Genomic DNA, 55,849 nt, shown 5'->3' with positions numbered 1-55,849 from the left:
CCAGGAAGGCTGCCAGCCACTTCATCCAGCCGCCACCCTGATTGTCATCGTCCTCGGTGGGGCGGGTGGACTGGATTGGCGCGCGGTGCGCGGCCGCAGCTGGTGCGGCGGCGCCGACCATTTCGGTAGGCTGCTCGTCTTCTTCCTCGTTGACGTGCATGCGCGCCGCCGCGGTGACCTGCCCATTGCGTAGGCGCTCCAAATCGCCGGCCATCTCCCAAGCGGACTGATAACGATCCGCCGGGTGCTTGGCCATAGCGGTAAGTACTACCGCATCGATATTGACGCGCTGGGTAGGAGTCAGTGAGGGCTCCGCGATGAGCTCCGACGGCGGCGTCGGCTCTTCCTGCACATGCTGATACGCAACCGCAAAGGGGGTTTCGCCCTCAAAAGGCGTATGGCCAGTAAGCGCCTCATAGAGAACGCAGCCCAGCGCATAGACATCCGAGCGGGCATCCGCGTTCTTACCGCGAGCCTGCTCCGGGGAAAGGTACTGGGCGGTGCCGATAACGGCGGAAGTTTGCGTCATCGCCGAGGTGGAATCATCCAAGGCACGGGCGATGCCGAAATCCATCACCTTCACCTGGCCGGTGTTGGTGAGCATAATATTTGCCGGCTTGATATCGCGGTGGATAATCCCGGCCTCGTGCGAGGCTTGCAGTGCATCCGCTACCGGTTTGAGGATATCCGCCGCTTCCTGGGCGGACAGGGCTCCGTCCTCGCGAATGATATCGCGCAGGGTGCGGCCGTTGACCCGCTCCATGACGATATATGGGATGGTCATACCATCCAGTTCGGTTTCGCCGGTGTCATAAACCGCCACGATATTGGGGTGATTCAGCTTGCCCGAGTTCTGGGCCTCGCGGTAAAAACGCTCGCGGAAGTTGACGTCGCGCGCCATTTCCGGGCGGAGCATCTTTACCGCTACTTGGCGGCCTAGGACGGTGTCTTCGGCAGCATAGACCTCAGACATGCCGCCGGCGCCGATGATCTCGCCTCTCCGATAGCGGTCATTGACCATCGCTTAGTCACCCTCCTGTGTAATTAGATCGGCTAAGTCTCCGGGGAGCTCATTAGCCTGCGAGTTTACTGGAGTATCCAGCTCAGGTGTAGTTTCAACGTGCGTATCCTGCGGATTCTGTTGCGTTGGTACGGCCGGGGGCTGTTCCTGGTGGGTAGGCGAGTGGCGCGTGGGTGTCTCGCGGTGAGTAGTGGTACGCGGGGCTTCTTCGTGATCGGATTCCTGCGGCTCGGTCTCTGTCACCGTCACTGGTGCAGGGGCCTCTTCCGTATCTTCGTCCGGGGTGTCCTGCGGGGTGGTGGTGGGATCGCGGTACTCCGTAACCACCGAGGTCTCCGGGGTGCTAGAGGGCTCGCTGTCGCCCTCGTTATCGCTCAAGTTGTGGTAGGCAGCGTAACCACCACCGGCCACGGCTGCGAGGAGCAGGGTGATACCCAGGCCCTTCAGGAAGGAGGATCCGCCCTTGGACTCCTTGTGCGGAGCGGTGCCCGCAGCCGGATGGATCGTGGTGGGCTGGGCAACGTTGCCCAACATCTCCGTGGATGCGGACGGAGAGGGCTCGGGTGCGCGTTGTGTTAGTGGTGCGGACTTAGGCTGCGGCGGGCGCTTGCCCAAGCGAACTGCGGAGATGGCCAGAGTGAACTCATTGCCATCGGCGTAGCGGGTCGCCGGGTCCTTGCGCAACGCAATGCGGATGAGCTCGCGAGCCGGGGCGCTGATATTCGTCGATAGTGGCTCCGGCTCCTGGTTGATGTGGGCCAGGGCGATGGACACGGAGGAATCTCCGGTAAACGGGCGCTTGCCGGCGAGCATTTCATAGCCGACGACGCCGAGCGAATAGACGTCGGAAGCCGGCGTGACGTCCTTGCCCTGTGCTTGCTCGGGCGATACATATTGCGCGGTACCCACCACCATGCCGGTGCGGGTCAGCGGCACGGCGGCGGCCGCCTTGGCAATGCCAAAGTCCGTGATCTTGACCTGGCCATTTTGCGTAATGAGGAGGTTGCCGGGCTTAATATCGCGGTGGACCAGCTCCATGCGGTGAATGATGGACAGGCCATGCGCCGCCTGCTCGAGGACATCGAGAGCGAGCTCTTCTTGCAGCGTATTTTCGCGCGCCAAAAGGTCTGCGAGGGATTCGCCGCGCACATACTCCAAGGCCATGAAGCAGAACTTGCGGCCGTTATCCTCTAGCTCGCGGTAGTCATAGGTGGCCACCACGTTCTCGGATTGAATGGATTTGGCCGATTTCGCCTCGTTGCGGAAGCGGGAGAGGAATTCGTGATTATCGGAAAACTCCGGGCGCAGGACTTTGATCGCCACCTCGCGATCGTTGCGGGTGTCATCGGCCAGCCACACGGTGGACATTCCGCCGTGGCCGATGATCCACTGGAGCTCGTAGTCGCTGCCAATAAGTTCTTGGAGATGTTCTTTATTCTCAGCGCTATTCATTACTGCTCCCCCTGGTATGCGCGCAGGATGGCGCGGCCAATCGGGCCGGAAACCTTGCCGCCCGTAGCGGACTCACCCAAGTTACCACCATTTTTCACCACGACGCCCACGGCGATATCGCGTTCCGGATCGAAGGCAACGTACCACACGTGCGGGGCCAGCCCCTCGCCGTGCTCGGCGGTGCCGGTCTTCGAGGCAAAGCCGTTACCGTCATAGCCCCAGGACGAACGCTCAGAGGCATACATCAAATCAGTAAGCGTAGCCGCGGTCTCCTCATTAACCGCCTGGTCTGCCTTCTTGGGTTTGGTGGTGCGGACATCTTTCATCTGGGCGTCGGTAATGCGATTGACCAGGTAAGGCTGCATGCGGGTACCCTTATTGGCCACGGTGCCTGCCATGACTGCGGCCTGTAGCGCGGTCATGGTGACATCGCGCTGGCCGATGGCAGACTGCGCCGTGGCCGCACCGTCCGGCAAATCGCCCAAGGTGCCGCCGGAGGTGGACACGCCAAGGTCGTAGTTCTCACCCACGCCAAAGGCCTTGGCGTACTTGCGCAGCTCATCCGCGCCGATCTGCTCCGACATTTCCACAAACGCGGTATTGCAGGACAGCGCAAACGCGGTCTGGAGCGTTACCGAATCCTGGCCATTGCACTTTTGATTGGCGTAGTTGGTCAGCTCCGTAACCGTATCCGGCAAAGTAATGACGTTGGAACCGGTCAGCGTGGAAGAGGGATCAAAACCATTGTTTAGGCCTGCCGCAGTGGTGATGATCTTGAAGATGGAGCCAGGGGGCAGCGTTTCTGCACCGGCGTGGTTGACCAGCGGCTGGCCCTCCTGCTCTTGCAGGTTGGCCCAATTATCCTCGGCAGAATCGCCCATCAGATCATTGGGGTTATAGCCAGGGTTGGAGGCCATGGCCAGGACCTTGCCGGTGGAAGGTTGAATGGCAACCGCAGAGCCCTCGTAGCCAGGACCCACCAGCTGATCATAGGCAGCCTGCTGGAGCGCAGGATCGATGGTGACCTCCACATTTGCGCCCTGCTTCGGCTTATCGGCCAGAGTATCCAGCCAGTTTTGCTTCATTAAAGAATCATCAGAGCCATTGAGGATGTCATTTTGGGAGGACTCCAGTTCCGAGGCACCAAATTGGCTAGACAAGTAGCCGGTCAAGTTGCCAAAGGCCGGTGAATCAATGGGGTAGGAGCGCGAGTAGGTTTCATCCGGGTTCTGCGTCGACTGTGCCAACACGGTATTGCCCGCAAAGATCTGGCCGCGCGGAGTGGTCTGCATTTCCATGAAGCCGCGCATATTCCGTGGATTATGGGCGTACTTATCTTCAGAAAATGCCTGGATCACCGTCAAATTGACCAGCAAAATAGCGGTCAAAATGACGGCAAATAAGGACACTAGACGGATGGATCTATTCATCGGTGAGCCTCCTGGACCGACGGGAACATGGAGGTATCGCTCGGCGCATTGCTCGAGGTCTCCTGCATGGGGCGGCGAGCCGCGTTAGAGATCCGCAGCAAGATCGCCAACAATACATAGTTAGCCATGAGAGAGGAACCACCGGCAGACATGAATGGCGTGGTCAAACCGGTCATCGGCAGCAGGGCAGAAATACCGCCGGTGACCACAAAGACCTGAACTGCCAAGGTAAGAGAAAGACCGGAAGCCACCAGCTTGCCGTAGGTATCGCGGGTGCGCAGCGCAGTGCCAAAGCCGCGGGTGGCCAGCATACCGAAAAGCACCAGTACGGCGGCTAGGCCAATGAGGCCGAACTCCTCACCGATTGCGGCAAGGATGAAATCCGAGTGGGCCACCGGAACTAGTTCTGGATGCCCCTCGCCCAAGCCGCTGCCAGAGATGCCGCCAGAAGACATGCCGAATAGCGACTGGGAAAGCTGGAAGCCCGTGCCATCATAATTGCCCAGCGGGTCTAGGAAGTTAGAAAAGCGTTGCTGGATCTTCGCGGAGATCTGATAAATACCAAAACCGCCCACACCGACGAGGACAACGCCGATAAGCAGCCAGCTCACCCGGCCGGTGGCCATAAACAGCATGCCAAGGACGGTGCTAAATAACAGCAGCGCTGGGCCGAAGTCATTGGAGATACCCATGATGACGATCGCGATGGCCCAAATGATCAGGATGGGTGCGAGGTCGCGCAGACGCGGCAGGGAGATACCCAGTACTCGGTATCCCGCTACGGTAAACAGGGAGCGCTTTTGCGTCAGCAGCATGGCGAAGAACAAGATCAACAAGATCTTGGAAAACTCACCAGGCTGGATGGAGAAAGGGCCCAGGTTTAGCCAAATGCGTGCCTCCACCCCTGGAGGCTGCGGCCATACCAGCGGCAGGGCCAGCAGCACAAGGCCTGCGGCGCCCAAGATATAGGAGTAGCGCGTCAGTGACCTGTGGTCCTTTAATATGGCTAAGACCAGCACGAAGAGTACGAGTCCGACGATGGTCCACATGACTTGACGCACCGCGAGCCCGCTTTCATTGACCAGATCCAGGCGGGCCAACATGATAAGCCCGATGCCGTTGAGAATCGCCACAATGGGCAGCATGATCTGATCGGCATAAGGCGCTAAGAAACACATCACCAAATGGGCGACGGTGAAGACGCCAATGAATCCGCCAATAAGGTAAACCAGATCCATGGTCAGCGCGTTGTCTTGGGATAGCTCCAGGCTGACCAAAGTGATAGCAAAGACGATGGCGGCTAGGATGAGCAGGCCGAGTTCGGTTCCTCGGCTAAAAAACTTTTTCACAACCTACACCTCCCGGCAGGTGACGCCAGGCTTGTTCTTCTTGGCATCTTTTTTATCTTTTTGGCTCGGCGCAGTGATACATGGCTTGAGCGCCTTATCGCCCAAATCATTGACTTGCTGCTGTACCTCACCTAGATCACCAGTGGAGAGATGGTCGACGGCGCTGCGTTCAGATTCCGGTAGGTCCGTAACCTTTAGTGGTGCAAAGTCGCCCTTGCACGGCTCGCCGGAAAAGAGGAGCGAATTGCTGTCATTAATGCACACGTTTTGGTGCGTGGAGTGTAGTTCCTTGCCAAAGACGGAGTAGTCAGCACCCTGTTGGATGGTGATTTCCTGTGCCTCGTTGGTAGCCACGTAGTAATTATTGGACAAGAAGTTCTTCGCCCACAGTCCGGCACCGATGACCAACGCTAGGACGATGAGCAAGGCAAGGAGTACTTTCCAGCCGATCTTTCGGCCGGAAGTTTCCTCCTCCGCTTCGTCATCATTAGGCTCTGGGTGCTCGTCCTTGCCATCCGCCATGACGGCCGGCGGAATTACTTGAGGCTTGCGGGAGAGCTGTGCCGCCCGCGAGGCGGAAGAATCCGGATGGGTTGGTTCTTCCGTAGGACCCGCGAGGGCGCCCACGCGGAATGGTTCGTGCTCCTGGGGGCTTTCCTCGGTTACTTCACCGATAACCACGGTGACATTATCCGGACCTCCGGAGCGGATAGCTAGTTCCACTAGGGTGGATCCGGCCTGCTCGATGCTGCCTTGCCCCAGCGCGGTTTCAATAGTGGAGGCTGTTACCGGATCAGAAAGCCCATCGGAGCACAACAGGATACGGTCGCCGGGCTTGGCGTCGAGGGTAAATAGCGTTGCCTCGACCGGGCGGCCCGTATAGGCCTTTAGAATGAGGGACTTTTGCGGGTGTGACGAGACGTCGCCTGGGTCCAGTTCGCCCTTATCCACCAAGGATTGCACATAGGTATCGTCCTTGGTGATCTGCTTGAGCTTGCCGTCGCGCAGCAGGTAGCCGCGGGAATCGCCTACGTGGCAGACACCGAAATCAGTGCCATTAAAGAGCATGGTGGACAGCGTGGTGCCCATGCCTTCGGTTTCTGGGTGGGCCTTGACGTGATCACTAATGGCCTCATTGGCCTGCTCGGCGGCCGCTTCCAGCAGGGCCTTGGTGTCTTCCTGGCCCGGATCTTGGTCCAAGATTTCTAGGTGGTTGACCATCAGCTCGGAGGCAACCTCGCCCGCCGCGTGGCCACCCATGCCATCGGCCAAGATCAAAAGGTGAGGACCGGCGTAGCCTGAGTCCTCGTTGTTGTCGCGAATGAGGCCGCGATCGGACTTAGCAAAGAAGTTCAGCTTCAGTGTCATGCGTTCAACCTCACGGTGGTGCGGCCCAGCTTAATTTCGGAGTCCGCGCCGACTACCTCGGGTTGGTCGATGCGCACGCCATTGACAAAGGTGCCATTGCGAGATTCCAAATCCTCCACAACCCATTCGCTGCCGCGGCGGAATAGCCGGGCATGGTGGCCAGAAGAATAATCGTCGCCCGTGACAAAGTCGCAGTCAGAGGCGCGGCCCAACGTGCAGTCCTCCAACGTGCCCAATTCCATATGGGAGCCCTGCAGGGGCCCCTCCACGATGGACAGCTGCTTAATCGCTTCCCGACGCCGCGGTGCGCCAACCTTCTTCGACTGCTGGCGGATAGCACCAGCAGACTTATTAGTATCGCGGCGCATGGCGTTCAAGGCCACCAGGATAAAAATCCAGAGCAGAGCCAACAAGCCGATGCGAAGCGCCAGCATGATGACTGCATCCATGGCGACCTCCCTTCCTTAACTGAACTTAGTAGCTGTGCGAATCAAGGCCCGTAATGCGGACCTCGATGTGGGAATGGCCCATGGTGATCACGTCGCCATCGGCAAGCAGCCAATTATCAATCGGCGTTTCATTCACCGTGGTGCCATTGGTGGACTGCAAATCCACCAGCACTGCGTCTTGGCCGTTCCAGGTGATCTCCGCGTGCTGGCGGGAAACACCCGTATCCGGCAGGCGCAGGTCCGCGTCATTGCTGCGGCCGATAATATTGGAGCCTTCCTGGACGTGGTACACGCGCGAGGAGCCATCCTGCAGCATCAGGTTGACTGCGGGGCCCTGCGGCTGCGGGGCGGGTTGACTATCTGGAGCAATGAAAGCGGTAGTTACCGCATCATCAGCAGTATTCTCGTGCTGCTCTGTCATCTGGTCCTCCTGACCATCAAAGTCGTGGAAAATAGCCTCAAAACCGGTCTCTTCCGTGGGCTCGTGATCAATAAACGAGGACACGCGAAGCTGACCCGTGCGCAAACCAGATTCTTCTGCCACTCGCACAATCACGGGGCCCGCGAGGGACCATCCGCTATTGCGAATAAAGCGCGTCAACTGGTCTGCACAATCGGCCGGCACATTGCGATCTTGCGACAAGTTCTCCAAATCCTTGGAGGAGACACCCACAGTCATTACGTTCGGACTATAAAGGTTGTCATCGTCGCCGCGCGCGAGATTGTCCTGAGCCTCTTGCTTCAAAAGCTCATCAATTTCCGCGGGAACGACCTTGCCGCCGAAGACAAGGGCCATGCCGTTATCAAGGCCGCGTTGCATGGCGGAGTCCAGCTTCGCCAGCTTTTCCAAAAACGCCACGAGCCATTCTCCTTTCCACCATGCAGCGATCAGTAGCGATCAGTATAGTTTGTTCACTCCCTCGAAACGTAGATGGCGACGCGAAAGTTCCCAGAAATTTCGCCACCCCCTCCTCGAAATAATCCACTTTTCCTGCAGATTTGTAGTTCAGTGCGATCTTCGTGGTATCTTTAACAAGTCGCTAAGACAACCACACCCTGCCCGGGTGGCGGAATTGGCAGACGCGCTGGCTTCAGGTGCCAGTGTTCGATAAGAACGTGCGGGTTCAAGTCCCGCCCCGGGCACCATGAGCAGTTGAACAAACTGTACCACCGGAAGTAACAAACTCGAAAGGGTATTTTACCTCCGGTTTCTTTTGTTTTCCGGTTTTAGAGGGCCGAGGATTGAACGTGCGGGGATGGAGGGTGCACATCCCGTTTGAGGGCAATGTTTGATGTGACGATGGGTTATGGGTTCGCGAGTTCGGAGGGATTTCGCTAGGAGCGGAATCCGTGGCTTTTTTTATGTGGGGGTGGGGATTATTGAGGGCATGGAACAATCAACGAAGAAAGTCGCATTAGTTACTGGTGGGTCGCGTGGTATTGGACGTGCGATAGTAGAAAACCTTGCACGAGGTGGGTACGACGTTGTGCTGACGTGGAATAGTAACCGCGCCGCTGCGGATGAGGCGGTCACTGATTTGTCGTCCCGGGGCTATCAGGTTCGTGCTGTACGTGCGGATCTAAGTGCCAGTGATTCTGTCGAAGAAACGGTTAAAGAGCTAGCGCAAGAAGGTCCTTTTAATGTCGTTGTCAACAACGCCAGTGCCGGAACTGAGATCGGGCCCATACTTGATACTGAGTTAGACGAATGGAATAAGGCCATCACTATTAATGCGACGGCCCCTTTCCTGCTAATTAAGCATCTTGCTCCTTCGATGCCTCAGGGAAGTTCCATTATTAATATTTCGTCGTTGAATACTTTGTTGCCGCAACCTGGGATCGCTGAGTATTGCGCGGGGAAGTCTGCTTTGGAAGCACTGACGCAAGTAGCTGCTAAAGAACTTGCAGCTAAAGATATTACGGTCAACGCAATTCGGCCAGGAGTAACAGATACCGACGGCCAGCGAGCGGTCAATCCGGATCCGGAGCTAAGGCAACAGCTCGCACAGATGACCCCTATGGGTAGGTTGGGCCGCCCGGAAGATATTGCAAAGGTAGCCGCTTTCCTTGCGGGGCCAGAGTCGCGCTGGGTTACTGGCCAAATGATTACGGCCTCAGGCGGACTGTAAATCGGTGCTTGGATGTGTTTAGGCGGCTAGGCACAGGCCCTGATTCGACGAGTGTGAGGCGCGGTCGAGTAGATCGTCGATGCTGAGGTTTAAGGATTGGTGGATGCTGCGAATGACTTCTGAGGATGCTTCTTTCCTGCCACGTTCTATATCTGATAGGTGGGATCGTGACAGGTTTGCTTCATCGGCTACGTCTTGGAGAGTCTTGGATTGTGCTATCCGCGTTTGGCGAAGTGCTTGTCCGATGCGTGTTCGAAGCAAGTCGGGTGTTGGGTCGGTTGATAAGGAAACGAGTGTCAGCGGCATACTCTTATCCTACGGTCGACGTGTAAATCGCGCGTAGCGAATTTGTGAATAGTTAGAAATCAAGTTTGATCAACGCCCGAAAACACCGTGAATAAGGTTAGTCGGTCGATGACTGGTAGTAACGTCGGTTAGTTCCCTGGCATGGTTTCCTATTTTTCTCTAGAAATGCCCGGAACCATACCCAAGACGCTTTAGTATATCCTCAGCTCTAACGTCGAATACTTTGGCGGTTTAAGGGATTTTTCCGTGTTATCTGCTGTTAACATGGTTTTATGCTCACTGAATCTGTTCGTTCGCTGTTAAAAGAAACTACCGCCTACGCGCAGCGTTGCACTGATAGCGAAGACCATACAGTGGCTGCCGGATTATTGACTCGTTCGGGGCAGTCGATTTTTGGATTGAATTCCTATCATTTTCTCGGTGGGCCGTGTGGCGAGATTTCCGCTTTGGCTAACCATGCCGCAGTGTGTCCGGATGATCCGGTTGAGGCTGTTGTGGCTGTTTTCGGGCCGAATGGTCAAGTGATTTCTCCGTGTGGGAAATGTCGACAGGTTTTATATGACGTTGATCCTTCGATTCAATGCGTAGTTCGTGGAAGCAACGGGCTCGAGGCGGTTACTGTTGCGGAGTTGCTTCCCTTTGCTTTTGACCCGCGTGAAATTGATGCAAGGCAGAAGATTTTTATGTGGGAGGGCTACGAAAAGGCGATACGCAGTGGGGCGAAGCAACAGACTATTAGGATCGATGATCCGTTTCAGACTGGGCCAGCGCTATTGGTCTTTGAAAAAGAAAACGGGGAGATAGTTAGCTTATCTGCCCAGGTTAAGTCAGTAGTGCCAATGCGGCGAATGGATTTGACTGAGGCGCATGCGCGCAATGACGGATTCAGCTCGCTTGTAGAGCTTCACGAAGCTTTAGACAAGCATTACCCTGGTCTTCGAGACGATGACCTCGCCGATGTGGTGACTTTTGAACTTGAAGCGGATGATCACTCGTCGTCGAATTCGCCTGCGAGGGCTAGTGAATGTAAGTAACAGCCACGATTTTTAGGATGGCGTTGACGCTTGCGGAGATTGTTGCGATATAGGAGCTCGCATGACCGAGAGCAGGGTGGGTAAGCGTCCTGGAATACACAATTTTTTAGTTCAGGTATTGCTCAGGGGGCCGTGCTTCCTCGAATGATTTTTACTGCCTGATATTCTCGCAGTTCGGAAATCGGCCCCCACGTGCGTTTGAAAATGAAGTGCCCTGGATTTTGTTCCTAGGCTTTTGGCTTGATTTCCACTATTTCTTGACTGGGGTGGTGTTCCCAAAATTCGGCTTCTACTTGAGTCGGGGTGTGGTAGCCCAAGCTCTGGTGGAGCCGTGATTCGGTCCACCAGTTGACCCACTCAAACGTCGCGATTTCTACGTCGACCACGTCGGCCCACGAGCGCCTATGGATCAGTTCGTTCTTGTAGGAGCCGTTGACATTCTCCGCCAAAGCATTGTCATAGGAATCACCAACAGTGCCGGTAGACGCAGTAATACCGTGCTCAGCCAAGCGCTCGTTGTAGACGATGCTCACATATTGCAAGCCGTAGTCTAAATGATAAATCAAGCCCGTTGTTTCCTTGGCACACACGATCGCCTGGTTCAACGCCTGCAGCAACAAGACTTCGATGCGCATCGAATCCGACAGCGCCCACCCGAGGATCCTCGGGGAGTACGCATCAGTGACAAAAGCTGTGTACACGAACCCTTTCCTGGTGCGCACATAAGCAATATCCGTCACCCACAGCCGATGAGGGCCAGGAGCCTTAAACTCACGATGTACCAAGCCTGGGCGAAGTTCCGGGCCCTTGGGTTTGCGCGTTGTGATTGGTGCCCTACTTTTGTTCTTTCCGGACAGGCCAGCGCTGCGCATCAGACAGGCTGTGTGCTCGCGGCCAATGCCAATGCACTGGCGGACCAGCACGCGCCACATCTCCCCGCACGCCGTAGACGCCGTAACTTTCAGCATCAACATCGCGACTATGCTCCACGAGAGCAGCGTCGCGAAGACTACAGTTCACGACAGTTGGCTCTTAGGTGCTTTGTGCCTCGGATACAAGCCTTGCAGATCCTTCATGCTGCGTACCGGCGCGCATTCTCGCTTGGCAATGTTTTGGGAAGGAAGAATGACCTCAACAAAAATGCCGGGAAGTGCGCTCACCCTCTATTAGAAATAGAGGGTTGGCACTGGGCGAGAAATAATTATGGTGGCGGAGGTAACTAAGTTCAGCTATCGTGACGAATGTACTATTGGTTGACCTTTCCAGTAAGGGTTACGAGATTGGTGGCAATAAATGCGTGTTTTTAGGTCTTTAGTTGTAGTAGCGACCGCTATGGCTGTCTGTTCTGCCCCGGCTGCCATGGCGGTTGAGGGGAGTTCTGGTTTGGAAACGGATGCTTACTCGGTTGTGGAGCTATCCGAAGGTGAGTCCATTTCGATCCCCGAGGGTTATGCGGCTGGAGTGGTGGAAGAAGATTCTTCTAGCCAGATGTTCCGTTCAGCTAACACTGCCCCATCGTGTGTTGAAGCGAAAATGGAAAAGGCTGCTGTCCAGGTGTATAACAATTGCGACGCGCCTATGAGAATCAAAGTTGTTATGACTTCTGTTACGTCTCCTATTTTGGGTTCCAAAGATACTTCTTGCGAACCGGTTGCCCCTCATAGTAGGAAAAATGTGAAGTGGGTTGTTCGTGGACTTGATAAGATAGACAGGGTAGAACTTTGCTAAGAAATATTTCTAAAGCCTCCAGGTGGATTATTTCTATTCCGGTTGCCTTTTCGCTGCTGTTCGTTAGCCCAGCTCCAGCTTTTTCGGCTGTGAAAAAAAATGAACTTGGCATGTACACAGTGAAGTGCCAAGTGGTGAAGAATGAACCGGGAAACCCAATAGTAGGGTTAGTTTACGGCAATCATAAGAAGGATCCTAACAAGGCTAAAGAAGATGCGGATTTATACACGAACAAATTCGGAAAAAATGTTCATAAGAGACACTGTGACACTCAGACTAGATATAAGAATTCTGGAGCTTTCACTGTAGACGGTGATCCGATTTAATATGTTGGGCGAAACTTGTCTTTTTACAACTTATTTCCTCGCTCGAGAGTCGGATCTGGAAAGATTTCATAAACAGTATTTAAAAAGGATAGATAAGGCTCGAGAGATCACAGAGATACTCTATGTAACTGACGAAATTACACATGGAGGAGATGAAGTAATTCGCGAAGTCATGATGCAAGATTTCCGTAGGGATATGCGAGACTTCGGCACTTACCCATTTGATGAAGATGAATGGGGTTTGTATAGCCTTTCATGTGTAGCTAAAGACGTTGACGAGCCCGCCAGTGAAGGGTCTAACATGTCTAGGCTATGGTATGACCTAGCTTTGGGCGAAGAGACAGTCCCTAGGGAATTTACCAGTCAAGTAGAAGCCGTTAATGTGTCGAGCGATGGCAGAGGGTTCCCTCTGGGATCTATTTGTGCTTGATTGAATATCCTGTATTTTCTGTACCCCAATTGCTTTATACAGAGATGATGGGATAAGTAGCAAAAAGGGGATGCGGACAAAACCCCTTCTGCTGCTTAGGCCGAGATGATTACTAACACCAAGAATGCAGGAGCAGATCACTGGCACGACGGTGATAGCTCTCACTGAAGAGAAGTAAGCGTTTCGCAGTGGGGGAAGGTGTGGTCGCTCGCGTTAAGCGGGAGCCACGCCTTGCATATTTTACATTGAGGGCGGCGTAAAAAATTGTGGCGATTTAAGGGTTTGCCATCAAAGTAGCAGCCCTTATTGATTAAATGGGTTGCAACTTCGGTTGCAGCCCCAATTCAAGGCAAACCGCGCACGATAGGGTTCACCCTAGGTGAACGGTTTGGGGATTACATGCGTCGTAATTTAACCTACTGTTCGCTAGGGTGGGTTCATAACCAATGAAACAGAACCGTCACTACCTCTAGACCTCCCAGAACGACCAGAGGTTGTTGTGGGGCAAAAAATTGGTTACGCCCGCGTCAGCTCCAAAGACCAGAATCTCGACCGGCAGACCGCAGCATTAAAGAAGGAAAAAGTCTCCCGCATCTTCACCGACACGGTGAGTGGTTCGTCCACCCAGCGCCCGGGCTTAGATGGGGCGCTTAATTATGTGCGCGCCGGCGGTCAACTCATTGTGGTGAGCATGGACAGGCTTGCCCGCTCTCTTATCGACCTCCACCGCCTGGTCGATAAACTCACCGAACGCGGAGTATCCGTCAAGTTCTCAAACGCTTAGAGAAACGGTCGTTGAGCTGCACAAAGAAAACACGGAGGACAAGCCGCCCTCGCTTTCGGATGGGGATTCGGAATATAATGAGGGTAAAGCACTTGATAGAGGTGACTCCGACGATGGCCATTCGAACGAATAAGGCAAAGGGCAAGGTCACGGTTAAAGGTGATAAGCCTGCTGCTCGCGTAAAGCTTCGTCGCCGCGACCACATCACGCCTGAATACGCATGGCGCGTTCGCCAGGAAGCCCTCGAATACGCCCTAAAGGTTTTGCCGTAGGTTAGACCCTCTGGATAAGTGGGTCCATATCGGTAAATATGCGCACCTGACTTAGGGTATAAAGAAAGCGCCCGCGTGGGGCGCTTAGCGATGCTTGGGGCCGTCTCGGGGGCGGGGTTGGGTAACTATTAGGCGGCGATTTCCTTGCTGTCGGTGGGTGTGTCGTCGACGAGGTAGGCAGCGATGATCTCCTTGGTCTGGGTCAGGCTGGTCAGCGACATGTAGCGTTTTGCTGGATCCACTCATCGTGTTGTTCCGCAAGGACGGCCCCGACCAGCCGGATGACGGCCTCACGGTGTGGGAAGATCCCGACGACGTCGGTGCGACGTCGGATTTCTCGGTTGAGCCGTTCGGTGGGGTTATTGGACCAGATCTTGGTCCATACCGGTTTCGGTGCAGTAGTAAAAGCTAGCAGCTCATCGAGTGATTCCTCCAGGTAGTCGGCCACATGAGGAAACTTCTGCCCACAGAACTCTACATGCGGTATTGCAAACCTTCCTTAAGGTGACGCGGGTGAAGTTGATCGGTGGTGGAAGATCAGACAAATGCGCAGGTAATTGAATGATTTGTTTTGTACCGGTTGGAGCCGGTAATCTATAAAAGCCCATTACGGGCAACGCTTGGACGACTAAGTACACAGCCCACACAGGGCTACTGAAATTAAGTGACTTTATTGTCACTACTGGCCAGGATTTCTTCTGGCTGGCGCAGGCTTTATGTCTGTGTTCTCGTGGCACATCCGTGTCGCGAGTCGGTAGCTGTGTGAAGGAGGGCTTGATGGAAATTCCGTCAGCGCATTTTGGCCGTAGGGCCCGTCGGGTAGTGCCCGACGACGCGATTGTGCGCGTCGAATTACGTTTGCCTGCGCCATTCGTGGCGAAGCTTTCTGCTGAGTCAGCGAATCGCGGGTGCTCCATGTCGCATGTGATGACGCAGTGGCTGTCCGAAGCAGGGCTTTTCCGTGGTGATGATAGTCAGGGTGCAGGGGGTGCATCTGTGACCTAAAACTGCTTATCGGACAAATCCGAAAACAAATTCAGGGCCCGATCCTGCACGATCGCGCCCTGTGGTCGCCGACGTTCTACCAAAACGTTGAGCGAAAGAATCCAATCAATTCACTTGGAGTTACATGAATGGAGATGCGTCTATTTTGTCATGCCTAAAAATATTTAGCAATTGTGCCACCCCATCCAACGTTTTAAGCATGTGGGCGGTGAGCACGCGTGGGTAGATTTACGGCTCTTGCAGCAGCAACATCGGTTCTAGAGAAGCCCACTTCCAGGGACTTTGTGCCCGGGGATGTGTCTTCTGTCTCGGTGATTGGTCAGGCGTCGCCGTCGCGGGTGCGCAGGCTAACTCGGCGTACGCTGCCGGAGGCAGATCGTTATCTGCGGCTCAGGGAGGTGGGCATCCACCGCCCAGCAGGGCCGCTGCGGAGTGAAGCTATCGCCCGAGCAGCGCTTGTCCAAGCACATACGCGTGTGCTTGATGAGATCGCTGATGCTAAGGCGACGCGTGTTGTAGCGCGGTACCTCTACGATGAAGCACTCGTGTTTGGCGAGGTTGACGAAGAACGAGCGCTGACACGTCGTGCTGTCGATCGGTGGCTTTTCCGTGACGATGTTTTTAGTCGCAGGTCGCAGCGCACGTACCGTACGATTCTCTATGCCGCAGGCCGGACGCTGTATCCTCATGAATTTCCTGAGCCACATCGCCAACGAGGACCACGGCGCAAAGCCGTTCCGGCTGCAGGTGTTTCGCTGGAGGCTGAGCTGTACGCCGTCGCTGCGAACTTGCGTCCGGTGCTGCGGGCACAGCTTCTGACCATTTTGGATCTCACCACCGGGGCAGGCCTGTCGTCCCAGGAGATCCGGCAGCTACGCGGCAGCGACATTTCTCCTCTAGAGCTGCCCGAGCACACGGCAGTCCAGATCGCGGTGCGGAAACGGGGTGTAGTCTCTCGCGTGGTGCCTGTCGTGTGCCCCGTTCGAGGTCACCGGCTTTTGACGCGGGCACGCGATGTCGGTAACGGATATGTTTTTCCTATTGTTGGCGATTCCATGCCTCGAAACGCCATCTGCCACGTCTCGGAAGAGCTCGTTGAGCTGGGATTTCCTGGATTTAATGCTGCTGCGCTGCGGAATCGTTGGGTGGTAAAACTGGCCTCTGACCCGGGGATGCCGGCTGCGATGCTGATGAAAATGGCAGGCATTGCTGACCTAAGGGTTCTCCATGATCTGGAGGCGGACCTGCCGCGGTATACACCGGAAGACGAAGCAAAAGCTTTGCTGCGGTCTGCGGGGGAGTACCTCTAATGACCGTAGTAATGCAAGAGCAGAGAGTGATGATTTCCCCCGATTACGTTGAGCACTGTGCTGCTGTTATTGAAAAATCGGGTGCGCACCAGATGATCGATTTCTATTTTCGCCAGGACCGTGGCGTGGGCGGACGGAAATCCACCGGCCCAACGTATTCGATGCTGGGCGTGCTCACCATCGGTCTAGCCTTGATCGGGATTCGGCGTGTGCCCTCGATGGCAGAAATCTGGCGCACCCTATGGACCCTAGACCCTGCTCAGCAGGCCCGGCTTGAGCTAGACCTTTCCTGTGGTGAAGGAACGTACCGCGCTTTTGCCATGTGGCTGACGCGACGACTTGAGCCTCTTGATTCACTGCCAGATGCGCCTGCGCGTCGTGTGAAAAATAGCGATCATCGCCGAATGATGGCCGCACGCTCAATCGAGCAAGAGGAAGCCTCCGAGGTTGCGTCCGAGAGGCTCCATCAGGTTGTAAACGCCCTGGTGACAGGCTCAATTCATGAGCAAGCCCCCAAGGGTTATCGCGGCGATATCATCGCTGACGAAACCATCATCGATCTGGCGGGCCAGTCGACGGGACTAGGCAGTCGCGACACTAAGAGACGTGGTGCTGCGTACTCGGGTACTTACTACATCAGGGATCGAGAGGACCATTCACTGCATTCCGAGCTGGGTAATCGTCGCAGTACCAAAGGCGGCGTTGCCGTCGGCATTACTGCGGTATGTCGCGTCGGACCACCACGGGCCGTGTACTCGGTCGCGCCTGTGATAACAGGAATTTCCATCGATAAGCCGAGCTCGGGCTCGGTGCAGGGATTGGCGCGAGCTATCCGATTTCATCAAGAAAACGGTTTTGACCAGCGCGTTCAACGTGGTCGTTTGCCGTTGTTGACCGTTGACATGGGCTATAACGCGAAAAGGTTTTTCAACGACGAATTGCTCGCTACAGGCTATGCGCCCGTGGTGCGCTATCCCAAAAATTGGCGAACAATTTTCGCATCTGACACCGCAGCTGGGGATGAACCTGCTAGTGGTCCTTTGCAAATCGCGGGCGAGTTTTATTGCCCTGCTGCACGCGACATTGCAGGCAACGGGAAGATCGTTCGCCGCACCATGGAACTGCTCGACGAAGATGACGGTTTCGAGCGCCAGGATGCTCGGCTCGAAGCCCTTTTCCCGTTGATCATGGGGACGAATTCGAGGCCTTATCGTGCGCGTCAAGGTCGTGGTCGTCCTCGTAAGGATGAAGCCGATACCGAGCGGCCCGTGAAAATTGATTTGGTCTGCCCTGCAGTACAGGGGCGAGTGCGATGCCCACTCAAACCGGCTTCGATGACACTGGCATCCGAAGACGCCCCGGAGATTTCACCGAGCTGGTCTGCCGATCACTATAAGTGCTGCGCGCGGTCAAGTATCACACATACGTTCACCCCTGAGCAGTGGAAACGCGCTCAGTGGGGACTTGTCCCCGGCTCCTGGGAGCACGCCACTTATTATGAGGCGGCCCGCGCTATTACTGAGCAGCGTTTTTCGATCATGAAATCACCGCATGTCACCGGGATGGACTCTTTTAAGCGCGGTGTTCGGCGTGAGCCGATGCTCTACATCACGCTCGCCTTATGGGTGGCCTCGACGAACCTTGCGATCCAAGAGTCATTCGAGCGGAAAACCGCAGGTCAAGACTCCATGACACGACGACTCCGCATGGTGCGTGAAGACACCGGCCGTGCCCTTGCCAAAGTCCCGCCCCGGACTTAATTGCCTGGGATTTGTTGTAAAACGCATGTTCTAATGCTCACCTGGCCTTTTCTAGGTGGGCATTTTTCATGTCCCCTCTTTGTGCTAGGCACTCTCGCCGACTGGTGAGGTGGCGATTCTAGGGGCGTATTTGTGCCACTAAGGGCGAGGGTGTGGGCGCAATTAATTCCCGGGAGATTTCATATCCACAGCTCGGGAGGCGCTTTTTGAAAAGCTGTGTTGAGCTGCCATCGTGAACATCACACCATGAGCAGTTGAACAAACTGCGACACCGGAGGTAACAAACTCGAAAGGGTTCGTGACCTCCGGTTTCTTTTGGTTTTCTGTGGGGTCATGCTGAGAATCGTACTTGTGGGGATGGAGTGGGAGAGTCCCAGATACGGAGGCTGACTGGGTATCGGAAACCCATCGGGTTGGATTTGGTAGTCGTTAGCTTTGTGGCATCAAAGTCGAATAGACTTTTTGGAGAATTTGCTGGAGCTGCAGATATTCTTCAGTCGTCAACATTTTGAAGTGGTCTTCTCGTAAGGAAGCCACTCGTTGCTCAAGGTCTGTCATTAGATCTGTTCCTGATTTTGAAATCTGTATTTGTTTGGACCGTTTGTCAAAAGGATTTGCTTTTTCGTTGATGAGTCCCCTCTCTTTGAGAGAGGCTATGGTTGCCACCATATTTCGTGGATCGATTCCAAGGCGAAATGAGATTTCTTTTTGGTCCAACTGCTCATTTGGTTCAAGCACGGCTAACGCCAAAAACTCTGCTTGAGTCATTCCACATTTTTTGAGTGCTTTTTTCCAATTACGTTCAAGTACTCGGGCCACTGCAGTAAGTAGAAAGCTGGGCTGCGCGGAAAAATTTCGCCACTCTGGTGCACCATCTGTGATATACATAAAATATGTCTATCACGCCCGATTTCAAAACCCTAATCGTTGGTACTAATTCGTTTGAATACTTTAGGGTCGGCCCTCGAGATGCAGTACCAGTAATCTTTCTTCATGGCTGGCCGGAGGATGCGACTGCGTGGACAAGTGTTATTGCTCTGCTGTCCTCTGAATATGATTGTATTGCTATTAACCTCCCGGGAATAGGCGGAAGCTCACCTTTGGAAAAACCAAATACGGAAAAATTTGCGCAACATTTTTTGAGGTTTGCGGATCAACTTGGGCTTGGAGAGTTTCACCTTGTCGGACATGACATTGGTGGGATGATTGCCTATGCAACCGCGCGAATGACATCAAAGGTCAGGACTGTTTCCATCTTAAATACTGTTGTTCCCGGAGTAGATCCTTGGGATAGGGTTATTGCTAATCCGTGGTTGTGGCACTTTGCATTCCATTCCATTCCTGGTCTTCCGGAGCTGCTTACGAAGGACCATATAGCAGAGTATTTTGATTATTTTTTTGATGGTATTTCGAGTGATCGAACGGCGATTTCCTCAGAGCACCGTGCGCACTATTCTCATGTTTATGCTCAATCAGACGCGCTGAGTCGCAGCTTCGATTGGTATCGACAATTGTGGACAAATGCTCAGTTGAACGCTCGGCCGCGTGAGGATTGTGAGGTTCCGCTTCTGTATATTCGGGGAGCCAGTGAATTTGGAGACATAATCGATTATGTCGAGGGGTTTAGCCGATCAGGTATGAAGCTAATTAATCATGCAATTATCTCTGATGCTGGCCATTTCAGTCCAGAAGAAAATCCGGCGGGAGTAGTAAACGCGCTTGAGAATCATTTTTCGGGCGTTCAACCTAGTTAACTTGCCGGTTGCCTAACTTAGGATTGATCGCGAACCCACTGACCGTCTATGTAAGAAATTTTCGAAGTGAATTCGGTTCGTTTCACAATGTGATTGTCAAACAGTTGAATAAGTTTGTCGACCATTTCCTCCAAAGAGTCCATTCGATCGGAGAGTCGCCATCGATAGCTGGGGTAGACGTTTCTTTTCCAGTCGGGTACTTCGTAGGCGATCTCACACTCGACATCGAACCCAGAGCTAATGCTTGGTGAAAGTGGAGAATTGAGGTTGATTTTGGCAATACGAAGTGGGGTGCCCGAACCGATGAAGGAGAATTCGCGATCGCTCAACTCAATTTTATCCCTAGACGTATGCATCGCTACTTCTTCAGGGATTTTGATCTCCAACTTTTCGATAGCAAGGAGCACTTCATAGAGCTGTCGGTGGCGGCTAGTGCGAGCCAATTCGTTGAGCCAGTAGAGAGCGTGTCCTAACTTGCCAGTCTCAGAATTAAACGGTTGGCAAGTTTGCAACGTATTAACGGACCAGGGATGAAGTCCTTTTAAGCATTTTGCAGTCTTGAATCTTTCCTCAGAGCTGAAGATTGGAAACTGCCGGTTACCCGCAGCGGTGGGTGGATTCTGCCCCGTGTCAAAAATTGCGATCTCGTAGAAAAGGTTGTCCAAAGATGCTCGGAGAGCGTTAGCCCATCCGTAAAACTCTGTTGTCATTTCCGACGGATATGGAGCTGTGGCTTGCAGAAACAGTGAAATGGATTTGTCGTCGCGCTTTAAGAAGCTGTGAACTTTGTGTTCAGATCGATACTCTTGGTGGATTTCATTCATTCTGGCGCGATTTCTCTTAGCAGAGTTGAGTAATGCGATCGATCCTTCAGAATTGAATGTCATATGTATCTCCAGTAAATCCCTTTGGTGGGCCTGTTAGCTGTGCCTTACAGAATTGAATTGATTTGCATGCAATTGGAAATGGATGGTGGTGGACAACTAAGCGATGATTCCGCTTAATCGAAAGGGGATGGTAAAGCCTGATCTCCTTTGGGTTAGGGCAGCTACACCCACGCCCCACACCACAAGTAGTGGGGCATGATTGTGAACCAGCACTAACGCTAGCAGCCGCACCTGACGAGACCTGGAAGCGTGATTCCACCCCTGCCATTAGAAAGTCGTTCACGAGGCAAAACGCGCACAGAGCTACCCGTAGCCGTACTTAGATTCATCAATCTCGTCGTGTGGAGAATGCTTTCTCTAAATCGGATTGCGCAGGTTACTCGTACGTTAAAGAACTGTGTGTAGCTAATAAATATGAAAAGCTTGATTTAAATGTATTGTTGCTAGATTTTCGCATGTCCATTTGTTACGTACCTAGGCAGGTGATTTTCGTGGCTGCACCGCTTTATAGAAAGGAAGAAAATGACAAGCTCGCTTGTCGCCGACGGAATAAAAATAGTCCGTGGGAATAGAGTCATCATCAACAATTTTTCGGCAAAGCTGAGATCCAGTGACATCGTGGCAATGGTAGGGCGAAATGGGGCCGGAAAATCAACCATCATGTCAGCGCTGACAGGCCACCTCATACCTACCGAAGGAAAGATTCACGTTCTGTCGGATAAAAAAGAGAAAGATGACGACCTATCTTCTTCGGTTGCCTTCGTATCACAGGGTCGTCCCCTTTATTCGAGTATTACGGTAGAGCAGCATACTCGACTAGCCCGTGACATTAACGACTCTTTCAACTATCAGTGGGCAAAAGAAAAAATTGAGTCACTCGGAATATCCGGGAAATCCAAAGTATCTCAATTATCTGGCGGACAGCATACTCAAGTTGCGCTGATTATTTCTCTCGCGCGGAATAAAAAATTTATGATTCTCGATGAGCCCATGGCTGATCTAGATCCAGTAGTTAAAATCTGGGTTCGAGAACTCTTGGAACAAGCGGCGAAAGAAGACGGCGTTGGGATATTAGTATCGTCGCATACCGTATCTGATTTATCTGCAATACTTACCCACCTTTGGGTAATTGAAGAAGGAGATCTTCTTGCGGCTGTAGAGAGAGAAGAAATTGATCCACAAAAAGATGGCGCCTTTGAAGAATTTGTGCTTGAACATCTGACTAGGAAAGGCCTCTAATGCTAAAAGTAGCTTTACACTACTTCAAAATTGACCGACCCGCTTGGCTATCATGTGCGGCAATTCTTGTGCTACTGGCGTTACTGGCGGCATACGAAGTCAATTTCAAGCCTTATCTTGGGATGACTGAAATGCTGGCCGGTATTGTGCCCATGTTTGCCGGAATTGTGTGGGCAGTGGCTTTATTCTCTAAAGAATTTGAGACGAAATCTGTTGTCTGGTCCTTAAGCCAAGATCTCTCTTCCTCCAAGTGGTTTTTCTGCCGTATTATTAGCCCTCTAATCTCAGCACTAATCTTTGGAGTTTGTGTATGGGGGATTGTGGAAGTCAGTCAGCTGCGCTCGGACGGGTTGAATCAAGTTAAAAACATGATGTCGTACTCGTACATCGCTGGCCATGCCCTCTACCCAGCTGTGGTGACGGTACTAATGGTGTCTATTGCTTCGATTGCTGGCGTAGTTTTTAAAAAATCAATTCCCGCTGTGGCCGTAACTTTCGCATTAGGTTTATTGGTAGGAACGACAGGAGCTTCTTGGCTTAATCCTCTCCTTCCCGTTGAAAAGGGGGAATTTTCAGGACCACACCCAGATCCAGCCCTTCTTCCAGTCCCCGGCGATATTCTTGAATCAGAGCCAATCGAAAACGGAAAATACTTGGTTGAGTTTTATCCAAATTCAGCGTTCTGGCAAACGCAGACGCTTTACACCTTAATGTGGCTCCTACTCTCACTAATCATCTTGGGCTCCACGCTTTTTCTATTTAAGCGGGCTTCCAAAAAGGCGGTTTAGTCCTCGTGCAGTTTTCTGCACGAAAGTAGTGATAGGAGCTACGACCCTGATTGCCACTCCAGCTTCCTTCCGGAAGTGGTTTCAGGGTCTTTTCCTTTATGGCTGAGTGTGCCCAATGAGTGCTTATCCATTGTCCGTCTCTCTTGCCTGACTGGACTCGCAATATAATGTCGCCTCCGACCCGTATCGCAGCTTTCCACGGTGGGAAACGCGCACCGAGTTACTCGTAGCCGCACTCAAGTCCGTCGATTTCTCCGCCCAACGCCCTAACTAGACGTGCGAAAGCGCAGGTAGAACTACACAACATTGGACATATGGCAGGACTGACGGGTGCGCAGAAGCAGACACACGACTACACAGCTTTACTCCCGCAGTATGGCAACTTCGCTTTGACGCCTTCGACTACTTGCCTTTATGTTTGGCCTTCTTTTTAGCGGCACGGATCTGAAATTTCCGTTGTGCTTCTTCGCGCCGCGCGATCCGCGAAGCTTTCTTCTTGTTTGCGTTAGCTAATTCGAAATTTAACTTTGTTGCTTCTTGGGCCTTCGAGGACACCCCTGAGGTCTTGCGTTGCTCCTTATTGACTTTCCGCTGCAGGCGTTTGGGATTTCCTCGTTGTGGCTCTTCAATAGCGCCAGGTATAGGTACGGAACGATGGGCACGTTTGACTAGGGAAGAACCATTGACGAGTAACCACTCATAGAGTTCGGCATTATTAGGTTCTGGACCGAAAACTACTCGGACGGCGCGGAGTTGGTTGTTGCTGGAAGTCTCGTAGACTCCGCACCAAAATTGACCATCGTGGAAAAGGGTGAATTGAGCAGGCAAAGTTGTCTCCAGGTACGCTAAAGCGGACCTGACGACGCTGGATTCTTTAGCTCTCATGAGATTAAGAGCTAAAGCGACGGATAGCACTGGTTAGTGTTATCGCTCAGACTTCCTACTGAGACTGTGCGTTTTGCGCATCAGGATCTTACGGGAATAACGCTAACACACCCTGAGTGCAGAGAACGCAGCCAACTGATGTGGCAGGAATGAATACCTAAGCAGGAGAAGAGGCATGGGTACTCAGTGTGGGAGAGTATTGCGAAACCTTCGCGCGCACATTAGCCTAAGACATGACAGCACAGTTCACTTTTGAATTGCGGCTGCACAATAAAAAGGGCCCCAACGAGTGCCAGCTCGTTGAGACCCTCGGGCCTTAAAGACCCACGTGAAGCACAACTGCAATGAGCTTCACTGTTACGGTCGCAAGTGTTATGACCTTGATTGCCACATCGAGCCAGCTAAGCTTCGTGGCGTCAAGGTCTTTTCTTTTGCGACCGAGTGTATCCAATGAGTGCTTACCCATTGTCTACCTCCCCTTGCGTCGTAGGGTTGTCCGCTCGCCTGAAAAAGGGCGCGCGGGACAGCCCACGTCACGCGCGGGCCTTACCGCGCACCGACGAGGAAGTCACGCCCACACCCCACCACAAGTAGCGGGGCGTGATTGTGAACCAGCACTAACGCTAGCAGCCACACCTGACGAGACCTAGAAGTATGATTCCACCCCTGCCTTTATAAAAGCCGCCCACGAGGCAAAATGCACACAGAGACACTCGTAGCCGCCCTTAAGTCTGTCGATTTCACCACCCAACACCCTAGCTAGACGTACAAAAGAGCAGGTAAGACTACATATTGCTAGGCGTATGCTTTAGCATATGGCGGAACATACGCTATAAGGTGCTGTTGCAAAGTTGGGGCAGTAGAAAGACCGGCGTGAAATAATCAGAGCCATGGGCATCTTCTCCGGTCGGCATTTCCCCCGTGAAATCATCCTGTGGGCGGTGCGGTGGTACTGCCGCTACGGGCTCAGCTACCGCGATCTGGAAGAAATGATGACCGAGCGGGGTGTGCCAGTCGATCACACCACGATCTACCGCTGGGTGCAGAAATACGCCCCTGAGCTGGATAAGCACACTCGCTGGTACCGGCAGGTACCCGACTGGCAGGCCCGGTCCTGGCGGGTGGATGAGACCTATATCCGGGTCGGCGGCACGTGGTGCTACCTCTACCGGGCTATTACCGCCGGTGGGCAGACCTTAGATTTCTACCTCTCACCAAAACGGAATGTGGCTGCGGCCAAGCGTTTCCTGGCCAAGACGCTGCGATCGAATACGACAGCCGGGTCCCCGCGGGTCATCAACACCGACAAGGCACCAGCTCTGGCCAAGGCAATATCCGAGCTGAAGGCGGAGGGAATCTGCCCTCAGACGGTGGAGCACCGGCAGGTGAAATACCTGAACAACGTTCTCGAGGGAGATCATGGCCGACTTAAAAGAATCCTGGGACCGAAGGGGGCGTTCAAAAACCGAATTTCCGCCTACCGGACGTTGAAAGGGATGGAAGCGATGCATTCATTACGGAAAGGTCAGGGCACGATGTTTGCTTATGGGCACCCCAATCCGGACGCGGTGATCGTCAACCGGGTCTTCGAGACGGCCCGAGAACGCCGGCACGCAGCGGCCATCAGGAAATGAGAAACTGGGTCGTCTCGACTCTCCGCCCAACTTTGCAACAGCACCGATATTACCTACCTGCGCACTACTGAAGGCTGGTTGTACTTGTGCACGGTCCGCGATGGCCATTCTCGCAGGGTGCTGGCATGGGCTATGGATAGCATTCAAGATACGTTCCTGGTCGAACGGGCCCTGCGGATGGCGCATACGTTGCGTGGTGACGTGCCTGACGGGCTAGTGTTTCACGCTGACCGCGGAACGCAATTTACCAGCGAGAAGCTTTGGGAGGTTTGCCACAACCCGGGCATTACTCAGTCCGTAGGGCATACCGGTGTGTGCTCCGATAACGCGATGGCCGAGTCATTCTGGTCAACGCTTAAAACCGAGTTCTACGACCGTAAGAGCTGGTCAACCCGTGATGCCGCACGTAAAGCCGTTGCTTACTGGGTTGAAGTCGTCTACAACCGCCGACGTCGGCACTCCTCACTCGGGATGGCCAACCCCGTCGACTTCGAGAACCACATTGGTTTAACCACCGGTAGAAAAGAAATAGCCGCCTAACCACTAGGTAGCTCTACTATGTGTCCACAATTTGCGGGCAACCCCAGTCAATCATAGAACACACTTGGCTGACACCGCTGATTAATCTCGACGAGCTTTACTATCAACTTCGTAGGGGTCGTCAGTTAAGACACCACGAAACATATCTTCGTTTAAAAATTTGAGGATATCGAACAAAGTATCCGCCGTTAAGACAAGCTCATTGGATTGATTCATGTAAACCGAGGGGTTGAGGTCGCATTCCTCCATACCCTCCCGAAGGTCAGAAGTATCTAGAGAATCGAGGTGCCCTCTACGTGCGATGCTTTCTATACGCTTGGCGACCCGAGAGTCACGTACCCCCTTCGCCAGAAGAATCTCATAAGATTCCTGCGTCATCGGGGTTGAATCCTTGATCCCATCGATCCAGCCTTTCGCCATCTTTTTAAGTTCTTCCTGGCCTCGGAAGATGGCAGCAAAGGCAGTCTGGTTGAACACGAATAAGTGCTCTTCTGTAATGATCAGGTCCACACAAGAGTCGAAAGCGAAGACTGCATGATGCGCAAGACTCAGCTCGTCATCCAAGAAACCTAGTCTTTTTTTACGTAGCCCACGTAAAGGATTGAGCTTGCGCAGGAAAGTTACAGAATCCGATCCGATACCAAATTGGAAAGCGTAAAAGTATGGATCTGTTTTTAAGAGGGTCTTCCCCTCCATCTCGGCTATATTTTGAGTATCAATCAAAGCCGCTAGAAGGGGTTGCACTTTTGACTTCGAGACCTGAGGCACCTCTCCGACTGCCTCACACGTGGTGACGAGATAAGTCTCCTTAGATACGGGACGGGCAGGCTCCCATTCTTCAGGATCTCTCTGCTTCCGATTTTCAAGTACTTCACTCGCAATTTCTGCAAACATATCTTGAGCATCCTGTGCGAGAGCCACTCGTCTCAGAGAGACCTTGTCGTCATTTGATCGATAACCAAGAATGAGGCGGACTGGCTTCGTCAAATCCACAAAATCGAGAAGTTCATCAGCGGTGCTTTTGTCCATAATTCCCTAGTTGATATGAGATTAACTTGTTCAGCCTGTGCGTTCCTCCACAGCAATGTAGAGCCCGTCAGCAATTCTCCTAGTATAAGTGGATTGCGAGGGCAATGGTGGTTCTTTGGAGATGATGTAGGCACCACCTTGTCCTACAATGTCAACTGAAAAGACACGATAGCCCACTATCAGCATAAATGGGTTAATTAATATTAAAGATGTGCGATAGAGAAGAGCAACCATGAGTGCAGCAAATCCTACATAGGCCGCGACTAAGGAAGCGCTCATCTGTTCTGATAAAAACAGGAAAGGGAAGATGAAAGTAATCAAGTATGTAGGGATTTGAGAACTTTCATCTTTAACATTAGAGACCACGAATTCCTGCTTCCCTGCCTTACGTCGTGAAAGTAGCACTAGTGGTGTGAGCAAGAAAGTTACTACGCCGACGACGAGTAACAGCACCGCCAGCATCCGCTGAGCATTAAAAAGCCGCAACCCTGCGATGATGAATGCTGGAGCAAGCGATGAGATGAAGAGGAAGAGCCGGGTTTTGGGCGACTCTTGGTAGCGAGCCACTGTCATACATTCATTCTAGATGCTCCTCTTAACACCCTGAGGCGATTTCGATTCCCTCACCGCAATCTAAGTATCTACTCTTCTGCTTCGCTCCCTAGCTATAACGACTGCAGGCAGCAAAATTATTGAGATCAACAGCACTAGGCGGGAGGACCTGACCCCGCAGACGCACCTCATCCCAAGCCAGAAAGTCGACGACGCCCATGATAGACCACGGTCGACGGGCAGGTACACGAAAAACGCCCGGGCAGTGGTGTTGTTCTGCATCGTGGGAGTCATCGGTGTCGCCATCGACTTCGGCACCATGCACTTCCTCGAAACCTCCGGGGCAAACGCCCTGATCGGCCGGGCAATCAGTTACATCCTGGGCAGCCTGTTCGCCTACTACGCCAATAGCTTTGTGACTTTCTCCGGCAACCGGTCCACCACCGAGAAGCTGAGGGCCCTCATCGTCTACACCGCGTGTTTGATCATGGCGGTACTGGTCAACAGCTCGCCCGTATCCCGCTGGCGGATTTCGAACACACGATTTTCCTCTCGTGGGTGATTTCGCAGGCAATAGCCACCACCCTCAACTTCATCCTGCAGAGCAAGTGGGTGTTCAACAGCGAAAACACCTCACGGTGAGCGCATTCCGCTCCGCCAAGCCCCTGCCGAGTAAGCGATAACCCGGCAATCAACCCTCATCCTGCCCGGCAGGGCAAGGTGGGAGAAGGACTGTCGGGTTAGACGTCCATCTCGATCGAGGTGGGAGTTCCGTCCCTCTTCGTCTTCACCGTCACGGGGTGCCCACCGAACATGTACCCGTCGTCGAACTCGACGCCAATGTTTCCCCTGTGGGGAATGTTCACCGCAGTCGGAGTCAGCTTGGCGTAGACGTCCTCCACCCCGAGTTTCGGGGCGGGTGTCGGCCTCCCTTCCGCCTCGGCCACATCGTGGCGCCACCGGTTCGCGGCCGGAAGGGTGTTGTTGCAAGGTTGGGGCAGTAGGAAGAGCGACGTGAAATAATCACAGCCATGGGTATCTTCTCTGGTCGTCATTTCCCCCGTGACATCATTCTGTGGGCAGTGCGGTGGTACTGCCGCTACGGGGTGAGCTACCGCGATCTGGAGGAAATGATGACTTCAGCGGGGCGTGCCGGTCGATCACACCACGATCTACCGCTGGGTCCAGAAATACGCCCCTGAGCTGGACAAGCACACTCGGTGGTACCGGCAGGTACCTGACTGGCAGGCCAGTTCCTGGCGGGTGGATGAGACCTATATCCGGGTCGGCGGCAGGTGGTGCTATCTCTATCGGGCGATCACCGCCGGTGGTCAGACCCTGGACTTTTACCTCTCTTCGAAGCGGAACGTGGCCGCAGCGAAGCGTTTCCTGGCCAAGACCCTGAGGTCGAACACGATAACCGGGTTCCCGCGGGTGATCAACACCGATAAAGCACCCTCCCTGGCCAGGGCAATCGCCGAGTTGAAGTCAGAGGGAATCTGCCCGCCAACAGTGGAACACCGGCAGGTGAAATACCTCAACAACATCCTGGAAGGCGACCATGGTCGGCTGAAGCGGATCCTCGGGCCGAAAGGCGCGTTTAAGAACCGGACATCTGTATATCGGACGTTGAAAGGGATGGAAGCGATGCACTCATTACGGAAAGGGCAAGGCGCGATGTTTGCCAACAGGCAACCGAACCCGGACGCGGTGATCGTCAACTGGGTCTTCCAGAATATCTAAGCAGGCTGGGCCATAATGCTGGCCAGGCGACGAAGAAAGGAGTGTTCGCGGTTCTCCACCCAACTTTACAACAACACCTTTTTATTTTTCCTAGTCGCTGTTCTTTTGCTTGGTGCGCAGCATATCCATGCTCATCACGGCGCCGATGATGGCGGCGTGATGTTGCTCATTGAGGCCCGGCGTGATGCGCAGGCGGTACGTGTTTTTGCCCATGAAGAAATTACCCATGCCAGTCCATTCGTTAGAGACGTCAGCAAGCAGGCGATCTTCTGAAGTGATGGAAAGGTTCCAATCCCAGAAGTCGCCGTGAATTTCGACGTCGGCAAAGCCCTCCATGGTCAAGTCCAACTTTGTCTTGAGCATGGAGAAACGCTTGGTGATAACGGCCATGGGCTTTTCGATTCCCGGCAAGTGCACCTCATAGGTATCCCGCAGAAAATTCGGCGGATCCGAAATCGTCATGACCGTCTGGAGGGGGTTCCCCTCGGCATCCGTGAGTGCGACCTCCAAGCTGCGAGAGGATTTAAACACCATATCTTTAAGGCTGGTGGATTGCAGGATGGTGCCCACAGGGGTGCCGTCGATATCGGTGATCATGAACTGATCATTGAGGAAGGACTTGGTCTGGGTAATTACGAGCTCATCCAGTGTGAATAAGTTTTGCGTCATGCCAGCCACTGTAGGGCAGCCGGTGGTTTTATTCCTCCTCCCTAGGGGTGGTTTTCTGCTGGCGCATGAGTTTTTGGGCCTCTTCATATGCTCGTGTGCGGTGAGCGGTCATAGTTTGTGCAAAGGTCTGCACCCAATTCGTATTTTTCGGAGCTAGTGGTCCGGAGGGCTCCGTGGTAGTCCAGGATCCATCCTCGAAAAGCCAGATGATGTCGCGCGTATGTGGGTCCATGACGTAGAAAGCGCGACCATCGGTCTTCACATTGTGGTGGTGTTGGCAGAGGCAGGCGAGGTTTGCCGGAGTGGTCGGACCGCCATCCGCATGATTGATGCGGTGATCCTTCTGGCAGGCGGTGGCCGGGCGATTGCAGCCGGGATAACGGCAGGTGCCGTCAAATCCTTCTAAGTACGCAGCCATGGCCGCCGGGGTGACGTAACCTTTGACCTCCTGGTTAGGGTCCATCTCCCGGATTTTGGTGTAGGGCAGCGCATTCGACCGCGCCGGGTCGAGCCAGCCCACGGATTCAATAAACGCTGGGGAATTGGGCACGTCGGTGGCTTTATAGGCGTTGAGGATGATTTCGGGAGCTTGGGTACGGCCGGTGAGGAGTGCAACGGCGGCGTCGGCAAGCGAGCAATCTAGCTCTAGCGCGGTCTGCCGGATGCACTTATCGACGCTCGCGATAACCGCCGGGTCCGCACTCAAGGTCACCGCCGAGGTGTTATCGCCCCAATTTTCCATGGTGTAGCGCGGCTGGGTGGGGCCCTGGGTGACGGCCAATGTGTCATCGGCGAGGTTGATGAGCTCGTTGAGTTTGCGCTTGATCTGTGCCTGCGTACGCATGGTCTGGTTCGGTCGGGTAGGGGTGAGGTAGGCAGTGAGCTGCTCATCGATGCGCGCCACCACCTCTGGCGTCGGATTGCCCAAGCGGTTGAGGGACTTATTGATGGCAATAATCCGGTCGAGGTCTAAATGATAGAGGCGGTGCTGTAAGGCCTGCAGCTCAGGCAGCTCCTCCAAGCGGTGCAGCGCCATGAGGATATGGCCGATCCGGCCTTCGTTAACGCCGGTAGTGCGGTAGAGGGATTGGGTAACTAATTCGAAATCAGAATCGAGATCCGGGACTTGGCTCACCCAGAACTCGTACTCCGCCTTTCGCATCTCAAAGGCTAAGCGTGTGGTGGGGTCGGTGGTGTTGGTCGTGGAAAAGTAGGGTTCTTCCATGGCGCATCGTACCTAAATAATCGTGTGAACTTGTGTACGATTCACACCTTATAACACCCCTCGGACACGAGCCTTTTTGAGACGTTTAGGCAGCTCAGAAGCTATATTCTGGATCTTTAGTGGGTAGGGTATTTTCGCTTCTTTGTGCCGCATATTTCCTATCTTGCTTGTGCATGAATCGCAGGCCCCAGATAATAAGCGTCCAGGTGATGAGGGCGATAACAAGGATGGTCGCCGGCCAGTCACCCGCAATCATGGTCGCGCCATTGAACAAGGTATGTAGGGCAATAGCGGCCAGCCAGAAACCGGCCACCTGCCAATACCCGTGGCGCCCGCCCGCATAGAGCTTGCCGACGCCCCACGCCGCAACCCCCGTATACAGCGCATGGCTAAAGGCGCCAGTGAAGAATCGTCCGATACCAGTAATGATGACGCCCCAGAGGTCGCCGTCCAAGTTATCGATGGCCGCGTTGAGGATGAACGGCACATTTTCCATGACATCAAAACCAAGGCCTACCGCCATGCCGACCGCGGCGGCTTGGTAGGGATGCTTCACGTTTCCAAAAGCCGCAATAATAATAACGACGCCGAGGAGCTTGATGGTTTCTTCTGGAAGCGGCGAGTAAAAGGCCGCGTCCAGGTAGGTAAGCCCCAGCTTGTCTGAGATCCCCACTATTTGGTCGTTGAGGCTTACCACCACCGGCTGGGCGAGCGCACCCCATAGGATGCCCTGCCGCATCGGCCGCGGCCTAAACCACCAGAATCCCAGTCCAAGCGTCAAGCCAGCGCAGATGAGCGCACCGATGAGCCCCACCTCGGTAAAACGGCGATCAACAAAGAAAAAGCCGGAAACTACCAGACCGAAAGCGATAGATAGCCAATATAGATTCTTCATGCCTTTTCTACCTCCTGGGCGAGTTCTTCAGCGCGCGGTCCGCGCAGGGAGAGGAACGAGGTGGGGCCATCGCCCTCGATGCTGATGGCTACGAGGTCGCCATCGCTAAGCGTGCGCTTATCCCCGTCGCGGTCGATGTCTCCTTCCGGCATGGCTGTACCTTCACCCATTGCCCGGAGGTACCGGCGGGTGGCTTGGTCCTTGTCCTGTACGCCGACTTTTTTAGCGCGGATCTGGGTGCCGTCACAGTCCCAGCGCGGCTCGGCAGTGGTGGAGCCGTCTTCCTCGGCGCAGGATAATCCGGGGATGCGGGCCGAGCCGGCCTGCACCTCAGAGGTGGGGTTGTCGTATATATCTGGTAGGAGCGCATTGGTGCCGTAGATGGCACCAAATATCGCGCCCGCCGCGAGAATAAGTGGTGTGCTTTTCATGTACTCAACGCTAGGTATGCCCTGCTCAGCGCGGTATCCTCCGCGGGGAGGATTAAGCCGGACATAGGGAGGAATTCTCCCCCATAAGTTCTGCCAAGCCCTGTGATAGGTTGGGTGCATGTTTGAGGAGCTAGAAGAAGAAGCGGAAACAAAAGACGAGCCTAGCCGCGTCTGGTGGCAATGGTGGGCGCCCATCGCCATGGTCGCGGTCTTCGTTGGCCTGCCGCCCGCTGTCTACCACCTTGTTCCCGGCCTTGCCCTGCTCATCCTCATGGCCGTGCTGACGGTGATCATTGCTCTTGTCGACGGCGCCACTTTCCGCGCCTCCTGGACCATCTTCAGTGTGGCAGGGTTGGCCTATTTTGCCGCCATGTCCCTGTATTTCAATGAGGGAACGTGGATTTACCTCCCAGTGTTTGTTTTCCTGGCATGGGCCGCGAGCAAGCTGGGTGCAGTGGTGGGCTCCAAGGCAGGGAAGAACTAATGGAGACCTGGCGCCTAGAGCACCCCGAGGTGGGCACCATCGAGGTGCAGCGCGGGTATGATGCCGAGTTCGCTGAGCTGGGTGAGTGGCCGAAGAAAGCGAAGGACTTCACCCCGGTTCCAGGCGATGCCACCCTGCCGGAACGCCTCCGGCTCTGGCGGAAGAATCCCAGCCCGCGCCTGCAGATTGTGGTTAACGGTCAGGTACGCAGCCGCCACGATCGGCCGCGTGCGGGCCGCTATTCGCTTAAAAAGAAGATCGAAAAAGACCTCACCCTGCTCGAGAACTCCGCCCCGCGAACCAAGCCTTACCTAGATATCCAAGCCTCCCCCTTTGGCGAGCTTTTAGACGTCTACTACCGCAATGGCGAGGAGGCAGTTGCCCTAGATCCGCCGGCCGGCTCACTGGGGGAGAAGCGCCGTAAGGCCATGGAGGATAGCTCCGTTAAGCGGGTGTTATATCCGCTCTTGGGCGGCTTGGGAAAGTCCGGCTGGGCCATTGGCGTAATCGTGCTTGGCCCGATCATCAAACGCATCTTGTCTCGGTTGTTGCCGGATTGGGAGCTGCCGGATATCGACCTGCCGGATATCGCGCTCCCGGTGCCGGAGTTGCCGCAGATAGAGCTGCCGGTGCCGAATATCGACTTCAACATCGACATCGATCCGCCCGACTGGCTCGTATTTTTGATGGATTACAGCAAGGTGTGGGTGCCGATCATCATTGCCATCGTGGTGGGCATTCAGGCAGTGCGCAATGCCAAGAAGTCTGAAGAAAAGAAGCAGCAGTGGCAGCAGGGCAGCGCGTATGCTGACGGCCATGAAGATTCACGGCGCGATTGATGCGGAAGGCCGGTGCAAGCATTGGCATTCGCCGCTGGACGTGGTGGCCAATAAGTGCGCCACCTGCGGGAAATATTTTGCTTGCGCGCTGTGCCACGCCGAGCTTACTGAGCATGAGTTTGGGCCCATGCTTGCCGACGCCCCCTCAGTCCTCTGCGGCGCCTGCCGCACCGAGATGAACTACCACGCTTATTCCGCCGCGCCTGCATGTCCCCACTGCGGGCATAAATTTAATCCCGGCTGCAGCGCGCATGCCGGGATCTATTTTCAGCTAGACTGCTAGAAAGAAGACACTAGAAAGAAGACAGCTGCTGCAGCTGCTGGATTTGCGGAATCTGTGGCAGCTGGAACTGGGATACAGCGTTCTGGGCAATCTTGGCCGCATCCGGGATGCGGAAGGTCTGGCCTAAGAAGGGGACGTCGACAGTTGGCTGGCCCGGGATGGTGCCCAGCTCGATGACCTTGGCATTCTTGGCTGGCGCAGGTGCCGGTGCCGGGGCCGGAGCCGGCTTTGGTGCGGGGGCATTGCCGCGCTGGCCGCCGGTGTTGACCGGCTTGCCCTGGCCAGTGGTGCCGTTTAGGCCGCAGCGGGCAATAGCTTCGTCCATGCGGCCGATGGCGTCGCGGACCTCGTTGCCGCGTGGGTGCACGGTGGCAACGGCGAGGGCCTGGGACTTCTTCTGGTTGTAGTCAGCGGAGTTGGTCCAGTACTGCTTGGCCTGGGAGCAGGAAATCTGGCCGGCAGGCATCTTGGCGAGGAGGTTATCAACGGCGTCGGCATGGGCAGCGGCAGGGGCGGCGAGGGTTACGGTCAGGGCGGTAGCTGCAGATAGCAGCGCGGACTTACGTGCAAAGCTCATGCCAGACATCTTGCCACACTTGTTATGCCTGTGACAGGCCGAGGAAGCGATTGACCAGGCTGCGGTAGGCGCGCACGGTGAGCTTCAGATCCTCCAAGTAGAGGTGCTCGTCATGGCTGTGCAGCTGCGAGTTGGCGCTGGCCATATCGCGGCCCTCGGCGTGCATGGCAAAGCCATAGGCGTTGCCACCCTTGCGCCGAGCAAAGCGTAGATCCGAGCCGCCGGTGGCGTGAACTGGTACGACGGCCTTATCTGGGAAGAATTCCTTGGAGGTGGCCTCGATGGCGCGCCACAGCTCGGTATCGGTGGAGGATTGCGTGGCATCTTCAGTAATGAGGTGTTCGATTTCTACCTCATCGGCCATGTCTCCAAGCGCGCTGCGCAGGAAGTCATCCAGATCCTCCTGGGTCTGGCCGGGGAAGGGGCGCACATCCATTTCCAGGTAGGCATGTGAGGGCAGCACGTTGATGGCGCCGCCGGCGCGCAGGACGGTCTCGGCGATGGTGGTGTGGCTAAAGGCATGCGCGTAGGCGTCGAGGTTGCCGAACTTGGAGTAGTCACCGGTGCCGTCGATAAGCTCCTGCTCCGTCTGGGGGTCAAACTTGAAGGTGCGCACGAAGCCCTCCCAGATCTCATTGGAGGCTGTGGGTGGTTCGGCGGCGGCGATGCGGCGGGCTACCTCACCGATCTTTACGATGGCAAAGTCCTTGCCATAAGGGGTGGAGCCATGGCCGGCATCGCCGTGCACATGCAGGCGGCGCTGGCCGGCGCCCTTTTCGCCCACGTTGAAGCCCACCGCGCCGGGCAGGTGGCTGCCGCCGGTTTCAGATAAGCAGTTCTTCCAGGAAAAGGCATCGGGGTGGTTCTCGGACATAAAGCGCACGCCGAGACCGCCGCGGGCCTCCTCATCTGCCATGCCGACAAAGGCAAGGGTGCCGCCCGTGTTGCCGGCGCGGGCAACCTCGCGCGTGACGGCGGCCATGGTGGCGGTAATAAATAGCATGTCTACGGAACCGCGGCCGTAAAGCTTGCCGTCTTCGATGAGCGCCTCGAAGGGCGGTTTGGTCCACTTGGGCTCGTCGACGGGGACGACGTCCGTGTGCCCCATGAGGGTGAGCGGTTCCTTTTCTGGATCGCCGGGGACGGTCACGACGATGGAAACGCGACCTGGGTGGGATTCGAAGCGCTCAATCTGTACGTCTTCGCCCGCGAAGAATTTCTCCAGACTATCCGCATTGCGCACCTCGTGGCCGGAATCCGGCGTGAGGTCGTTTACGCAGGCATTGCGGATAAGTTCTTGGAGGAGGGAGAGGGTGTCATCATAAAGCGTCATGCTACCGAGCCTAACGGTGGGAAAAATTTCATGTGATTTTAACCAAACCTGAACGCTGTTCAAGTAGTGTTCACACCATGAGCATTATTGAGATCGCCCGTGAAAAAGCCCTAGAGCAAGGCAAAGGCCTCAACCAGGAAGAACTACTGCAAGTACTACAGGTCCCGGATTCCCAACTGGAAGAAATCGCCGATATCGCCCACCAGACCCGCCTGAAGTGGTGTGGTCCAGACGTTTCGGTGGAAGGCATTATCTCCATTAAAACTGGCGGCTGCCCAGAAGATTGTCACTTCTGTTCTCAGTCCGGCCTCTTCGAGTCCCCAGTGCGCGCCGTGCGCCTCAACATCCCGGAGTTGGTGGAGGCGGCGCAGAAGACCGCCAAGACCGGTGCTACTGAGTTCTGTATCGTCGCTGCGGTGAAGTCCCCGGATGATCGGCTGCTGGACCAGGTAGGCGAGGCGATTGCAGCGATTAATGATGCCGTCGATATTGAGATTTCCTGCTCCCTGGGCACCCTGACCCGCGAGCAGGCGCAGCGCCTGAAGGATATGGGCGCGCAGCGTTATAACCACAACCTGGAGACGTCCCGCTCCTTCTTCCCCAATGTGGTCACCACCCACACCTGGGAGGAGCGCAAGCAGACCCTCGACTATGTACGCGAGGTAGGCATGGAGGTCTGCTGCGGCGGCATCATCGGCATGGGCGAGTCCTTGGAGCAGCGCGCCGAGTTCGCCGCGCAGCTGGCAGAGATTGACCCCTGCGAGGTGCCGATGAACTTCCTGGATCCGCGCCCGGGCACCCCATTTGCGGACCGTCCGCTGGTTCCGCTGGGTGAGGGCCTGCGCGCCGTGGCGGCATTCCGCTTGGCTATGCCGTCTACCACCTTGCGCTTTGCCGGTGGCCGCGAGCTTTCGCTTGGCGACGACGGCACGGAGCGCGGCCTGCTCGGCGGCATCAACGCCATCATTGCCGGCAACTACTTGACCACCCTGGGCCAGCAGATTGAAAAGGATGTGGACATGTTGAACCGCATCGATCTGCCGATTAAGGCCCTGTAGTGGCTGGTTTATCCGAGCCAACATCCGAATTGGCTGCTGCCGTACTGGCTGGGGACGAGCCGATTTTCCATCCAAATACCGGCAAGCCGGTCGAAGAGGAATTCACGCTGCACCCGGCGGCCGCAGCCGGCCTCGACGTGCCACGCTATTGCCAGATCTGTGGCCGCCGCATGGTGGCCCAGGTGCGCCCCGATGGTTGGCACACTAAGTGCTCACGCCACGGGGAGCTGGATTCGGAGTGGCTTTATGTAGAGCACCTGCCCGAAAGCTAGCATCGGGGGCATGGATCCCGCCGTCTCCCTTGCCCACCAGTCTGCGCTGCGTTCGATCGCCCGAGTGGTCGAAGAATCGGCGCCGCATACGGAGGAAGGGAAGGCCTTAGGGGACGTCGTCAAGCAGCTGCGCGAGGGCCCCGTAATGGTGCTGACCGGGGCTGGGGTGTCTACGGACTCGGGCGTGCCGGACTATCGGGGGCCGCGCGGCTCACTCAGTAGGCACCGGCCGATGACCTATCAGGAATTTCGCCACGACCCGGCCGCGAGCCATAGGTATTGGGCCCGCAGCTTTGTGGGATGGCGGGTTATGGATTCCGCGGTGCCGAATCGCACGCACTATGCACTCGTGGAACTGGAGCGCGCCGGGCTGGTCAATGGCGTGGTCACGCAAAACGTGGATGGCCTGCATAAACAGGCGGGAACCGCGAACTTGGTGGCGCTGCATGGCGATATGGAAACCGTGGTGTGCTTGATGTGCGGGCACCGGGAGGCGCGGCCGCACTTCGATGCGCGCCTAGCTGCAGCGAACCCGGGTTACCTGGAACGCCTCGTGGTGGAGGCGGATCAGGTGAACCCGGACGGTGACGTGACGCTCGCTGAAGCAGACGTGGCAGCCTTCCGCATGGCAGGGTGTGAGCGCTGTGGTTCTGCACTGTTGAAGCCGGACGTCGTCTACTTTGGTGAGCCCGTGCCGGCGGAGCGCCGCGATGCTGCTTTTGCACTGCTGGGCCAGGCGCGTTCGCTCGTGGTGGCCGGCTCTTCGCTGGCGGTTATGAGCGGGTACCGCTTTGTGCTGGAGGCAAAGAAGCAGGGCAAGCGCGTGGCCGTTATCAATGGCGGGCCCGGCCGGGGTGATCAGAAAGTGGATACGCTGTGGCGCACCCAGGTGGGTCCGGCCTTTGACGCGGTACTCGATGAGCTGGGGCTATAACTAGCGCGGGATGCTCTCCACCAATTCCAAAATGGTGCGCACGATGGCGCGAACGCGCTTATCCATCGGCATATCCTCGTGCATGACCATCGCGAGGCGGTCGAAGTCTTGGACATAAATATTGCGGACCGTGCCCTCTGCGACGCCGCGGGGGTCGAGGAAGCAGGTCTCGGGCGGGACAACGACGGCGTCGGACCGCGTGGCAATGCAGGTATAGCTCACGCCGGATTCTAGATCGCCGTCCCGGTTGGTTTCGCGCAGAGCCTCACTGCCGACGACCTGGTCCATGCCCGCCGGCCCAAACCAGCCATCAATGATGGAGCGCAGCACCGCTTCCTGGCGCGGGGTGCGAATGAGGCGGCTGGCGATGCCGCCGTAAGTGGTGCCGTGATTCGGCGCGCTAATGCACATCAGGTGCAGGACGTTTTCGGCCCCGCCCTCCATGCGCATCCAATAACGGGCAAGCAGCCCGCCTTGGGAGTGGCCGATGAGAATGACCTTGTCCGCGCCGGTGGCTGCGCGCACGGTATCGATATAAGCGCCAAGTTGGCGTGCGGATTCCGCGAGCGGCTGGGTAGCGCGGTGCCCATAATCAGGGGCGAAGACGGCCCAGCCGTCCTGGCGCAGTTCATTGCCTAGGAGCTGCCATACGCCTTTGGTATCGCAGGTGCCGTGGATGAGGATGACCGGCCAAGGTCGTTCCGCGGTAGGACGCGCGCTCCAGTCATCTTCGAAGACGCCGCGCGGCTTGATGCGGGCGCCAAGAGGAAGGGTAGCGGCGGCATCGGCGTCGAGGGCGGTATCGCCCGGGCTGGTCTTGACCTTCTGGGCTTTGATGAGGTCTGCGATTTCGGCCGCGACCTCCTCGCGCAGTGCCGTGGCCTCGGCAGGGGAGGCGACGCCGCGACGCGGGGAATCGGTCAATTCCTTCTCGTTGGCACGCCAGAATTTGCGGAGTTGTTCGGAAATAGTGGATTTCAACTCAGCCATGGTTCCGGATTGTACTCGTTATTGCAGGTTAACTGTGTTTTTGCCAGGGGTGAAGAAATTTATGGGCAAACCCTTGACCATCCTACGAAAGGTTTATAAACTTAGGCTTGCCTAATCACGGGCGGTGCTTGCAGGAGGGTGCGCTCCACTCCCTCCTTGGGTGCCGAGAGATTAGTCATGGGGAGAAGGCCCACCGATGCGCTGTCGGTGGGCCTTCGTTTATGCAAGAAATCTTGCACGAATGTCTCGGGTAACTTAGTGTGACTAATCGTTCAAGAATTATTGCACGATTGGAGTTGGAATGAGCCCACGAAAATATGAGCATCCGGCCACCGAGGATTTAGAATTCGTCCGTGTATTGGCTGCAGTAAGTGATCCCATCCGGTTGGAAATGGTCAAGCGCTTAGCAGACGGCAAGGAGCACGATAGCTTGACGCTTGCTGACGATCTGCCTCGGTCGACCCTGACTTACCACACTCGGCGGCTGCGTGAAGCCGGTGTGACGTGGACAAGAAGCCAGGGGCGCAGTTGTGTCATCTCTTTGCGCCGAGACGATCTAGACGAGTGCTTTCCAGGTTTGCTTGACATGGTGATTTCTAATGCTTAAACAGCTATGGCCGTTAGTTTTGGGCAGCGTAGCACTCGGGTTGGATGCGTATGTTATTGCTGGGCTGCTGCCTCAGATTGCCGAAGACTTGGGTGCAAGTGGCAGCGTGATTGGCTTAGGTGTTACCGCTTTTACCGGTGCGTACGCGGTATGCGGCCCACTATTATCAGGTAGGGCGGGCAAGAATCCGCGAAATGGACTGCTGGGCGCTATTGCTGTGTTTTCTCTGGCCAATGTTGTGACCGCTGTATCCCCTACGGTAGGTGTTTTTATAGTTTCGAGGCTGATTGCGGGGGCGGCAGCGGGAATCTATTCGCCATTGTCCGCGGCGGTAGCGGGCATGTCGGTCACAGCGGAGCGTCGCGGACGTGCGCTTTCATTGGTACTAGCCGGTTTGGCGGTAGGAACTGTTGCGGGTGTACCAGCGGGACTGGGAGTGGCCAAGCAGCTAGGCTGGCGGGCTGCCATTGCATTGGTATCGGTGGTTGGCATGGCGGCGTTGGCAGGTATAGCGATACGTAAAACGAGTGCTGTACCAGCTGTGCCTTCTTCCTCGCTAGGGCAGCGACTCCGAATCATTGGTCGGGTGGATAATTTTCTAACGGTCTTGGTTACTTTCTTCGTGGGAGTCGGTTCGCTGGGACTGTATACCTATATTTCCGTGGTGCTCGAACGAGTGCAGGTAGACACCATTCCTGGCATGTGGATTTGGGGAATTGGCGGTGCAGTTGGTGCATTTGGAATCGGGCGGGTGCTCGATAAGGTAGATAGTTCTCGCAAGCTAACGACCATAATCATCGTTTTTCTTGCTGCTGATTTTGCACTGTTGTTGCTATTTCCCTCGAGCCGTATGGTGGCACTGGTGTGTCTTTTTGCATGGGGGCTTTTGGGATGGTCTTCCATGGCACCGCAACAGCATTCGATGCTCAGTGCAAATCCTGATGAAGGTGCGACTGCCGTTGCTGCTAATGCGTCCGCGAATTATCTGGGTTCGGCTGTTGGCTCCGCAGTAGGTGGCCTATTTTTGCCCTCCTCCACGGGAATCTTATTGGGGGCGCTATTCGTAGTTTTATTAGGAATCGTCTGCAGTATCGGGGCGAGAGCCTTGTCCTTCCTTAAGCCTAGGGACAATGAGAATTAAGAATCTCTCGGATCAAAGGCAGGATGCCTGTGTCGGCAGAGGCGCATATACTTCTCGTGGTGCAGTGTGCCGATAGGGTCCGGCGGACCGCAGTTCTTTGCGAGTTAACCGTGGCAATCTGCTTGCCGAATACGGGGTTCGAACTTCATGGCCTCTGAAATGACGTTCGTATCGACGGTTGTCATGGGAACTCATAGTCCGCGCCTCATCATCGCGTGGTGGGAGGTGAATCTCAGCAGGGGCTTCGCGGGAGTTCTCATGGAGCGCTACCCCAAACCTTCTTCGGTGGAATTGTATCGCTGACTACCGTACGCACTTCTGCCTCCATGTAACGGATATCGTTTTGGTTCGTTGGCTTTCGTGCGCCTTTCTTTTTGGCAATGGTATCAGCAGCCATATTGCCGAAGCCTTGAGGAAAAGAAGGAATGAAAAGCGCAGACCGCTGCCGTGCTGCTAAGTCCCCGCTACACTCACGTCTATGACCGACCTGCAGCATGTCCACTCCGTTGATGAGGCGGTAAGCCGCCTGATTGAGCTCTATGAGAATTCCTGCAAGCTTGCGCGCAAGACGCTGGAATCAGGAAACCTGGATGACTATCGTTACGTGGTTTATCCGAAGGTCACGGTGGATATCCGCAAATGGCAGCCCATCGATCGTTCCGAGCCGTTTGGCTACGTCAACGAGGCAGGCAAGTACTCGGCGGTAATTTCCAAGCCGCACATTATTCGGGACTATCTGCACGAGCAGTTGACCCGCCTAGCGGGCAATTATCCGTGCGATATCTTTGTTGGCCAATCGGACCAGCGCATCCCGCCGGAGTACATCAAGGACACCGCCACGGCCCCGCAGGAACGCGGGCCCATTCCGCGGCCCACGTTGGATGAGGTCAACGATGCGATCATTGATGGCGAATGGGATGCCTTCCACGGCGAGGAAAAGCCGCTATTCCACTTTGGCGCCCAGCGCTTCGATATCGCCTGTGCGCGCATCGAGCATTACACCGGCATCGAGGTCGATACGGTGCAGAAATACATTCTGTTTACTAACTACGCGATGCACACCACCGAGTTTGTGAAGTTTGGTCTGCGTGAGCTGACCAAGGAAGATTCGCGCTATACCGCCTTGGTGCTGCCCAATGGTGAGACCATCCACCCCAACGATGCGGTGGACCTTGATGTGGACGGTTTAACGTTGACCTCCCGGTACCAGATGCCCCGCTTTGACCTAATTACTGCCGGCGGCGATGGCATCACGATGATCAATATCGGCGTAGGCCCCTCGAATGCAAAGACCATTACGGATTGCTTGGCGGTGCTGCGCCCGGAGGCATGGATCATGATTGGGCACTGCGCCGGCATGGACGGCCGCATGCGCATCGGTGACCTGATTTTGGGCAATGCCTATCAGCGCAATGACCACATCTTGGATCAGAAGGTTGCGGCGACCTCTCCCATCCCGGCGATTCCAGAGGTACAGCGCATGCTCGAATCCGCGGTAAAGGCGGTATACGGCGACGATAACTCGCTCATGCGCACCGGCACGGTGCTCTCCACCGATGATCGCAACTGGGAGTGGCGCACCAACCGGGATCTGTGGGAGTGGCTGCGCACCTCCACCGCGGTGGCAGTGGATATGGAATCGTGCACGCTTGCAGCCAATGGCTACCGCTACCGCGTTCCTTATGGCACGCTGCTGTCGGTCTCTGACCTGCCGCTGCACGCCGTGCCGAAGTTGCCGGCGCAGGCGCAGGCTTTCTATTCCAATTCGAAGGAAGCCCACGTGATGTGCGCGGTGCGCGCGATGGAGCATCTAGCTGAGAATCCGGAGCGCCTGCGCACCCGCAAGCTGCGCCGGACTTTGGGCGAGGTTCCATTCCGGTAGCTGCCTTTCCTTTGGCAGGCATCGCTCGTTAAACTACAAAGAAAGCCCATGACGCAAAAGGAGCCACACAATCGTGACTGAAAATTGGATCCACCCGGACCGGGAAAACCTCACCTGGGAGGTCTTCGGCGAGGCGAGCCGTAACCTATCGGAACAGATTGTGGAATCTGGCTGGTTCCCAGACCTCATCGTGGGCGTCGCCCGCGGCGGCCTGATCCCAGCCGGCGCTATTGGTTATGCCATCGGCGTGAAGGCCATGGGCGCTATCAATGTGGAGTTCTACACTGACATCGGCCAGACCTTGGATGAGCCTGTAATTCTTTCCCCGCAGCTGGATACGGATTCGCTAAAGGGCAAGAAGGTCCTGGTTGTCGATGACGTCGCGGACTCCGGCAAGACCCTCGATCTGGTGGTTAACCTGCTCAAGGAAACCGCAGATGATGTGCGCTCGGCCGTCATTTACACCAAGCCGAAGACCATTTTTGAGCCGGACTTCTCGTGGAAGAAGACCGATCAGTGGATCAACTTCGCGTGGTCCGTGCTGCCCGTGATCACCGCGGATGGCTCGTTTAAGGAAGGCTCCTAAAGTCCACTAGGATGTGCAGGCGTGATTAAAGAACAGCCTGCTCCTACCGGCGTCATCGCCAGTTTCCGCTATGCATTTTCCTCGCCTGCGCGCCTGCGCAAGGAGGTCTTCGGCGGACTAGCGGTGGCGCTTGCTTTGATCCCGGAGGTCTTAAGCTTTTCCATCCTCGCAGGGTTGGATCCGCGGGTGGGATTGTTTTCCTCCGTGGTGATGGCCATGTCCATCGCCTTTACTGGCGGCAGGCCGGCGATGATTTCCGCCGCGGCCGGTGCGGTGGCACTGGTGGTCTCTCCGCTCGCGCATGAGCATGGGCATGACTATGTGGTCGCCGCAGTGCTGTTGGCGGGAATTATGCAGGTGGTGCTGGCTGCGGTGGGCGTCGCTAAGCTCATGCGCTTTATCCCGCGCTCGGTGATGACGGGGTTCGTCAATGCGCTGGGCATCATGATGTTTACTACGCAGCTGCCACACCTTATTGATGTGCCATGGATGGTATATCTGCTGGTGGTCATTGGCCTGGCCATCATGCTGGGGCTGCCGCGGCTGACCACGGTGATTCCCGCCCCGTTGGTTACCATTCTGGTGGTCAGCATTATTGCGGTGGCGGCCGGGTGGAAGGTGCCCGATGTGGCGGATCAAGGCGAGCTGCCAACCTCGCTGCCGGGGCTTTTCGTGCCGGATATTCCGTGGAATCTAGATACCTTGCAGCTGATTGCGCCCTATGCCTTTGGCATGGCACTGGTGGGCCTGATGGAATCGCTGCTGACGGCCAAGCTGGTCGATGACATTACGGATACCCACTCCGATAAGACGCGCGAGTCCTTTGGCCAGGGCGTGGGCAATATCCTCGCCGCGGCCATTGGTGGCATGGGTGTGTGCGCCATGATTGGCCAGACCATGATCGGCGTGAAGGCGTCTCAGGCGCGCACGCGCTTGTCGACGTTCCTCGCGGGCGCCTTCCTCCTCATCCTCTGCCTGCTCTTTGGCCAGACCGTCGGCCGCATTCCGATGGCTGCACTGGTGGCGGTGATGATTATCGTGGCCGCAACGACGGTGGATTGGCATTCGGTGCACCCGCGCACGCTAAAGCTCATGCCGCTATCAGAGACGCTGGTCATGATGGTGACGGTGGTAGGAACGCTGGCTACGCATAACTTGGCGGTGGGCGTGGTGCTCGGCGTGGTGGCGGCATCAATCGGCTTTGCCCGCCGCGTGGCCCACCTAGTTGAAGTAGAGCGGATTGGAGATGCCGAGTACGCGGTGCGCGGCCAGCTCTTTTTCGCCTCGTCCAATGACTTGGTCTACGCCTTTGACTACACGCTGGATACCCAGCGCGTGGTGATTGATATGAGCAAGGCCGAGGTGTGGGACGCCTCTACGGTGGCGACGCTGGATGCGGTGCAGAAGAAATACGCCGAGCGTGGCATCGAGGTAGAGTTCCGTGGCCTGGAAGGGGCGAGCGCACAGCGCCTCGATCGCCTGAGCGGACGCTTTGGTGATTAAAGTCACAAATTAGGCCTGGGGTGTGCGGGCGTAAGTGGTTGTGGCTGTTCTGGACGCCGAGAAGCGACCGCGTCCTGGCGAGGGATCTGCCATGACCTCGGGTTCTTAGGGGAACTTTCCCTTTCCTTGGGGGATAGCTTTGTCTTGGCTAACTTAGGTTATCCAATCTAAAAAAGCGTAATGACGTGCAAGTTTACTTAAGTAGACCTTGCTGGATCGCGGGAGATTCTTCGGTAGTGTGGTGCTTAGCACTAATTAATTTCCCCACACAGAAAGGTTTTTACGATGGACGAGAAGCTGCAAACCCTGTTGAATGACCAGGTTATTAGCGAATACGGCGCTTCCATGGTCTACACCCAGCTGGCCTTCGAGATGGATAACCTCTCCTTCCCGGGCATGCGTGATTGGTTCATGGGCCAGGCTGCGGAGGAGCGCGAGCACGCCGAGAAGATTGCGGACCACTTGCTCTCCCGCGGTTACCGCGTAGAGCTCAATGACATCCCGGTTGGCTCCGTCAAGGCCGCTAACCCGCAGGATGCCTTCCAGGCTTCCCTCGAGCACGAGCAGAAGGTGTCCGAGGAGATCCGCACCATCGCCCGCGCGGCGCTAGACGCACAGGATCTGGAATCCCGCCAGCTCGTTGACTGGTTCCTGAGCGAGCAGGTGGAGGAAGAAGCTACCGTTTCTGAGATTCTGGACCAGATCAAGCTGGTGGGCAATGACGGCTCTGGTCTGCTGCGCATCGATGAGCGCCTGGCTGGCCGCCCCGATGGCGGCGCTGCCTAAGCGCGCGTGGGTGAATAACAAACCCATCAAGATTTAGCTCAATCCTCCCATGGCACTGCGGTGCGGTGGGAGGATTGTTTCTATGTCAACGCAACGCAAGGCTTTGTGCGCCATAACCCTGTTAGTTCTGGCGCTCTTTCTCATCGTGGGAGCGGCAATCATGTCCACGCACATGGCCTTGGGGGTATTTCTGACCACTGCGGCGCTGATGCTCGGCCCATTCGCCGGGCTCGCCCTGCTGGTTTATGGCGTCGCCGGAAAGCGTGGGGTAGTCACGCGCTCGCTCTACAGCCTCGGCGGCATGCTGCTCCTCGGTGCCATCGGCGGCATCTTCGCTCTGTCCATGGACCAGGCTCCTGCGATGCTGCCTCTCTTTGTCGCTGGTGCGGGCGTGGGGATCGTAGCCGTGCTGACCCAAGCGCCGAAACGCGCCTAAACTGGCCCCCGTTATGCCCAAACTCCTCTTTGATATGTACGGCGTGCTCATGCGCCCGGCCACCCCAGAAAGCCATGCGGACTTGGAGCGCCTCCTCGCGCCGCCCGATACAGAGGCGATGTGGGAGGCCTACGGGTTTTATCGGCCGGACTACGATGCCGGCATCTTTAGCGATAGCCACTATTGGAACGAGGTAGCGGCCCGCGCCGGGTTGGGGGAGGTTCCCGTCGCGGAGGCGGTAGCGTGCGAAAACAGCGGCCTACTGGAGGCGGATCCGGACATGGTGGCGCTGGTCAAGGGCCTTATCGGGGAAGGCTATAGCGTGGGCATCTTGTCCAATATCCCCACCACGCTGGCGGGCCAGGTGCGAAAGAAGCAGCCGTGGCTCGAGGACTGCGCGGCGGTGACGTTTAGCTGCGATATTGGCGTGGCCAAGCCGCACCCAGAAGCCTATCGCGTGGCCGTGGATGCGCTCGCCGCGCAGCCGAAGGATACGCACTTTTTTGATGACCGCATCGACTACGTGGAAGGCGCGAACTACTGCGGGCTCAACGCCCACCTCTTCCGCGGCATCGACTCGGTACGCGAGGTGCTAAGCGTGCTGGAGTGAGCGGCCCAAATCCAGCGGCTGGCGCAGTAGCTGATCGGTGGCCACGGTGCGGGCTACCGCGCGGACAATCTCCTTATGGCCGGGGATCATGCGCAGCTGCAACTCTTCGCCCGCAGAGGCGCGGACGGTGGCGGCGAATTGCTTGGGGGCCTTCGGGTCGTCGGTAAACGCGCCGCCGGCGATAACCACGGTGGCCGGGGAGTGGGCCTTGACCAGTTCCGCGGTGATGGCGCCCAACTGGCGGGCGCGCTCGTCCAAAATGGCGCGGACGGCGGGGTGGGAGTCGGCTACTTGGGCGGCGTCGGCAAGCGAGGCTGCCTCCACGCCCTCATGGCGTATCGCCTCCAGGATGTGCTGGGTGGCCAGCAGGTGCTCGGACGCGCCGTGGCACAGCAGCTCGGAGTGAGTCGCAGGCACGGGAATAATGGGGCTGACCTCGTCCTCTACGGAGAGGGCGGAGCCGATGGAATCGTCCGCGAAGAGCACCAGGACGCGCTCGCTGGTGCCAATCTCGGCCGCCTGGGTTTCGGAGCCGAGGATGGCCGGGATGACGGAGGAGACCACCACGGGTACGCCGAACTGGAAGCGCAGGCGCTCGGCAATGTCCACGCCGTGCCAATTGAGATTTTCCGCGGTGACCAGGCCGTTATCATCCACGGTGCCGGAGGTGGTCACGCCGAGGGAGACCAAGCGGTGGTTCAGGTTGGTCATCATGCGGTTGATGCCGGCCATGATGTGCTCGAGGAAGTCATCCTCGCTGAGGTTAGCCACCGGGGTGGTCAATTCCTCTTCGCTCAACGTGCGGCCCTTGATGTCATAGAGGCCGATGTAGGTCTGTTTGGTGCCCACGGAAATGCCGCCGAGCGCCCAGTCATTATCGGCCGCCTCGAGCGGAACGGTGGGCCGGCCGCGCCCGCGGGACTGGGTGAGGTCGGTGCGTTCCTGGATGAGGCCCGCGTTGAGTAGGGAAGTAGTAGCGCGCGTGATGGTGGGCTGGGAAAGTCCGGTGGCTTCCACCAGCTCGCTCCGGGTGATGATCGGGTTCAGGCGCACCAAATGAAGGCACTTTGCGGCCGGTGTGCGGGGGCGCGTGAACACTGGGCCAGGTTTGATCATAAAAAGAAGTATAAATATTCCAGACTGCTTTGTCTAATCTCATAAACTCACCATGTACCGAATGGTCTAAAGGTGGTGGTGGGCGCGCAGATATCTATGCTGGAGAGCATGCAGTCAGTAGCGGTTTATTGTGGTTCAGCAACAGGAAACTCGCCGGCCTATACGCAGGCGGCACAGGAATTGGGCGCGGAGCTGGCCCGACGCGGCCTGACTCTGGTTTACGGCGGCGGCAATATCGGCTTGATGCGCGAGGTGGCAGAGGCCTGCCTGGCCGCCGGCGGTACCGTCACCGGCGTGATGCCGCAGTCCCTGGTGGACCTGGAGATTTCCCACCCCGGCCTGACCACCCTCGAGGTGGTCGGCTCCATGGCTGAGCGCAAGACCCGCATGGAGCAGCTTGCTGATGCCTATATTTGCCTCCCCGGCGGCGTCGGCACCCTCGAAGAGCTCACCGAGGTGCTCACCTTGCAGCAGCTGGGCCACATCCGCGGCCCGGTAGGCCTTGTTAATACGGAGGACTTTTGGCGCCCGTTCTATGCCATGTACGCCGCCATGGCCGAGTCCGGCTTCATCCTGCCGCGTTTTGTCGACGCCTTGGTGATGGAGGAGAAACCGCAGGATATCCTGGATAAATTCAGCGGCTGGAGCTACCCCGGAACAAAGTGGGACAACGATTAGTTAACAAGTTCGCAACTTCAGCCCGCCCGGGTGGCCTATAGGCGATACTTAGGGATAGACTTCCTCGTTATGAGTTCTGAGCAGACCGCTAAGCGCCAGCCCTCTCTACTGGACGCTTCGTGCGATAACTTCGTTCACGACCTAGCCGAGCTTTCCCCCACCGATGCCACCGCGTGGGGCATTGACGGCTACGAGGGCGAATTGCAGGATTTCTCCCCCGAGTACTTCACCGCCATCGCAGACCGCACCCGCGAAATGGTCGCGGACCTGGATGCCCTGGATGACACCACCGATGAGTCCGATGATGAGGATGACTTTGATGACGTGGACTATGTCACCGCGGCCGTCCTGCGCGATCGCCTCTGCCTTGACCTCGATCTGCACCACCACAGCGAGGATGTACGCTGCCTGAATAACATCGCCTCCCCGGTGCAGACCATCCGCGATACCCTGCTGCTCATGCCGCAGGATACGGACGAGGACCGCGATGCCATCCGCTCCCGCCTGTCCAAGGTGAAGACCTCCCTGGCCGGCTACCGCAGCTCCCTAGAGGAGGCGGCCTCCCACGGCATGGTGGCACCGCACCGCCAGATCTCCGAGGTCATTGTGCAGTGCGAGCGGCTTGCCGACGCCGACTCGATGCTCGAGTCCCTCGGCCTCGACGCCGACTCCGCCGAGGTGCAGCAGGCCAAGGAGGCCTTTGGCGAGTTCTCCGATTGGCTCTCCAATGAACTGCAGCCCCAGGCGCCCACCAAGGACGCCGTGGGCCGCGAGCGCTACGAGCGCTTTTCCAAGCTCTTTGTGGGCGATGCCGTCGACCTCGATGAGGCCTATGAATGGGGCCTGGACCAGGTGCGCAGCCTGCGCGCGGAGCAGGAAAAGATCGCTCACGAGCTCTACGGCTCCGAGTGCTCGGTGCGCTCGGCGATGCGCAAGCTCAACCACGAGGACCGCTACACCCTGCGCGGCACCGATGCGCTGGTGGAGTGGATGCAGTCCATCGCCGATGGCGTCATTGCCGAGCTCAACGGCAAGGAATTCGATATTCCGGAGGAAGTAGAAGAGATCGAGTGCTGCATCGATCCAGCCGGCACCGGCGGCATCTTCTATACTCCGCCGAGCGATGACTTCTCCCGCCCGGGCCGCATGTGGTGGTCCGTGCCAGAGGGCCAGGACACCTTCCACACCTGGCAGGAGCTGACCACCGTCCACCACGAGGGCGTGCCAGGCCACCACCTGCAGCTCGGCTCCGCGCTGGTGCAAGAAGACCTCAACCTGTGGCGCCGCGCGGTGACGTGGAACTCCGGCCACGGCGAGGGCTGGGCGCTCTACGCCGAGCAGCTCATGGCCGAGCTGGGCTACATGGATGACCCGGGTTTCCGCATGGGCATGTTGGATGCGCAGCGCCTGCGCGCCGCCCGCGTGGTCGTGGACATCGGATTGCACTTGGGCAAGCAGCTGCCGGATTGCTCTACCTCCGGCGTGTGGGACAAGGCGCACGTAAAGACCTTCATGCGCGAAAACACCGCCATGGATGATGCCAACCTCAACTTCGAGGTCAACCGCTACCTGGGTTGGCCGGGCCAGGCACCGTCCTATGCGCTGGGTCAGCGCCTGTGGCAGGAAACCCGCGCCGAGGCCGAGAAGCAGGGCATGAGCGCGCGCGAGTTCCACTCGGAGGCCCTCGCCCTGGGCTCCGTGCCGATGTCCGTCCTGCGTGAGGCCGTGCTGGGCAACTAGCGGCGCAGCAGGCGCTTCGCCAGTCGCAGCAACTGCGGCAGGTAGCCCGCGATGACTAGTACCGCAATGAGCCGGGTGAGCTGTACCGCGATGACCGCGGGCCCGGCTCCGCCCTCGGCCGAGAGCGCGAGCACGGTCTCCAGCGCGCCGGGGCTCGTGGCCAGGTAGGCCTCAAAGTAGGAGATGTGCAGCCACTTAGTCAGCGGCCAGGCCGTGGCTGCGCAGATGCCGATGATGACCACGATGAAAAGAACCGTGGCAGGCAATTGCTTGGCAAAGGCCTTGAGCGCGGGCAGCGAGAGCTGGCCACCGCAGACCCAGCCGATGGATAAGAATGCCATCACTTTGAAGGCGTAGAGCGGCTCGAGCGTGTGGCCCTCCGGCAGCACGAAGGAGACCAGCACTGTCAGCAGAAGGGGGCCGAGCACGGCCGTGGCGGGCAGGTGCAGCAGCTTTCCCACCTTCTCACCCAAGAAGGCGATGGCAAGGACCAGCGCGATGATCCACCACGTGGCTTCTCCCTCCACCGTGAGGTCCGCGCCCTTACCGGCTGGGGTATCGAGCAGCGCGACGACGGCCGGGAGCGATACCGAGACCACCAATAAGCGCAGGTATTGGGTGAGGGCGACGTAGCGGAAGTCGGCACCGAGTTCGTCGGCAAGCGCGGGCATCAGCGAGGCACCACCCGGAAGCATGGATAGAATGCCGGTCTCTGAGGAGACATCGCGCGGCTGCGCGCGGTGCAGCAGCAGGCCGCCGACGATGCCGACCATGATGGTGACAAAGGACATGGTCACGGCCGCGGGCAGGAAACCGATCAGCTGGCCCAGCGGCACCACGGTGAGGGGAAGCGCTGCCATCATGCCGATAAAACCGCGGGACATATTATAAAAAGTCCGGTTGACCTGGAGGTCCTCGCCCGTAATGAGGGCCATGGCGCCCGAGGAGATAATGGCCGCCAAAATCCATGCGGCGGGCACGTGCCACAGGCTAAACAGCCAGCCCAAAAGAATAGAGACCGGGACAACGATGGCCCACCGGGCCACAGTGCGGGCATCAAGCCCGGTCTTTTCCTTCTTTGCGGCCATGCTTGCCCTCCTCGAAGTGCCATTGTGACTAGAGTGTAGCGCCCTTTCCTCCCTCTACAGTGGGGAGATTTGTATAGGCGGGTTATCACAATACATGACTAAAGATTTATGATCGGGGGCATGGAAATCGATGTGGCGCAGTGGGTGATTCTCTTTCTTGGTACCGCGACTGCGGGATGGATCGATGCGGTCATCGGCGGCGGGGGATTGATCCTCATCCCGCTGCTGCTCGCGGTCCTTCCCAGCCTCGCGCCTGCGGCGGCGTTGGGAACGAGCAAGCTGGCCTCGGTAACCGGCACCGGCTCGGCAGCCGTGACTCTCGCGCGCAAGGTGAAGCTGGACAAGGCAGAAATGGCGCGGTTCCTCCTCATCGCGCTGGTCTGCTCCGGGTTGGGGGCCAGCGTGGCCTCGAGCCTCGATAAAGACATCATGCGCCCCATCATCATCGTGCTCATGGTGGCTGTGGGCATCTTCGTGGCCTTCAAGCCAGACTTTGGCAGCAGCGATGCCGCCGGAACCCGTGGTGGTTGGCGGACCGTCGTGGTCTTGGTGCTCTCCGGCATCATTTCCTTTTATGATGGCATCTTCGGACCAGGTACCGGCATGTTTTTGATCATGGCCTTTACCTCTATTTTTGCGCAGAACTTCTTGACCTCTGCGGCCATGGCCAAGGTGGTCAATACCGCTACCAACTTTGGTGCGCTCATCGTGTTCATTATTGGCGGGCACGTGTGGTGGACGCTCGGCATCGTGCTCGGCGTAGCCAATATCGCCGGCGCACTCCTCGGTGCACGTACCGTACTCGGTGGCGGTGCCAAATTCATCCGCTACGCGCTACTTACCTTGGTCGTGGTCATGAGCTGCTACCTGGGCTGGCAGCAGTGGGGCTAACTACATACGGTTTTTGGTGCGCGCGGTAGCAACCGCATTCCACGGGTCCTCCGGCCACGGGTGCTTGGGGTAGCGCCCGCGCATATCGGCGCGCACGCCAGCATAAGGACCGGACCAGAAGCTGGCGAGATCATCGGTCACCGCGAGTGGGCGGCCGGCGGGGGAGAGCAGGTGGAATTGCACGCGGTGGCCGCAGTATTCGGGGGATGCGGCCAAGCCGAAGCATTCCTGCAGCTTGATGTGGACCACGGGGCGATCGCCGGACCAGTCGATTAGTGCGTCCCGGCCGGAGGGGACTGGGAGGCGCTCGGGGGCGAGCTCGTCCAGACGGGCGGCTTCCGGCCAGGGCAGGAGGCGTTGCAGCGCGGGGTACATGTTGAGCTTGGCGGCGGGGGTGCCCTCCGCAATGCGGTGGAGTTCGGGGCCGAGCCACTCGGCGGGATCCGCGGAATCGACATCGGGCCACGGCTGGCCATAGTGGGCGTGCAGGTGGCGCAAGCGGTCTTTTAAGCTTTGGGCTTTCTCGCTGAAGGTGAAAAGGCCTAAGCCTTCCTCGCGGATGCCGGCGGCAAGGGCTTCCTCGGCCGCGGGGCCGGTGACCTTGACTGGGGTTTCAGAAAGGGTGATGGCGCCCGCGGCCTTGACCTTGACGCCGCGCACACGGCCATCGCGCAGGAAGGCGCGGGTCTCCTCGGTGACGCCGATAGTCTCTAGGGCCGCAGTTTCCTCGATGCGCGCGGCCGAGCGGATGATGGCATTGCCCGCGTTGGACAGGGAGACCTCTGCGATGGCGAGCCACGGGGCACCGGCTAAGCCCGAGTTATCGAGCAGGCGGGCGCGGGTGCCGCTAGCTAGCAGGTAGTCCTCGCCCATGCGCTTGGCCACCTGCTCGGGAAAGGCGGTGGCTACGACCTCGCCGGGATCGGTGGGGCCGAGATCGTCTACGAGGCGTGCAAGCCGCTTGACCTCTTTTTGAGGTGGACGGTGACGGGAGAGATCGGGGGTTAAGGGGGCGTCGGCAAGCGAGGCGATAATGGGCGCGGCTTGGCTGCCGTGGCGGAGCAAGGAGGCGCCGAGGCGCGGATCGGTGGGCAGGAGGGCGAGTTCTTGCGTCGCGCCAATGCGCTTGAGGGTCGCCTGCGCGGATGCCAGGGCTTGGGCCGGCGGCGGATCGAGCAGCGGGAAGTCCGGGCCTGCGCCCCAGCAGTCCAGAAACAGCGCGGCCTGGGTGAGGTCCGCGGAGAGGATCTCCGGCGTGGTGTGTGGGGAAAAGTGCTGGTAATCGTTCTGCGAATAGCAGCGAATAACGGTGCCGGGCGCTTCACGGCCGGCACGACCAGCGCGCTGGTTGGCACTCGACTTTGAGGTAGAAACCGTCACTAGCCCGGACATGCCGCGTTGGGCGTCGCGCCGGGGAACGCGGGAAAGCCCGGCATCTACCACCACGCGCACGCCCGGTACGGTCAGCGAGGACTCCGCGATGGAGGTAGCTACGACGATGCGCTGTTCCTCGGTATACAGCGCGGCGTCTTGCTCCGCGGTGGTTTGCTTGCCATGCAGGGGAAACACATTATGGCCTGCCAAGGCATCGCACACGAGGTTGACCTCGCGCACGCCGGGCACAAAGACCAGCGTTGATTCCTGCTGGCGGGCTGCCTGCTTGGCGACGTCCCCATAAAACTCCCTCGTTCCCGCCGCCCTGCCCGGCATGGGGGCGTAGTGGATATCGAGCGGGTGGGTGACTGCCTCGGTGACGTGGACGGGGGCGTCCATAAGCTGGGAAAAGCGCTGCGCATCCACGGTGGCGGACATGGCGATGACGCGGAAATCCTCGCGCAGCTCGGCTAGTTCCAGGCACATGCCCAGTACCAGATCCGTATCGAGCTGGCGCTCGTGGACCTCATCAATGGCAACGGCGGACACGCCCTCGAGCTCCGGATCCTTCAACAGGCGACGCAGCAGCACGCCCGGCGTGACGAATTCGACTTCGCTGCCCTTGCGGGACTCGCCCCGGGTGGCGAAGCCGACCTTGTCCGGGGTGCCGCTCAGCGTGCTTAAGCGCTGCGCGGCCGCGCGCACGGCCACACGACGTGGGGCGGTGACGATGACCTTGCCGCGCCCTGCCGCATGATTGGCTAGCGCCGGTGGCACGAGTGTGGTCTTACCCGTGCCGGGCGGGGCTTGGATGACGACGTTTCCGGTTTCCGGCAGCGAATCGATGGTCTCGGCTACGGGCAGACCCGCGCCGATGCGAGCGAGATCAAACATTTAATTGGCGGCTCCAAAACCTTCGACAGGACCGTTGAGATCCTGGCGTTCCCAGACCTCTTCATTGTCTTCCAGCTTGCGCACCACGCGGCCGGGTGAACCCAGGACCAGCGAATTATCCGGGATATCGGTGGTAATAAGCGTGCCTGCGCCTAAGACGCAGTTCTTTCCAATCGTGATGCCCGGCAGCACAGTGACATTAGCACCGAGCCAGGTGTTGTCACCGATGGTGATGGGCTTGGCTATCTCCCACCCACCAGCGCGCATCTCATGATCGTTTACCGGATGTCCCACCGTAATCAGGGAGCAATTGGGGCCCACCATGACGCCATCACCGAGCATCACCTGGGCCTGGGCCAAAATGGTAGCGCCAAAGTTAATGAAGACGCGCTCGCCGCATACTAGATTGCATCCGTACTCCAGATTCAACGGCACATGCAGGCCCGGCACCGCGGAATCTTCCGGCAGTATTTCGCGCAAGATGCCTTCGGCATGCTCCTGGTCCGTATTGTGCAGCTCGTTGAGCTGCTTGACCAGGCGAAAGCCGCGCTGGTGCTCCTTCTTCGCCTCCGGCATGCTCGGCAGGAACCACTCCCCACCGGTCATCCGCTCCCATGAGCCGTAGCGTTCCAAGTCCTGCCGCCCCTTTACATTCATGGGTGTCATTGTAGAGGGTGGGTCATGCTTAAAAGGTATCTGCGAAAATCACTTAGGTTCCTGTAAAACACAAACTCCGCAGGCCGCTTTTGTTGGCTCGATAAAATTTGTAGACGACATTGGCAAAGAGGTTGCTAATTCTCAGAGTTAAGGTTGAGTGTTAGTAGAAGGTGTAAACACATCGAATGAGCATATGGAAACAGATTTGGGGTTACCCGCAAGTCGTGGACCCGTTGTTAAGCTGCTTAGGGGTTAAGCAGCGGCTTTCTTATTACCGTTTTGATTAGCGAGCTGGGCTTCGAAATTGACGGGGCTTACCATCCCGATGGACGAGTGGCGACGGCGCCGGTTATAGACGATCTCAATCCAGCGAGCCACCGTCTTCCGGGCTTCGTTGCGGGTTTGTCATTTCTTCCGATCGTAAAATTCGGTCTTCAATGTCGACCAGAACGACTCGGCCATCGCATTGTCAAAGCAGACACCAGTACGGCCGACCGATTGTGCAATCCCTAGTTCTTGTCAGACCTGCCACAGCTGTGAAGTGTCCCAGGTTTTGTTCCGTTTAAGTAGATGGGAAAATCTGGAATATGCCAAGAAAATTTGACCAGGATGCAAAGGACCGTGTGGTCCGTCTCGTGGAAGATCGCATCTTGGCAGAAAATATGT

55 protein-coding genes, 1 tRNA gene and 4 pseudogenes (1 of these 60 cut by a window edge) are annotated in these 55,849 nt (G+C 56.8%); 32 read left to right on the top strand and 28 right to left on the bottom strand.

What is annotated here, in order from left to right; translation table 11 throughout:
* The 7 genes in view from pknB to MHY24_RS06310 are tightly spaced (at most 25 nt apart) and all read right to left on the bottom strand, a layout consistent with a single transcriptional unit that may run on beyond the window.
* A protein-coding gene (gene pknB, locus MHY24_RS06340; protein ID WP_239228753.1) for a Stk1 family PASTA domain-containing Ser/Thr kinase crosses the window boundary here: on the bottom strand, positions 1-1,021 show its 5' portion. It extends 938 nt beyond the left edge of the window; 1,021 of the gene's 1,959 nt are visible here — the first part of the coding sequence; its start codon is at positions 1,019-1,021; the stop codon falls past the left edge of the window.
* 3 nt (positions 1,022-1,024) lie between these two features.
* A complete protein-coding gene (locus MHY24_RS06335; RefSeq protein WP_239228752.1) occupies positions 1,025-2,473 on the bottom strand; it encodes a serine/threonine-protein kinase in 1,449 nt (482 codons plus the stop codon).
* Positions 2,473-3,903, bottom strand: coding sequence for a penicillin-binding transpeptidase domain-containing protein (locus MHY24_RS06330; protein ID WP_204610601.1), 1,431 nt, complete (start codon positions 3,901-3,903; stop codon positions 2,473-2,475). Before MHY24_RS06330 ends, MHY24_RS06335 begins: the two co-directional genes overlap by 1 nt.
* A complete protein-coding gene (locus MHY24_RS06325; RefSeq protein ID WP_239228751.1) occupies positions 3,900-5,252 on the bottom strand; it encodes an FtsW/RodA/SpoVE family cell cycle protein in 1,353 nt (450 codons plus the stop codon). Before MHY24_RS06325 ends, MHY24_RS06330 begins: the two co-directional genes overlap by 4 nt.
* A gap of 3 nt (positions 5,253-5,255) precedes the next feature.
* Complete coding sequence (locus tag MHY24_RS06320; RefSeq protein WP_239228750.1) at positions 5,256-6,620, bottom strand: PP2C family serine/threonine-protein phosphatase; 1,365 nt, start codon at positions 6,618-6,620, stop codon at positions 5,256-5,258.
* On the bottom strand, positions 6,617-7,069 hold the full coding sequence (locus tag MHY24_RS06315) for an FHA domain-containing protein (RefSeq protein WP_005329668.1): 453 nt from the start codon (positions 7,067-7,069) through the stop codon (positions 6,617-6,619). The genes MHY24_RS06320 and MHY24_RS06315 overlap by 4 nt, the downstream gene beginning before the upstream one ends.
* Positions 7,070-7,094: 25 nt before the next feature.
* Complete coding sequence (locus MHY24_RS06310) at positions 7,095-7,928, bottom strand: DUF3662 and FHA domain-containing protein (protein WP_239207738.1); 834 nt, start codon at positions 7,926-7,928, stop codon at positions 7,095-7,097.
* Between the two features lie 199 nt (positions 7,929-8,127).
* Between MHY24_RS06310 and MHY24_RS06305 the strand changes: the two genes are divergently transcribed.
* Together MHY24_RS06305 and MHY24_RS06300 are read left to right on the top strand one after the other, a co-directional pair.
* Positions 8,128-8,215 (top strand) — tRNA-Leu (locus MHY24_RS06305).
* Positions 8,216-8,457: 242 nt separating this feature from the next.
* Entirely contained in the window at positions 8,458-9,198 is a 741-nt protein-coding gene (locus tag MHY24_RS06300; RefSeq protein WP_239228749.1) for an SDR family NAD(P)-dependent oxidoreductase, read from the top strand.
* A gap of 18 nt (positions 9,199-9,216) precedes the next feature.
* Here MHY24_RS06300 and MHY24_RS12160 read toward each other — a convergent pair whose 3' ends face one another.
* A complete protein-coding gene (locus MHY24_RS12160; RefSeq protein ID WP_204610597.1) occupies positions 9,217-9,504 on the bottom strand; it encodes a helix-turn-helix domain-containing protein in 288 nt (95 codons plus the stop codon).
* Positions 9,505-9,776: 272 nt separating this feature from the next.
* Here MHY24_RS12160 and MHY24_RS06295 point away from each other — a divergent pair, with 272 nt between their 5' ends.
* The gene (locus tag MHY24_RS06295) at positions 9,777-10,538 is read left to right on the top strand and encodes an ASCH domain-containing protein (RefSeq protein WP_239228748.1); all 762 of its coding nucleotides are present in this window, start codon (positions 9,777-9,779) and stop codon (positions 10,536-10,538) included.
* A gap of 227 nt (positions 10,539-10,765) precedes the next feature.
* On the opposite strand, the gene MHY24_RS06290 is transcribed toward MHY24_RS06295, so the two are convergent.
* Positions 10,766-11,512, bottom strand: a complete 747-nt coding sequence (locus MHY24_RS06290) for an IS3 family transposase (protein WP_239228747.1) — start codon at positions 11,510-11,512, stop codon at positions 10,766-10,768.
* A gap of 358 nt (positions 11,513-11,870) precedes the next feature.
* Between MHY24_RS06290 and MHY24_RS06285 the strand changes: the two genes are divergently transcribed.
* From MHY24_RS06285 to MHY24_RS06275, 3 genes are all read left to right on the top strand, one after another.
* Positions 11,871-12,266 carry a hypothetical protein gene (locus tag MHY24_RS06285; RefSeq protein WP_239228746.1) on the top strand — a complete coding sequence of 132 codons (396 nt, stop codon included), beginning with the start codon at positions 11,871-11,873 and terminating at the stop codon, positions 12,264-12,266.
* A gap of 1,255 nt (positions 12,267-13,521) precedes the next feature.
* A complete protein-coding gene (locus tag MHY24_RS06280) occupies positions 13,522-13,806 on the top strand; it encodes a recombinase family protein (RefSeq protein WP_239228745.1) in 285 nt (94 codons plus the stop codon).
* A gap of 113 nt (positions 13,807-13,919) precedes the next feature.
* Positions 13,920-14,078: a hypothetical protein gene (locus MHY24_RS06275; RefSeq protein WP_239228744.1), complete on the top strand. Its 159-nt coding sequence runs from the start codon at positions 13,920-13,922 to the stop codon at positions 14,076-14,078.
* 128 nt (positions 14,079-14,206) lie between these two features.
* Here the strand turns inward: MHY24_RS06275 and MHY24_RS06270 are convergent.
* A pseudogene (locus MHY24_RS06270) lies at positions 14,207-14,541 on the bottom strand (transposase); the annotation flags it as partial.
* A gap of 1,018 nt (positions 14,542-15,559) precedes the next feature.
* Between MHY24_RS06270 and MHY24_RS06265 the strand changes: the two are divergent.
* Both MHY24_RS06265 and MHY24_RS06260 read left to right on the top strand, forming a co-directional pair.
* Positions 15,560-16,393 carry a hypothetical protein gene (locus MHY24_RS06265; RefSeq protein WP_239228743.1) on the top strand — a complete coding sequence of 278 codons (834 nt, stop codon included), beginning with the start codon at positions 15,560-15,562 and terminating at the stop codon, positions 16,391-16,393.
* Positions 16,393-18,153, top strand: a complete 1,761-nt coding sequence (locus tag MHY24_RS06260; RefSeq protein ID WP_239228742.1) for a hypothetical protein — start codon at positions 16,393-16,395, stop codon at positions 18,151-18,153. Before MHY24_RS06265 ends, MHY24_RS06260 begins: the two co-directional genes overlap by 1 nt.
* A gap of 429 nt (positions 18,154-18,582) precedes the next feature.
* On the opposite strand, the gene MHY24_RS06255 is transcribed toward MHY24_RS06260, so the two are convergent.
* Positions 18,583-19,041 carry a MarR family winged helix-turn-helix transcriptional regulator gene (locus tag MHY24_RS06255; RefSeq protein WP_239228741.1) on the bottom strand — a complete coding sequence of 153 codons (459 nt, stop codon included), beginning with the start codon at positions 19,039-19,041 and terminating at the stop codon, positions 18,583-18,585.
* A 5-nt stretch (positions 19,042-19,046) separates the two neighbouring features.
* On the opposite strand from MHY24_RS06255, the gene MHY24_RS06250 reads away from it, so the two are divergent.
* Positions 19,047-19,907: an alpha/beta fold hydrolase gene (locus MHY24_RS06250; RefSeq protein ID WP_239228740.1), complete on the top strand. Its 861-nt coding sequence runs from the start codon at positions 19,047-19,049 to the stop codon at positions 19,905-19,907.
* Between the two features lie 17 nt (positions 19,908-19,924).
* Here the strand turns inward: MHY24_RS06250 and MHY24_RS06245 are convergent, their stop codons facing one another.
* A complete protein-coding gene (locus MHY24_RS06245; protein WP_239228739.1) occupies positions 19,925-20,794 on the bottom strand; it encodes a hypothetical protein in 870 nt (289 codons plus the stop codon).
* Positions 20,795-21,316: 522 nt separating this feature from the next.
* Between MHY24_RS06245 and MHY24_RS06240 the strand changes: the two genes are divergently transcribed.
* Entirely contained in the window at positions 21,317-22,033 is a 717-nt protein-coding gene (locus MHY24_RS06240) for an ATP-binding cassette domain-containing protein (protein ID WP_239228738.1), read from the top strand.
* Complete coding sequence (locus tag MHY24_RS06235; protein WP_239228737.1) at positions 22,033-22,821, top strand: ABC transporter permease; 789 nt, start codon at positions 22,033-22,035, stop codon at positions 22,819-22,821. Before MHY24_RS06240 ends, MHY24_RS06235 begins: the two co-directional genes overlap by 1 nt.
* Before the next feature lie 402 nt (positions 22,822-23,223).
* Here the strand turns inward: MHY24_RS06235 and MHY24_RS06230 are convergent, their stop codons facing one another.
* Positions 23,224-23,706 (bottom strand): YjdF family protein, encoded by a 483-nt coding sequence (locus MHY24_RS06230; RefSeq protein ID WP_239228736.1) that lies wholly within the window; start codon positions 23,704-23,706, stop codon positions 23,224-23,226.
* A gap of 890 nt (positions 23,707-24,596) precedes the next feature.
* Here MHY24_RS06230 and MHY24_RS06225 point away from each other — a divergent pair.
* Together MHY24_RS06225 and MHY24_RS06220 are read left to right on the top strand one after the other, a co-directional pair.
* Positions 24,597-25,340 (top strand): IS6 family transposase, encoded by a 744-nt coding sequence (locus tag MHY24_RS06225; protein WP_239228735.1) that lies wholly within the window; start codon positions 24,597-24,599, stop codon positions 25,338-25,340.
* A 42-nt stretch (positions 25,341-25,382) separates the two neighbouring features.
* Positions 25,383-25,835: pseudogene (locus MHY24_RS06220) on the top strand (IS3 family transposase); the annotation flags it as partial.
* 126 nt (positions 25,836-25,961) lie between these two features.
* On the opposite strand, the gene MHY24_RS06215 reads toward MHY24_RS06220, so the two are convergent.
* Together MHY24_RS06215 and MHY24_RS06210 are read right to left on the bottom strand one after the other, a co-directional pair.
* Positions 25,962-26,909, bottom strand: a complete 948-nt coding sequence (locus MHY24_RS06215) for a Kiwa anti-phage protein KwaB-like domain-containing protein (protein WP_239228734.1) — start codon at positions 26,907-26,909, stop codon at positions 25,962-25,964.
* A gap of 30 nt (positions 26,910-26,939) precedes the next feature.
* Entirely contained in the window at positions 26,940-27,482 is a 543-nt protein-coding gene (locus MHY24_RS06210) for a hypothetical protein (protein ID WP_239228733.1), read from the bottom strand.
* A 262-nt stretch (positions 27,483-27,744) separates the two neighbouring features.
* On the opposite strand from MHY24_RS06210, the gene MHY24_RS06205 reads away from it, so the two are divergent.
* The gene (locus MHY24_RS06205) at positions 27,745-28,023 is read left to right on the top strand and encodes a GtrA family protein (protein WP_239228732.1); all 279 of its coding nucleotides are present in this window, start codon (positions 27,745-27,747) and stop codon (positions 28,021-28,023) included.
* A gap of 178 nt (positions 28,024-28,201) precedes the next feature.
* Here the strand turns inward: MHY24_RS06205 and MHY24_RS06200 are convergent, their stop codons facing one another.
* On the bottom strand, positions 28,202-28,516 hold the full coding sequence (locus MHY24_RS06200; RefSeq protein WP_239228731.1) for a DUF2262 domain-containing protein: 315 nt from the start codon (positions 28,514-28,516) through the stop codon (positions 28,202-28,204).
* Here MHY24_RS06200 and MHY24_RS06195 point away from each other — a divergent pair.
* Positions 28,493-29,204 (top strand): annotated as a pseudogene (locus tag MHY24_RS06195) (IS6 family transposase). The gene MHY24_RS06200 and the pseudogene MHY24_RS06195 overlap by 24 nt on opposite strands.
* 90 nt (positions 29,205-29,294) lie before the next feature.
* Here MHY24_RS06195 and MHY24_RS06190 read toward each other — a convergent pair.
* The 4 genes from MHY24_RS06190 to MHY24_RS06175 form a co-directional block, all read right to left on the bottom strand.
* The gene (locus tag MHY24_RS06190; protein ID WP_239228730.1) at positions 29,295-29,873 is read right to left on the bottom strand and encodes an LURP-one-related/scramblase family protein; all 579 of its coding nucleotides are present in this window, start codon (positions 29,871-29,873) and stop codon (positions 29,295-29,297) included.
* Positions 29,874-29,901: 28 nt separating this feature from the next.
* Positions 29,902-31,098, bottom strand: a complete 1,197-nt coding sequence (locus MHY24_RS06185) for an HNH endonuclease signature motif containing protein (RefSeq protein WP_239228729.1) — start codon at positions 31,096-31,098, stop codon at positions 29,902-29,904.
* A 94-nt stretch (positions 31,099-31,192) separates the two neighbouring features.
* Positions 31,193-31,993: a PrsW family intramembrane metalloprotease gene (locus tag MHY24_RS06180; protein ID WP_239228728.1), complete on the bottom strand. Its 801-nt coding sequence runs from the start codon at positions 31,991-31,993 to the stop codon at positions 31,193-31,195.
* The gene (locus MHY24_RS06175; RefSeq protein WP_239228727.1) at positions 31,990-32,424 is read right to left on the bottom strand and encodes a hypothetical protein; all 435 of its coding nucleotides are present in this window, start codon (positions 32,422-32,424) and stop codon (positions 31,990-31,992) included. The genes MHY24_RS06180 and MHY24_RS06175 overlap by 4 nt, the downstream gene beginning before the upstream one ends.
* A gap of 118 nt (positions 32,425-32,542) precedes the next feature.
* Here MHY24_RS06175 and MHY24_RS06170 point away from each other — a divergent pair, with 118 nt between their 5' ends.
* The 3 genes from MHY24_RS06170 to MHY24_RS06160 are packed head-to-tail and all read left to right on the top strand — an operon-like array spanning position 32,543 to position 34,030.
* Positions 32,543-32,908: a heme transporter gene (locus tag MHY24_RS06170; RefSeq protein WP_239228726.1), complete on the top strand. Its 366-nt coding sequence runs from the start codon at positions 32,543-32,545 to the stop codon at positions 32,906-32,908.
* Positions 32,908-33,747, top strand: coding sequence for a hypothetical protein (locus MHY24_RS06165; RefSeq protein ID WP_239228725.1), 840 nt, complete (start codon positions 32,908-32,910; stop codon positions 33,745-33,747). Before MHY24_RS06170 ends, MHY24_RS06165 begins: the two co-directional genes overlap by 1 nt.
* Positions 33,725-34,030 carry a CHY zinc finger protein gene (locus MHY24_RS06160; protein WP_239228724.1) on the top strand — a complete coding sequence of 102 codons (306 nt, stop codon included), beginning with the start codon at positions 33,725-33,727 and terminating at the stop codon, positions 34,028-34,030. The genes MHY24_RS06165 and MHY24_RS06160 overlap by 23 nt, the downstream gene beginning before the upstream one ends.
* A gap of 10 nt (positions 34,031-34,040) precedes the next feature.
* Here the strand turns inward: MHY24_RS06160 and MHY24_RS06155 are convergent, their stop codons facing one another.
* Positions 34,041-34,607 (bottom strand): hypothetical protein, encoded by a 567-nt coding sequence (locus MHY24_RS06155; RefSeq protein WP_239228723.1) that lies wholly within the window; start codon positions 34,605-34,607, stop codon positions 34,041-34,043.
* 22 nt (positions 34,608-34,629) lie between these two features.
* Positions 34,630-35,940: a M20/M25/M40 family metallo-hydrolase gene (locus MHY24_RS06150; RefSeq protein WP_239228722.1), complete on the bottom strand. Its 1,311-nt coding sequence runs from the start codon at positions 35,938-35,940 to the stop codon at positions 34,630-34,632.
* A 77-nt stretch (positions 35,941-36,017) separates the two neighbouring features.
* Here MHY24_RS06150 and bioB point away from each other — a divergent pair, with 77 nt between their 5' ends.
* The 3 genes from bioB to MHY24_RS06135 are packed head-to-tail and all read left to right on the top strand — an operon-like array spanning position 36,018 to position 38,204.
* A complete protein-coding gene (gene bioB, locus MHY24_RS06145) occupies positions 36,018-36,998 on the top strand; it encodes a biotin synthase BioB (RefSeq protein WP_239228721.1) in 981 nt (326 codons plus the stop codon).
* Entirely contained in the window at positions 36,998-37,270 is a 273-nt protein-coding gene (locus MHY24_RS06140; RefSeq protein ID WP_239228720.1) for a hypothetical protein, read from the top strand. The genes bioB and MHY24_RS06140 overlap by 1 nt, the downstream gene beginning before the upstream one ends.
* Before the next feature lie 10 nt (positions 37,271-37,280).
* On the top strand, positions 37,281-38,204 hold the full coding sequence (locus tag MHY24_RS06135; protein WP_204610581.1) for a Sir2 family NAD-dependent protein deacetylase: 924 nt from the start codon (positions 37,281-37,283) through the stop codon (positions 38,202-38,204).
* Here MHY24_RS06135 and MHY24_RS06130 read toward each other — a convergent pair whose 3' ends face one another.
* Complete coding sequence (locus MHY24_RS06130; protein WP_239194686.1) at positions 38,205-39,194, bottom strand: triacylglycerol lipase; 990 nt, start codon at positions 39,192-39,194, stop codon at positions 38,205-38,207.
* Positions 39,195-39,495: 301 nt separating this feature from the next.
* On the opposite strand from MHY24_RS06130, the gene MHY24_RS06125 reads away from it, so the two are divergent.
* From MHY24_RS06125 to MHY24_RS06090, 8 genes are all read left to right on the top strand, one after another.
* Positions 39,496-39,801, top strand: coding sequence for a helix-turn-helix transcriptional regulator (locus MHY24_RS06125; RefSeq protein ID WP_204610578.1), 306 nt, complete (start codon positions 39,496-39,498; stop codon positions 39,799-39,801).
* Complete coding sequence (locus MHY24_RS06120) at positions 39,794-40,942, top strand: MFS transporter (protein WP_239228719.1); 1,149 nt, start codon at positions 39,794-39,796, stop codon at positions 40,940-40,942. Before MHY24_RS06125 ends, MHY24_RS06120 begins: the two co-directional genes overlap by 8 nt.
* Positions 40,943-41,420: 478 nt before the next feature.
* Positions 41,421-42,824 (top strand): AMP nucleosidase, encoded by a 1,404-nt coding sequence (gene amn / locus MHY24_RS06115; protein WP_239228718.1) that lies wholly within the window; start codon positions 41,421-41,423, stop codon positions 42,822-42,824.
* Between the two features lie 73 nt (positions 42,825-42,897).
* Positions 42,898-43,410 carry a phosphoribosyltransferase gene (locus MHY24_RS06110; RefSeq protein WP_150851023.1) on the top strand — a complete coding sequence of 171 codons (513 nt, stop codon included), beginning with the start codon at positions 42,898-42,900 and terminating at the stop codon, positions 43,408-43,410.
* Positions 43,411-43,431: 21 nt separating this feature from the next.
* A complete protein-coding gene (locus MHY24_RS06105) occupies positions 43,432-44,913 on the top strand; it encodes a SulP family inorganic anion transporter (protein ID WP_239228717.1) in 1,482 nt (493 codons plus the stop codon).
* A 285-nt stretch (positions 44,914-45,198) separates the two neighbouring features.
* Entirely contained in the window at positions 45,199-45,699 is a 501-nt protein-coding gene (locus tag MHY24_RS06100) for a ferritin (RefSeq protein ID WP_179387230.1), read from the top strand.
* 82 nt (positions 45,700-45,781) lie between these two features.
* Positions 45,782-46,135: a hypothetical protein gene (locus MHY24_RS06095; protein ID WP_239228716.1), complete on the top strand. Its 354-nt coding sequence runs from the start codon at positions 45,782-45,784 to the stop codon at positions 46,133-46,135.
* Between the two features lie 13 nt (positions 46,136-46,148).
* Complete coding sequence (locus tag MHY24_RS06090; protein ID WP_239228715.1) at positions 46,149-46,745, top strand: HAD-IA family hydrolase; 597 nt, start codon at positions 46,149-46,151, stop codon at positions 46,743-46,745.
* Here the strand turns inward: MHY24_RS06090 and MHY24_RS06085 are convergent.
* Complete coding sequence (locus MHY24_RS06085) at positions 46,728-47,861, bottom strand: ROK family transcriptional regulator (RefSeq protein WP_239228714.1); 1,134 nt, start codon at positions 47,859-47,861, stop codon at positions 46,728-46,730. The genes MHY24_RS06090 and MHY24_RS06085 overlap by 18 nt on opposite strands.
* 108 nt (positions 47,862-47,969) lie before the next feature.
* On the opposite strand from MHY24_RS06085, the gene MHY24_RS06080 reads away from it, so the two are divergent.
* Entirely contained in the window at positions 47,970-48,539 is a 570-nt protein-coding gene (locus MHY24_RS06080) for a TIGR00730 family Rossman fold protein (RefSeq protein WP_239194666.1), read from the top strand.
* 69 nt (positions 48,540-48,608) lie between these two features.
* On the top strand, positions 48,609-50,279 hold the full coding sequence (locus MHY24_RS06075) for a DUF885 domain-containing protein (RefSeq protein ID WP_239228713.1): 1,671 nt from the start codon (positions 48,609-48,611) through the stop codon (positions 50,277-50,279).
* Here the strand turns inward: MHY24_RS06075 and MHY24_RS06070 are convergent.
* Positions 50,276-51,367, bottom strand: a complete 1,092-nt coding sequence (locus MHY24_RS06070; RefSeq protein WP_239228712.1) for an AbrB family transcriptional regulator — start codon at positions 51,365-51,367, stop codon at positions 50,276-50,278. The two genes, MHY24_RS06075 and MHY24_RS06070, sit on opposite strands and share 4 nt — an antisense overlap.
* 120 nt (positions 51,368-51,487) lie before the next feature.
* Here MHY24_RS06070 and MHY24_RS06065 point away from each other — a divergent pair, with 120 nt between their 5' ends.
* On the top strand, positions 51,488-52,258 hold the full coding sequence (locus MHY24_RS06065; RefSeq protein WP_239228711.1) for a TSUP family transporter: 771 nt from the start codon (positions 51,488-51,490) through the stop codon (positions 52,256-52,258).
* On the opposite strand, the gene MHY24_RS06060 is transcribed toward MHY24_RS06065, so the two are convergent.
* The 3 genes and pseudogenes from MHY24_RS06060 to MHY24_RS06050 all read right to left on the bottom strand — a co-directional run.
* Positions 52,259-54,526 carry an ATP-dependent RNA helicase gene (locus tag MHY24_RS06060; RefSeq protein ID WP_239228710.1) on the bottom strand — a complete coding sequence of 756 codons (2,268 nt, stop codon included), beginning with the start codon at positions 54,524-54,526 and terminating at the stop codon, positions 52,259-52,261.
* Positions 54,527-55,192: a sugar O-acetyltransferase gene (locus MHY24_RS06055; protein ID WP_239228709.1), complete on the bottom strand. Its 666-nt coding sequence runs from the start codon at positions 55,190-55,192 to the stop codon at positions 54,527-54,529.
* A 243-nt stretch (positions 55,193-55,435) separates the two neighbouring features.
* Positions 55,436-55,732 (bottom strand): annotated as a pseudogene (locus MHY24_RS06050) (transposase); the annotation flags it as partial.
* Positions 55,733-55,849 lie beyond the last annotated feature (117 nt).

The organism is Corynebacterium sp. ACRPQ (assembly GCF_022347225.1).
Classification (GTDB): domain Bacteria; phylum Actinomycetota; class Actinomycetes; order Mycobacteriales; family Mycobacteriaceae; genus Corynebacterium; species Corynebacterium tuberculostearicum_D.
This window is presented reverse-complemented; position numbering and strand designations above follow the sequence as displayed.

Coding starts and splice junctions, on each gene's coding strand:
- MHY24_RS06055 (WP_239228709.1), bottom strand. CDS start 55,192: ATGACACCCATGAATGTAAAGGGGCGGCAGGACTTGGAACGCTACGGC.
- MHY24_RS06075 (WP_239228713.1), top strand. CDS start 48,609: ATGAGTTCTGAGCAGACCGCTAAGCGCCAGCCCTCTCTACTGGACGCT.
- MHY24_RS06180 (WP_239228728.1), bottom strand. CDS start 31,993: ATGAAGAATCTATATTGGCTATCTATCGCTTTCGGTCTGGTAGTTTCC.
- MHY24_RS06120 (WP_239228719.1), top strand. CDS start 39,794: ATGCTTAAACAGCTATGGCCGTTAGTTTTGGGCAGCGTAGCACTCGGG.
- bioB (WP_239228721.1), top strand. CDS start 36,018: ATGAGCATTATTGAGATCGCCCGTGAAAAAGCCCTAGAGCAAGGCAAA.
- MHY24_RS06125 (WP_204610578.1), top strand. CDS start 39,496: ATGAGCCCACGAAAATATGAGCATCCGGCCACCGAGGATTTAGAATTC.
- MHY24_RS06170 (WP_239228726.1), top strand. CDS start 32,543: ATGTTTGAGGAGCTAGAAGAAGAAGCGGAAACAAAAGACGAGCCTAGC.
- MHY24_RS06095 (WP_239228716.1), top strand. CDS start 45,782: ATGTCAACGCAACGCAAGGCTTTGTGCGCCATAACCCTGTTAGTTCTG.
- MHY24_RS06225 (WP_239228735.1), top strand. CDS start 24,597: ATGGGCATCTTCTCCGGTCGGCATTTCCCCCGTGAAATCATCCTGTGG.
- MHY24_RS06200 (WP_239228731.1), bottom strand. CDS start 28,516: ATGACGACCAGAGAAGATACCCATGGCTGTGATTATTTCACGTCGCTC.
- MHY24_RS06290 (WP_239228747.1), bottom strand. CDS start 11,512: ATGTTGATGCTGAAAGTTACGGCGTCTACGGCGTGCGGGGAGATGTGG.
- MHY24_RS06315 (WP_005329668.1), bottom strand. CDS start 7,069: ATGGATGCAGTCATCATGCTGGCGCTTCGCATCGGCTTGTTGGCTCTG.
- MHY24_RS06065 (WP_239228711.1), top strand. CDS start 51,488: ATGGAAATCGATGTGGCGCAGTGGGTGATTCTCTTTCTTGGTACCGCG.
- MHY24_RS06235 (WP_239228737.1), top strand. CDS start 22,033: ATGCTAAAAGTAGCTTTACACTACTTCAAAATTGACCGACCCGCTTGG.
- MHY24_RS06300 (WP_239228749.1), top strand. CDS start 8,458: ATGGAACAATCAACGAAGAAAGTCGCATTAGTTACTGGTGGGTCGCGT.
- MHY24_RS06090 (WP_239228715.1), top strand. CDS start 46,149: ATGCCCAAACTCCTCTTTGATATGTACGGCGTGCTCATGCGCCCGGCC.
- MHY24_RS06295 (WP_239228748.1), top strand. CDS start 9,777: ATGCTCACTGAATCTGTTCGTTCGCTGTTAAAAGAAACTACCGCCTAC.
- MHY24_RS06255 (WP_239228741.1), bottom strand. CDS start 19,041: ATGTATATCACAGATGGTGCACCAGAGTGGCGAAATTTTTCCGCGCAG.
- MHY24_RS06330 (WP_204610601.1), bottom strand. CDS start 3,903: ATGAATAGATCCATCCGTCTAGTGTCCTTATTTGCCGTCATTTTGACC.
- MHY24_RS12160 (WP_204610597.1), bottom strand. CDS start 9,504: ATGCCGCTGACACTCGTTTCCTTATCAACCGACCCAACACCCGACTTG.
- MHY24_RS06275 (WP_239228744.1), top strand. CDS start 13,920: ATGGCCATTCGAACGAATAAGGCAAAGGGCAAGGTCACGGTTAAAGGT.
- MHY24_RS06060 (WP_239228710.1), bottom strand. CDS start 54,526: ATGTTTGATCTCGCTCGCATCGGCGCGGGTCTGCCCGTAGCCGAGACC.
- MHY24_RS06185 (WP_239228729.1), bottom strand. CDS start 31,098: ATGGAAGAACCCTACTTTTCCACGACCAACACCACCGACCCCACCACA.
- MHY24_RS06245 (WP_239228739.1), bottom strand. CDS start 20,794: ATGACATTCAATTCTGAAGGATCGATCGCATTACTCAACTCTGCTAAG.
- MHY24_RS06070 (WP_239228712.1), bottom strand. CDS start 51,367: ATGGCCGCAAAGAAGGAAAAGACCGGGCTTGATGCCCGCACTGTGGCC.
- MHY24_RS06135 (WP_204610581.1), top strand. CDS start 37,281: ATGGATCCCGCCGTCTCCCTTGCCCACCAGTCTGCGCTGCGTTCGATC.
- MHY24_RS06155 (WP_239228723.1), bottom strand. CDS start 34,607: ATGAGCTTTGCACGTAAGTCCGCGCTGCTATCTGCAGCTACCGCCCTG.
- MHY24_RS06130 (WP_239194686.1), bottom strand. CDS start 39,194: ATGGCTGAGTTGAAATCCACTATTTCCGAACAACTCCGCAAATTCTGG.
- MHY24_RS06100 (WP_179387230.1), top strand. CDS start 45,199: ATGGACGAGAAGCTGCAAACCCTGTTGAATGACCAGGTTATTAGCGAA.
- MHY24_RS06250 (WP_239228740.1), top strand. CDS start 19,047: ATGTCTATCACGCCCGATTTCAAAACCCTAATCGTTGGTACTAATTCG.
- amn (WP_239228718.1), top strand. CDS start 41,421: ATGACCGACCTGCAGCATGTCCACTCCGTTGATGAGGCGGTAAGCCGC.
- MHY24_RS06160 (WP_239228724.1), top strand. CDS start 33,725: ATGAAGATTCACGGCGCGATTGATGCGGAAGGCCGGTGCAAGCATTGG.
- MHY24_RS06230 (WP_239228736.1), bottom strand. CDS start 23,706: ATGAGAGCTAAAGAATCCAGCGTCGTCAGGTCCGCTTTAGCGTACCTG.
- MHY24_RS06150 (WP_239228722.1), bottom strand. CDS start 35,940: ATGACGCTTTATGATGACACCCTCTCCCTCCTCCAAGAACTTATCCGC.
- MHY24_RS06335 (WP_239228752.1), bottom strand. CDS start 2,473: ATGAATAGCGCTGAGAATAAAGAACATCTCCAAGAACTTATTGGCAGC.
- MHY24_RS06320 (WP_239228750.1), bottom strand. CDS start 6,620: ATGACACTGAAGCTGAACTTCTTTGCTAAGTCCGATCGCGGCCTCATT.
- MHY24_RS06285 (WP_239228746.1), top strand. CDS start 11,871: ATGGCTGTCTGTTCTGCCCCGGCTGCCATGGCGGTTGAGGGGAGTTCT.
- MHY24_RS06190 (WP_239228730.1), bottom strand. CDS start 29,873: ATGACGCAAAACTTATTCACACTGGATGAGCTCGTAATTACCCAGACC.
- MHY24_RS06260 (WP_239228742.1), top strand. CDS start 16,393: ATGACCGTAGTAATGCAAGAGCAGAGAGTGATGATTTCCCCCGATTAC.
- MHY24_RS06210 (WP_239228733.1), bottom strand. CDS start 27,482: ATGACAGTGGCTCGCTACCAAGAGTCGCCCAAAACCCGGCTCTTCCTC.
- MHY24_RS06080 (WP_239194666.1), top strand. CDS start 47,970: ATGCAGTCAGTAGCGGTTTATTGTGGTTCAGCAACAGGAAACTCGCCG.
- MHY24_RS06085 (WP_239228714.1), bottom strand. CDS start 47,861: ATGATCAAACCTGGCCCAGTGTTCACGCGCCCCCGCACACCGGCCGCA.
- MHY24_RS06175 (WP_239228727.1), bottom strand. CDS start 32,424: ATGAAAAGCACACCACTTATTCTCGCGGCGGGCGCGATATTTGGTGCC.
- MHY24_RS06240 (WP_239228738.1), top strand. CDS start 21,317: ATGACAAGCTCGCTTGTCGCCGACGGAATAAAAATAGTCCGTGGGAAT.
- MHY24_RS06165 (WP_239228725.1), top strand. CDS start 32,908: ATGGAGACCTGGCGCCTAGAGCACCCCGAGGTGGGCACCATCGAGGTG.
- MHY24_RS06215 (WP_239228734.1), bottom strand. CDS start 26,909: ATGGACAAAAGCACCGCTGATGAACTTCTCGATTTTGTGGATTTGACG.